Consider the following 57671-nt stretch of genomic DNA (forward strand, 5'->3'; position numbering starts at 1 on the left):
ACCGCAGTGCTCGCACCACACCCGGCGACGCGGCACCACCAGCACCACCCGGTACTCGAACAGGGGAAGATCCCGAACCCGCCGCAGCGTCGTCTCGTGCACCTGACGCGTCCGGTGGCCGCAGCGTTCGCAGTGCATCCACTGCCGCGTCGGCTTCAGGTGCAACTCCAGCGTGCCGCCCGCCTCGTCCGGCCATACCGCACGTTCCAGCCGATAGCCTTCCCAGCCGCCCAGCTTCTGCAGCGTCTTCTTGTCCAGCATCCCCCTCTCCCGTGTCCAACCCGGCTCCACGCGAGATTACGATGCCCTTCAGCGCACGAATACCTCCCCGGTATCCTTCGATGAACCATAAAAAAGGCGCCCCGCAGGGCGCCTGAAGATACTGCTCCTGACAGCGGAGCATCCGCTACGGCCTAGTCGCCGTAGCCGTGGTTCTCCACCAGGTAGTCCACGATCTGATCCCGCTGTTCATCGGTCAGCCAGGTCATGCCGTAGTCTTCCATGTCGTCCATGACCCAGTTCCAATCGTCGCGTGACAGGTTCTGGTTGGTCGCCTGACGGATGCCGTGGCAGGCCGCACAGGTCTGTTCAAACAATTCCTTGGTCGCCGAGACCTCGTCGGCCTTCTCTTCCTGGGCTTGTTGTTCTTCCTCGGAAATCGCCTCCTCGGCAACAACGGGCGAAGCCAGGGCCGCGAACGCCAACCCCAGTAGCGACAGCATTACAAAACGCTTCATGCGTACTCCATTCTGTTCAAAAGAAACCCGGGGCAAATAATGCCCCGGGTATGGAGGTTTGTCACGCAGCGACGGTGACCGGGATCTTGTGGACGATGTTGCCGTCGTAGCCACGCGGGTTCCATGGCTGGACGATGGGCTGGGTATTGCCCTTGTCGTCCACGGCGCGGGCCCAGATCTCGTAGTAGCCGCGATTCTCGAAGGACAGCTCCTTCTCGAAGTGCACCCAAGCGTACTTGTTGACCGGGTCGCCCTTGAGGTCGGCCTTCTCCCAGTTGAGACCAAAGTCGGTGGAGATCCAGACTTCCGCGACCTCGTCCTCGCCCGCCCAGGCATGACCGGTGACTTTGACGGTCTCGCCACGCTCCAGACCGGTATCCTTCTTCGGACCGGTAATCACGGACTTGATCAGCCACGGGCCGCCGACCTTCATGTCCTCTTCCGGCGGACGCTCGCCCGGGGCCACCGGGTACTTCGGCATACGGTAGGAGTAGCCGGTCATGCCGCGGCCATCGTGTTCCTGATCACGCAGGGTGATGTTGGTCAGCCACTTGTGCGAGCAGGAGCCGCACCAGCCCGGCACGACCAGGCGCACCGGGAAGCCATGGGCGGCCGGGATGTCTTCGCCGTTCATCTGATACGCCACGATGGTGTGCTCTTCCATGGCCTTGTCGATTGGCACGCCACGGGAAAACGGGCCGCGATCGCCCAGGATCGGCTCGTAGCCCTCGTGCGCGGTGTACACGGCGCTGTCTTTCACACCGGCCCGCTCGAGGATGTCCTTCAGCGGCACGCCGGTCCACTTGGCGTTGCCCACTGCACCGCGGTCCCAGGGGTTGCCACGCGGCTGCGGGTCGAAGTTGGCGCGACCGTTGCCACCGCACTCGATGTGCAGGACCAGGTCCTTGCTGTCCATGCTCTTCAGGTCGTCGAGACCGATCTCGAGCTCTTCGTGCACTTCGCCGTCGATCTTCAGCGACCAGCCATTCGGGTCGCGATCCAGCGCCTGCTGCGGGATCAGGTCGTTGTTACGCACAAAATGGCGGCTGGCCGGGGTGACCTCGTCCACCAGCAGGTGCGGCGGGGTCTCAACGTTCAGCGGGCGATCGTTGTGCACGATCAGGCCGTCTTCCTTGCCGGAGTCGGACATCGCAGCCTTGGCCTGCTCGTCCTCAAGGCCGTTCGCCTCGTCCGCCCAGGCAGCCGGGATCAGGCCACGCCCAAACAGGCCGCGCATCGCCGCGTCAGTGCCAGCACCAAAGCCGAACAGCGTCAGGGCAGCGCCGCCCACGCCCATGCGGCCCATGAAACGACGCCGGGAGACGGCTTCGTCAAAGATCTCGAGGGTCTGAGGGTCCGCCCCGGCGTCTTCCGTTACGCCACGCAGTCGGTCCCAGAACTGGTTTTCTTGTTTCTTGGTCATTATTGCTCCTCCGTCGCACGGATCCTTGCGGTTAAGATCCCTTCAACAAGGCCTTGTCGAACCGGGATCCATCACCCTTTTAGACCAAGTTCAAATACATTTCAAAGCGTTTTTTAGGGAATTTTGGAAGCAATTTTCTGGTCCTGTAAAAGCCCTCCTGTAAAACAAAAACTTGCACTTTATAAGGATAAAATGATGAAAGCGTGGTTTCTGTTCGCCCTGTTCCTGTTCCCAGCCTTCGCACTGGCCGACAGCCTCGAGATTCGCGACATCGAGGAGGGCGAGGGCCCCGAACTCGTACGGCACGACACCGCCCTGGTCCACTACGTTGGACGGCTCGAGGAAGACGGCTCCGAGTTCGACTCCAGCCGCGGCGGCCAGCCCTTGTCCGTGACCATCGGCTCCGGCCAGACGATCCCCGGCTTCGAGCAGGCGGTCAAAGGTATGCGCGAGGGCGGCAAACGCGAGGCGATCATCCCGCCGGAGCTGGCCTACGGCGAGCGCGGCGCCGGCAACATCATCCCGCCGAACGCCACGCTGCGTTTTGAATTGGAGGTCGTCGAGGTCCAGCGCGCCCCGTTCACCGGCCTGGACAACGAGGAACTGGCCGAGAAGCTCGACGAGGGGGTTACCATCGTCGATATCCGCCGCCCGGACGAGTGGGCCGAGACGGGCGTGGTGGAAGGCAGCCATCGCATCACCGCGTTCGAGGAAGACGGCAGCCTCAACCCGGAGTTCGGCCGCCAGTTCACCGCGCTGGTCGACTCCGACGACGAGGTGATCCTGATCTGCCGCGTCGGTAACCGCACGAGCGCGCTCGCCCAGGCCCTGTCGGAGGGGCTCGGCTACGACAAGATCTACAACGTGACCGACGGAATCATGGAATGGCTGGACGATGACCGTGTCGTACGCCATGACTGCCCCGATCACGAGGAGACCGCTCAATGCTGATAACGGCGCCGCAACGACGCCCGTTCAAACCCGCGCCTGCATCGCATACCGCCGCCAGCCCGCTCTACGGGCTGGCGTTCGGCCTGCTGATCGGCCCCGGGATGTCCGCCCCGCTGCTGGCGGACGAGACCGAACCAACGCCCCCCCTGCCCGATCCCGTGACCACCGAGCATTCGCTGGAGTTGCAGGACGGCAGCACGCTCGACTACCAGGCCACGGTCGGCTATGTCCCGCTGGGCGAGTCGATGGACGAACCCGACGCCCGGGTCTTCACCATCAGCTACACGGTGGACAGCGACGAAGATCGCCCGGTCACCTTCATGGTCAACGGCGGCCCCGGCGCGGCCTCGGCCTACCTGAACGTGGGCGGCCTGGGCCCACGGGTGCTGGAAACCGACGACCAGGGGCTCGCCGCCTCCACCCCGCCCCGGCTGGTCGACAATCCCAAAACCTGGCTGGCGTTTACCGATCTGGTCTTCATCGACCCGGTCGGGACCGGCTTCTCGCGCGTGATGGGTGGCGAAGCCGATCAGTACTACTCCCGTGACGGCGATCTGGCCGCGATGGAGGAAACACTGGAGCGCTGGCTGGACGAGCACGGCCGGCGTGGCGACCCGGTGTACCTGGCAGGCGAAAGCTACGGGGGCTACCGCGCCGCCGCGTTGCCGGCCCGCATCGCCAAGGGCTCCGGCATCAGCCTGAGCGGGACGGTGCTGATCTCGCCCGCGCTGGATTACGGCATGCTGGAACACGGTACTGCCCGCCCGATCGGCTGGGCCCTGAGCCTGCCGGCGATCACCGCCGCCGCGAAGGCACAAGGCCGCCTGGGCGACGATCCGCCCAGCCTGGACGAGGCCGAGGCCTTCGCCCTGGGCGACTACCTGCAGGGCCTGATCCACCCCGGGCAGATCGACGACGACTGGATCGACGAGGTGGCCCGCTTTACAGGACTGTCGCGCGACCGCCTGAAGGCCACGCGCGGGCGCATCACGCTGGACATGACCCAGCGCGGCCTGCTGATGGACGAAGGCCGACTGGTCAGCCTGTACGACGGCGGCATCGACAACCTCGACCCGGTACCCACGCACCTGCAGCCGCAAGCGGACGCCATCCTCGATGGCCTGACCGCCCCGCTTTCCACCGCGATGCTGGACCACCTGCGCAACACCCTGGACTGGGAACACGGGCACCAGTACCGCCTGCTTGCCCGCGACGTGTTCCGCGCCTGGGACTGGGAAGCCAGCGGCCGCGAGGGGCACTTCACCGCAATGGACGAACTGGCCACTGCCCTCTCACTCAACCGCGACTTCCGCATCTTCAGCGTGCACGGCGAGGCGGACCTGATCACGCCCTACTTCACCACCGAGTGGCTGCTGGGCCAGATCGCGTTCGCCGCCGGCGACGAGGCCGACTCGCGCATCATCCCGCGCGCCTACCCCGGCGGGCACATGCTGTACATGCGGGCGGACACCAACGAGGCCCTGTTCGACGATGCCGCGGCGTTCTATCAGGGCGAACTGCGCGCCGACGACTAAACCGAAACCGATCGCGTGGTGGACCCATGATCCGGGTCCGCCCGCCAACCAGGCCGACACCACATGACCACCCACCATGACATCCCCACCCACCTGGTGACTGGCTTTCTGGGGGTAGGCAAGACCACCACCATCCGCCAGTTGCTCGCGCTGCGCCCCGAGGGCGAGCACTGGGCCGTGCTGGTCAACGAGTTCGGCGAGATCGGGGTAGACGGCGGCCTGCTCGCGGATACCGGCGTCGCGCTGGAGGAGATCCCCGGCGGCTGTCTTTGCTGCGTCTCCGCGCAGATGTTCACCGTCGGCCTGAACCGGCTGATCCGCTCGCAGCACCCCGACCGCATCCTGATCGAGCCCACCGGGCTCGGGCACCCGGCCGAGATCATCCGCACCCTCACCCAGCCCCCCTACGATGGCGTGCTGGACCTGCGTGCCACGATCACGGTCATGGACGCCCGCCACCTGTCTTCGCCACGCCACCGCGAGCACCCGAACTGGAACGACCAGATCGCACTGGCCGATGTCCTGCTGGCCAACAAGGCCGACCTCTACAGCGAGGCGGATCGCGAGGCCCTGCAGGCGTTTGTGGCCGCTATGCCACCACCGCGACCGCTAGTGATCGAGACGACCCAGGGGCGCGTGGAATCGGCGTGGCTGGACCGCCCCCGGCTGGAACGCGGCGGGGCCCTGTTCCCGGAGGCCCGGGCCTTTCTGTCCACCGGTGACCAGCACGATCATGCCCACGATCACGACCATGGGCACGATCATGCGCCACACGAGCACGCGGACGAGCCGGTCACCATCGACACCCGTGGCGATGGTTATCTGGGTCGCAGCTGGCTGCTGCCCGAGGCACAGGCGCTCGATCACGCGGCGCTTGAGGCGCTGGTGAACGGCTTTACCGGAGAACGCCTCAAGGGCCTCGTGCGGACCGACCAGGGCTGGCAGCGCATCAACCGCGTGGACGACGATGGCGGTCTCGAAGCCATGGAAACGCCCGCCGCCGGGACCCGTCCCCGTATCGAGGCCATCCTTCCGGAGACCGATGCCCGGGCGCTGGATACCTTCGACCACGCCCTGCAACAGGCGCGCACCGGCCCTCAGCACACCACGCAATAAGCGTCCTCGGGGGTGGTCTGGTAAAACGATGCGATTCGCTATGCTCATTGCATCAACCCAACGCCAGAGAACTACCCCAGCCAGACCGGATCGACGAAGAAGAGCACCGTGGTACCGGCACCCACCAGCGTAACCAGGTGCCGATACCACGGTTCGGGCAGTACCCCCAGTAGCCCGATCCCGACCCGTGCACCGAGAATAGCCCCAGCCCCGACGGCCAATAGCCCGGTCGCAACCACCTGCCCGCCCGCCACAAACACCACGACGGCAATCAGCGTCAGCACCGTGGAGAGCAGGTTCTTCAGGGCATTGGCCTGCGCCAGATCGCTCATCCCCTGGCCCCGCAGGATCGCCAGCAGCAGGATGCCGACCCCGCCGTTGAAATAGCCACCGTAGACACAGCCGAGCCCCGCGCCCGCCACCCGGACCAGTGCCGGGTGGGCCACATGGGCCGCACGACGTTGCAGCCACGGACCCAGCGCGAACAGCAGTGTCGCCAGCAACAGCAGCCAGGGGACGAAGGCCCGAAAACGCGCGTCGCCCGTCAGCAGGAGCAGGGCCGCGCCCAGCGCCCCGCCTAGCGCACCCACGACCAGGAACAGCGCCAGCAGGCGCATGCCCAGATCCCGCCAGAGAATGCGCAGGCGCCGGTGATCGACGAGCAGGCTGGCCGCATACCCGGGCAGCAATGCGGCGGTCCCGGTGGCATTGGCCGCCACCGGCGGGACACCCACGGCCATCAGGGCCGGCAGCGTAAGAAAGCTGCCGCCCCCGGCCAGGGCATTCAAGGCACCGGCGAAAAACCCGGCCGCAAACAGTAGTGCAGCAACGCCGGAAAGGGCGAACTCCACGAAGCGTCAGACCACGCGACGGTCACTGAACTCGGCGCGATAGAACCACTCGTTACCCGGCAGAGAGCCGGGGTTGGGGAACACGATGAAGCCGTCGGCCGGCGCCTTCACCTCGGTCCCGTCCGCTCGAACACCGATCACATCACCCTCGTGCAGGGGATCGAAGCTCTTCCACTCGCGAACGAACCGGTCATCGGGGTGGTCGCGGTCGATCACCTCAACCAGGCGCAGGACCTCCGGATCGTCCTGCCCCGGCGTGGCCGGGGCCTCGATCATGCCGAGATGAGCCAGCGTATTGAGGATCGCGTTGTAGGCGATCACAGGGGCCTGCGGGTCGTCGTGCTGGCCGCATTCCAGCGTCACCCCGTAACCGCCCTGCGAACGCATGTACTCGGTGGTGCCGATGCCGTAGCTGGGATCGGTGGAGAGCATCTGTGCGCGGTGGCTGGCATTCGGGTTCTTCATGCGCCGGGCGACCCCGCGCGCGTAGGTATCCAGCCAGCCCTCGACCATGCGCCGCGGGCCCAGGCAGGCGGCCAGGGCTTCCTCCTCGCCGGCGCGGGTGAAACCCTCCAGCCCGCCCTCGTTGTTCCGCGGGCCGAGCATGATGAACGGCTGACCGCCGGTATGAAACGAGTGCAGATCCAGCAGGACGTCGTGGGCCGCCAGCAGCGGGCACAGTACATTGGCAATGCGGTCCTCGAAGTCCTGCGGGTCCTCGGTCACGCGCAGGTTGCGGTTCAGGTTGCGTTCACCCATGCGCTGCCCCAACTGGTAGGCCAGCGGGTTCGTGCGCGGCACCAGCGTCAGCGTCCCGCACTGCAGGCGGCGCGCGCCGCTCTCCAGCTCGTCATGCAGCCGCTCGGCCGCCTGCGTACCGCAAGTCTCGTTGCCATGCACCGCCCCCAGCACGATCAGCCGCGGCCCCGGGGTCAGGCCGTGAAAGGTCAGGGAACGCATGGCGGTGGGATGCGGCTGGGACGACATAACGACAGCTCCGGCGAACGGGGAATCAGCCCGCCATTGTACGCCCGCACCCCGCGAGCGCGAGTCTGACGTCGCCTCAGACGGGCGATGTCACCCGCCTCGCGACCCACTCCAGCAGTTGCTCGGGCGGCAGCGCGGGGCTGTACAGATAGCCCTGCCCGAACTCGCAGCCATGCTCGATCAGAAAGCGAGCCTGCGCCTCGTTCTCCACACCTTCGGCGATGACCTCCAGCTGCAGGTTGCGCGCCATCGCGATGATGGTGGATGCGATCAGCCGGTCAGTACTCTCTTCGTCCACCCGGTCCACACCGTCGACGAAACGACGATCGATCTTCAGCACATCCAGCGGGAAGGTCTGCAGCACGGCGAGCGACGAATACCCGGTACCAAAATCGTCGATGGCCACCCGTACGCCCAGCGACTTCAGGGCCTTGAGCCGCGTCACGGCCTGATCCCCCTGCTGCATCAGGCCGGTCTCGGTGATCTCGAACTCCAGCTGACGGGCAGGAAACCCCGTCTCCTCGAGTATCGCACGCACCTGTTCCACCAGGTTGCCACGCCGCAACTGCACCGGGGACAGATTGACCGACATCACCAGGTCCGGACTCACCTGGTCGAGCAGTTCGCAACCCTGGCGGCAGGCCTCGCGCAGCACCCATTCTCCAAGGGGGACCACCAGCCCGGTCTCCTCCGCGATCGGGATGAAGCGATCCGGGCGGATGCTCTCGCCCGACTCGGTACGCCAGCGCACCAGGGCCTCGACCCCGGTGACCTTGCCATCAGCGAGCCGCACCTGTGGCTGAAAATGCACCGCCAGCTCGTCATTCCCCTCGTTCAGGGCATGCCGCAGACGGTTCTCCAGATCCAGCCGCTCGCTGGCCGCCTGGGTCAGATCCTCGGTATAGAAACTCCAGGTCTCGCGACCCAGCGCCTTGGCGTGGTACATCGCCGCGTCGGCATGCTGTATGAGATCCACCACCGTATCGCCATCCGCCGGGAAGCGGCTGACGCCGATACTGGCGTTGACATAAACCACCTGCCCATCGTCCAGAACGAAGGGGCGCTGCAGCACCTCGAGCAGTGTCCGGGCCTGCGTCTCCGCCATCTCGTGCGTGTCGGCGGACTCGAGGACCGCAAGGAACTCGTCCCCTCCCAGCCGCCCGAGCAGGTCCGGGCTCTCCAGCACATCGGCCAGGCGTCGCGCGACCTCCAGCAACACCCGGTCACCAATCGAATGTCCAAGACTGTCATTCAGGGTCTTGAACCGGTCCAGGTCCAGGCAGAGAACGGCCAGGCCGCGGCGCTCCGCGCGCGCCCGTTCGAGCGCACGTCCAAGCAATGTCTGCAACTGGCTGCGGTTGGGCAGGTCGGTCAGCGAGTCATGCTGGGCGAGATACTCCAGCTCGTTCTGAGAGCGCTTGAGCGCGGACAGGTCCGTCAGCACCCCCGCGTAGTACTGCGGCTCGCCCCCCTCATCACGCACCACATCCAGACTCAGCCACTGCGGATGGGTCTCGCCGGTGTACCGGCGATTCCAGACCTCGCCCTGCCAGTGCCCGGTGGCCCCCAGGGTCGCCCACATCTCGCGGTAGAACTCGGCGTCGTGCCGCCCCGACTTCAGGAACCGCGGGTTTCGGCCCAGGGCATCGTGCTCGGAAAAGCCGCTAATCTCGGTGAACGCGGGATTGACCGCGACGATGCGGGCCGACAGGTCAGTGATCAGGATTCCGTCGCGGGTACTCTGGAACACGGCCGCCAGACGGCGCAGCCCCGTCAGCGCACGCCGGCGTTCCAGCGCAGCCCCGAGGTTCGCAGCGACGATGCGGGCCATGTGCTCGTCCGTCGCACCCCAGGTCCGTCCCTGGCGCACCCGGTCCAGCCCGACCAACCCCCGATACTCCCCGCGCACGTACAACGGCGCCAGGAGCAACGCGCGGGTCTGGACCGACTCGAACAGTTCCCTCTCGCCATCCGGCAAGTCGGCGATCCGGGTCTGGATCACCTCCCCCGCCCGCAAGCGTTCATCCCAGTGTGGCAGCACGGACTCGAGGCTCAGGTGGCGCAGGCTGGGTGGACGGATCGGAGGCTCCCCCTCGGGGTTTACCCAGAAGAACCGGTGCTGCTCCAGGGTCTCACGCTCGGAATCAGGCCCGGCATCCATCAGCACGTAAGTGCGATCGGCGCCCGTGACCCGCCCCAGCTCGCCCAGCAGACGACTCATCACGACGGACGGGTTTTCATTGCGCAGCAGGTTCAGGCTCAGGCCTGCAGCGGCCTCCAGTGACCGCTCGCGCTGTTCCAGCGCCTGCCAGGCCCGCAGCTTCTGCACCGCCAGCGCGGCCAGACGCGCAAACTCCTCGAGCTGATCGCGTTCCTCCGGACGCGGCAGTCGCGCATCGGCCAGGTAGACCGCAAACGTCCCCAGCACATGTCCGTCAGCGTCGCGAAAGGGAAACGACCAGCAGGCTCGAAACCCGGCCTGTGCCGTCGCCTCTTCCAGCCCGGACCAGTAGGGGTGCGACTGCGTATCCTCGACCAGCACCGGCTGGCCGGACCAGGCCGCCGTACCACAGGACCCGACCCCGTCGGCCACCGGAATCGGGCTGGTCACCGACCGCAGGGCCTCCGGTATGCGCGGACCGGCCGCGCCCACCAGTTGGTCTCCATCTGCGTCCACCAGCATCACACAGCCATGCAGGTCCGGATTCAGGGACTCCAGCCCCAGCACCAGATCCTCCAGCAGTGCGGGATCGCGCTCTCCGGTGGCGATCCGGTCCAGGATGTTCGCCCGGATCTCCTGAATACGCTGGTTGCGCACGCGTTCGGTGACGTCGATCAGCGTGCCGGTGAATGGCCGCTCGTCGCGCTCGGACTGCCGAGCACGCAGTCGCAGTTCGCACCAGCGAATCCCACCTTCACGACTTTGCAGACGCACCTCGCCAATGCCGCGTGTCTCGCCGGTCTCCAGTACCTCGCGAACAAGCTCGCCGACGCGTCCCCGGTCTTCCGCCACCACGAAGTCGACCAGCGGCCGCCCGAGGGTCTGTTCCAGCACAAACCCGGTGATTTCGGACCAGGCGGGATTGGCAAAGACCCAGCGCCCCTGCTGATCCAGATGAAAAAATACATTGCCCGCCTGATCAATCACCTCGCGGTAGCGGCGCTCACTCGCCGCCAGGGCGGCACGCTCGCGGCGCAGGCGGGCGTGTACATGAACCTGGTCGAGTACGGCGGGCAGGCCCTTGAGGTACCCCTCGCTTTTCAGCACGTAATCGTCCACGCCCATACGCAGGGCCCGGGCGGCCAGCTCCTCGGTGCCCTGCCCGGTCAGCAGCACGACGGGCAGATCCAGTCCGCGTTCATGGCGGACGATACGCGCCAGCTCCAGGCCATCCATCGCGGGCAGCCGGTAATCGACCAGCAAGAGATCCAGCGCCAGGGGTTCCTCCGGCGAGGTCGGCAGGACCGCCAGCGCGGCCTCGGCCGTGCGTTGCACCGTGAGGTGGATATTCGGGGCGCGCCGCGCCAGCTCGCGACGCGCCAGGCCGATATCGAACTCGTTGTGTTCGACATACAGGACCGCCAGCGGCTCGCGCGCGTCCGCCACACGCAGATTTCGGTACGACCGCGCATCGACGATCCGCGCGGGAAGCCGTTCGAGATACCCTTCGGCCTTGGTCAGGTAGTCGTCCGCCCCGGAGCGGAAGGCCGCGATGACCGTCTCCTGCTCGCCATGCCCGGTCAGGACGATCACCGCCTCGGGGCGCCCCTGGTCGCGCAGCTCGGCCACCAGATCCAGCCCGTTGCCATCCGGCAGACGCAGGTCCACCAGCACACAATCGAACGTCTGGTCTGCCAGTGCTTCGCGCGCCCCTGCGAGGGTGTCCGCCACGGCGACCTGAGCCGAAGGGACGCCGCGCTCGATGGAACGGCGCTGCAGATCGGCATCGGCCGCCTGGTCTTCGACCACGAGTACATGCATAGGGGGATTCCGTCAGGGCGTCAGCGTGGGTGCTGGTTCAGCAGACACCAGTACAGTTCGACGTGTTCGGCGACCTCCATGAACTTTGTGAAGTCGACCGGCTTCACAATGTAGGAGTTGGCCCCGGCATCGTAGGCGGTATGGATATCGCGATCCTCACTGGACGAGGTCAGCATTACCACCGGGATACGCCCGAACTCCGGGTGTGCCCGCACCGCGCGCAACACCTCCAGGCCACTGATCTTCGGGAGCTTGATATCCAGCAGTATCACGGCGGGTGGTTCCTGCTCGCCGGACTCCCAGCGCTGCAGACAAGCCAGGGCCTCCTCGCCGTCGCGGGCGATCTCCAGCGGGTTGGCCAGGTTCCGGCGGTCAAAGGCCCGCTGCATCAGATCGATGTCCACGGGGTTGTCTTCGACCACCAGGATGGCCGGCTGACGGGCGTTCGGACTCATAGGGGAAGCTCCAGTCGGAAGGTGGCGCCGGCATCGGGGCGCCCTTCGCACTCGATGCGGCCCCCAAAACGCTGCAATGCCCGGCGCACCAGGGCCAGGCCCACCCCGGTACCCGGGTAGTCCTCGGCCCGGTTCAGGCGCTGGAAGATCTCGAAGATGCGTTCCTGAAATGCCATGTCGAATCCAATCCCGTTGTCGCTCACGGCCACGTGGAGCATCTCGCCCCGGGGTTCGGCCGTCACCGCAATGCGCGGATCTTCGCGCGGAGCGCTGAACTTCAGGGCATTGTCGATCAGGTTGCGCAAGGCCAGCGAAAGCCCGTCCGGATCGGTCTGCAGTTCGAGGTCCGGTGGCACATCGACGGCAATCTCGGCACGTTCACGCAGTGCGGGATCAAGGCCGTCGAGCACCTCCTCGATCAGCGGTTGCAGACGCACACCGCGTTGTTCCAGGGGACGGCGTTCCATCCTCGAGTAGTCGAGCAGGTCACCGATCAGCTCGTTCATCTGCGCGACCCCGGCCCGGATGTTGCGGATGAACATCTGGCCTTCCGCATCCAGCACATTGCCGTAATCGGACTCCAGCAGCTGGCTGTAGCCGTCGATGCCTCGCAGAGGTGCCTTGAGGTCGTGCGAGACGGCATAGGAAAACGATTCCAGCTCCTGGTTCGCTGCCTCCAGGGCTGCTGTACGCTCGCGTACCCGGGCCTCCAGCTCGGCATTGAACTGCCGCAGCTCGCCCTCCGCCTGCTGCAGGTCCGTGATGTCCAGCATGGTCCCCTGTACGGCGTGCAGACCATCGTCACGCTCGACCACGGAATCCACCGTCAGACTGAACCAGCACTCGCTCCCGCGCGAAGGGTGGCGGCGCAGCCGGAACCGCTGACCGGTGCCCTCGTGGCCCGGCGAAAGGTGACGCAGCACGTCCTGCAGCGGTTCCACGTCGCCGGCATCGGGGTCGAACTGTACCTCCCAGACATCGCCCAGGCTCGGCGTATAGCGTTGCGGGTCCAGGCCCATCAATTCATACAAATAATCGGACCACCACAACTGCCCGGTCTCGATGACGTAGTCCCAGGAACCCAGACCCGCATGGCGCTCGGCATGGGTCAGGCGGTCCATCTGCCGGTTCAGGGCCTGCTCGGCCTTCTTGCGCGGTTCGATGTTACGCAGGGTCACCAGCAGCAGGCGCTCGTCGGCGATCTCGGTCGCCTGCAGGTTCGCCTCCACCCAGAAAGCGTGGCCGTCGCGGTGGCGCGCGCGCCATTCGAACACGATCTGCTCGCCCCGCCGTGCACGGTCAATCAGGGCCTGCTGGCGCTCGACCTCGTATCCGGGCTCGCGGGCGCTGAGATCCGTGACGGTGCAGCGCAGGATCTCCTCACGCTCGTAGCCATACATGGCCAGCGCCGCGGCGTTCGCTCCGACAAAGGCGCCCGTCTCGAAGTCCTGCAGCAGGATGCCCTCCTGCACATTGTCGAAGATGGCGCGAAAGCGCTTCTCACTGTCGCGGAGATTGCGCTCGGCCTGCACCCGTTCGGTCACAGGCCGTGAAAGCGGCGAACCTCGCCAGTCGGATCTCGCTCCAGCCAGGTCCGGTCCTCGACCCAGATCCAGTGCCCACCGCCCACATCCAGGCGGTAGTACTGCAGATACTCGTCCGGCCCGCGCTCCATGTGCCGGGACACGTCCTCGACGATGGCCTCGCGGTCTTCGGGATGAATCCTCTGGGAATAGTCGGCCGCACCGGACAATAGCGCCTCCGGCTCGATCCCCCAGCGCCGCACGTTCGGGGAGACATACACCACGGGCCAGCCCGGCCGCGCGGCCCACTCGATGGTGACCACCGGCGAGCGATTGACCACCTCGGTCAGATAGCGCGCTTCGGCCGAGGCCCGGTCACGGGCCGCGAGCACCCAGTACAGCAGCAGGAACAGCACGACCGCGGTCACGCTGACATAGAGAAAACCCTTGACCGTCTGCAGCCAGCCCAGCATCTGGACGTCATCCACCAGCCACAACAACGCCTGATCGGACAGCCCGATCCAGAGCAGTCCGGCCGCCAGATAGACCAGCGCCACCCAGCTGGCCGTGCGCCAGGCGCTGAGCGCCTTGCCGGTGGATGGGCCCCTATCCCGTGCCTCGCGCTCCAACCCATTCCCCTGCCCGCGCGGAAACCCGCTTGTGTATTGCTACTTTAGTCTGAGAATCCGCCACCCGCGCCGGGGTTGCAAGAACGATCGACGCACGCGCCTGACGGGCCCTTTCACCACGCGCGTTGATGTGCTCATCACGAGCGCAGGATGGTACCCTTGGCGCTGGTTTCCGCTATGCCGGCGTACATGTTCAAGACACTGGAAAAAGCCTCGCTCAACACCCGCCAGCCAGCCGCCGAGGTGCTGGAAAACCTCAAGCTGAATCCGGACGGCCTGATCCCCGCGATCGCCCAGCAGTTCGACAGCGGCGAGGTCCTGATGATGGCCTGGATGAACCGCGAGGCGCTGGACGAGACCCTGCGCACCGGGCGCGTGTGCTACTACTCGCGCTCGCGCCAGGCGCTGTGGCGCAAGGGCGAGCAGTCGGGTCAGGTGCAGCAGCTGCAGTCCCTGCACCTGGACTGCGACGGCGACACCATCCTGCTGAAGGTCGACCAGACCGGTCCCGCTTGCCATACCGGCCGGCGCAGCTGCTTCTACGTGCAGGTGGACAACGACGAGGTCGTGATCACCAGCGACCCGGAGATCGCCCCCGAGACCCTGTACGGCCACAAGGACGACCCGCAATGAGCACCACCCCCGGTCGCGAGCTGATCCTGCACAACACGCTCGGCGGGCGTGACGAGCCCTTTCGTCCGCAGGACCCCGAGCGCGTCACGCTCTATGTCTGCGGCCCCACCGTGTACAACCGGGTGCACGTGGGCAATGGCCGCCCGGTGGTGGTGTTCGACGTGCTCTTTCGCGTACTGCGCGAGCTCTACGGCCCGGAGCACGTGATCTATGCGCGCAACATCACCGACGTCGACGACAAGATCAACAAGGCCGCGGCGGAGAACGGCGAGCCGATCGCCGCGCTGACCGAACGCTACACCCGGGCCTTCCACGAGGACATCGCCGAGCTGGGCACGCTGCCACCGACCCTCGAGCCGCGCGCCACCGATCACATCCAGCCGATGATCGAGCTGATCGAACGGCTGATCGAGCGCGGCCATGCCTACCCGGCCGAGGGGCACGTGCTGTTCGACGTCACCTCCTACCCGGACTATGGCGCGCTGTCCGGGCGCACGCTGGAAGACATGCAGGCCGGCGCCCGGGTCGAGGTCGCCCGCTACAAGCGCCACCCCGGCGACTTCGTGCTGTGGAAGCCGGCCGCCGAGGGCGAACCGGGCTGGGACAGCCCCTGGGGCTATGGCCGCCCCGGCTGGCACCTCGAATGCACCGCGATGATCCGCAGCCACCTGGGCGCAATGATCGACATCCACGGCGGCGGGCACGATCTCGTGTTCCCCCACCACGAGAACGAGATCGCCCAGGGCTGCGCGGCGGAGGGCTGCACCGAGCACGGCACGTACTACGCCCGTTACTGGGTGCACAACGGGCACGTGACCATCGACGGCGAGAAGATGTCCAAGTCGCTGGGCAACTTCCAGCTGCTGCATGACCTGCTGCAGGCCTGGCCAGGCGAGGTCCTGCGCATGGCGCTGCTGTCGCGCCACTACCGCGCGCCACTGAATTTCTCCGAAGACACCCTGACCCAGTCGCGCAATGCCCTGAACGGGCTCTATCGCGTCCTGCGCGATCACGCCGATGTCGAACCAGCACCCGTAAACGCCGCCGACACGCCGGTGTTCACCGCCCTGCTCGACGACCTGAACACTCCCGGGGGCATCACCGCCCTGCACCGCCTGGCCGATGCCCTGGCCGCGGCCGGCGACCCGGCCGAACGCGCCCGCCTGAAAGGCGAACTGACAGCCGGCGCCGGGCTTCTCGGGTTGCTGCAGCAGGACCCGACGGCCTGGTTCCAGGGGGATGGCGAGGACCCCGAGCTTGCCGCCTGGGTGGAGGAACGCATCGCCGCGCGGCAGGCCGCGCGCAAGAACCGCGACTTTGCCACCGCCGACGCCATCCGCGACGAGCTCACCGCCCGCGGGATCGAACTCGAGGACACCCCGGAGGGGACACGCTGGCAGCGCAGCGGGAGCGTCGCCTGAACATGGGCCGACGCCTCATCCGGCGACTCCTGCTGGGCCTGGCGCTGCTGATCCCGGGCCTTGCCCTGGCACACCCCCACGCCTGGATCGACCTGCGCGTGGGGCTGGTGTTCGACGACGACGGCCAGCTGGAGCGCATGCAGCAAGCCTGGCTGATCGATCCGACCTACAGCCACATGCTGCTGGAAGAGATGACCCGGGACCTGGAAGGTGATATCGGGATCGAGGAGGCGCTGGATCGGGTGGCCGAGCGCATGCTGGAAAACCTGGCTGCCTACGACTACTTCACCGAACTGCACCACGACGACGCGGAGATCGCGGTCCCCCGGGCGGAAAACGCCCGGCTCTCGCTGGAGGATCGACGGCTTTATCTGCGCTTCGACCTGCCGCTGGCCGAACATGACCTGGAAGACGCCAACGGCTTCACGTATCGCGTGTTCGACCCGACCTACTGGATCGAGGTCCTGCATGATGCGGACGACGTGGTGCATATCGAAAATCGCCAGGGCTGCGAGGTGCAGATCGAAGAGGCGCGCCCGGACCCGCAGTTGATGCGCTATGCCGCCACCCTGGAACGCCAGGACCGCAGTCCTGTCGACAATCTCGGACGCTACTTCGCCGAGACCGCCACCCTGCAGTGCCGGAACCGTTCGGACTGAGCGCGACCACACAGGATTAGAACGAAAAACCGTTCGATGAATCCGCAGGACAGCGTTATAGTGTAACGATATGATCGTCGCCCCCGCCCATCGACTGAACGGCCTCGCTGCTGCCCTGATTCTCCTGACCCTGGGGCTCTCCCTGTTGCTGGGTGCTTTCAGCGCCCACGCCGGCGAATCGGCCCATCCGCTGGGTGGCGGCGCCCCCGCGGGCGAGGCCGAGGAAAGCCCGTCCCCGCCGGATGCCACCACCGGACCCATGCCCGAAACGCTGGCCAAGCCCCCCGGAGCGCTCGAGCGCGTCACCGCCTGGATGCTCCAGACCCAGCGCCAGTTGCATCGCGACCTGACCCAGGGACTGCATGCCCTGCGCGACGCCCCCACCGCCCAGACGGCCGGCGCCCTGATCCTGATCAGCCTGCTGTACGGCATCTTCCACGCGGCCGGCCCGGGACATGGCAAGGCCGTGATCAGCGCCTATCTGCTGACCCAACCCCAGAACCTGAAGCGCGGCATCCTTCTCTCCACCGTCTCGGCGCTGGCCCAGGGGGTCACGGCCATCGTGCTGGTCGGGGTGCTAATCGGCCTGCTCGGCTGGCTGGCACGCGATACGCTGGGCCAGGTGCGCACCCTGGAGATCGCCAGTTTTGCGCTGGTCGCCCTGCTGGGCATCTGGCTGATGCTGCGCGCCCTGCGCCATGCCTGGCGCCTGCACAAGGCCCATGCCCAGGCCCGCGCTGAGGCCCGGCACAACCACGGGCACACAGACCACCACCATGATCACCATCACACTCACGACGACCACTGCGGTTGCGGCACCCCGCATCATGTCGACCCGAACCACAGCGGGACCTGGTGGGGCACGGTCGCGGCCGTGGGCATCCGCCCCTGTTCCGGCGCGGTGCTGATCATGGCGGTCTCGGCGGCCCTGGGCCTGGCCTGGGCCGGCGTGCTGGCCGTACTCGCCATGTCGCTGGGGACCGCAGCCACGGTATCCGTTCTGGCCACGCTGGCCGTCTCCGCACGCGACTGGACCCGCCGCTGGCTGGGCCCGACCCGCGTCGGCCGCCTGACCTACGTGGGCCCGGCCTTCGGGCTCGCCGGCGGCGGCATCATCGCACTGATCGGCATCAGCCTGGTGATCGGGGCCGCCGCCTACCGGCCCGCCGCCCACCCGCTGGGACTGTAGAACGCCACAGACGCCAAGGTTGCCGCACGGGTCCGGGTCCTCTAACGTCCCGAACATACTCCAAGCTGCGAGACGCGCCGATGTCCGATTCCGCGATCCGTCCCGACCAGGCCCCGACCCTCCCCTCGCTGTTCCGTGTCCGTGTCGAACAGACACCGGATGCCCCGGCCTACCGCCACTACAACACCGCGCGCGAGGCGTGGCAGCAGACCTCCTGGCGCGAGATGGGCGCGATGGTGGATCGCTGGCAGGCCGCACTGGCCGCGGAGGGCCTCAAGCCCGGCGAGCGTGTCGCATTGATGCTCGGCAACTCGCGCGAGTGGGTCGCGTTCGACCAGGCGGCGATGGGGCTGGGGCTGGTCCCGGTCCCGCTGTACACCGACGATCGTCCGGACAACGTCGCCTACATCATCGGCCAGACGCAGGCACGCATCCTGCTGCTGGGCGAGAGCGCCCACAGCCGCCGGCTGTCCGAGCACTTCGAGAACATGCCGTCGCTGCGGCGCATCGTGAACATCGGCGGCGAGGACACGGAGCCGGACGACGACCGCGTGACCGAGCTGGAAGACTGGCTCACGCGGCACGAAGCCACCGAATTCCACCACCCGGACCTCGATCCGGAGGCCATGGCCACGATCGTCTATACGTCCGGCACCACCGGGCGCCCCAAGGGCGTAATCCTCTCGCACCGCAACATCCTGGAGAACGCCTGGGCCTCCTCGCAGGCCGGCCCGCTGTCGCCCGCCGACCGGTTTCTGTCGTTCCTGCCGCTGTCGCACATGCTGGAACGCACCGCCGGGCTGTACATGCCCATGCTGATCGGTGCCGAGGTCGCCTTCGCGCGCTCCATTCAGGCCCTGGGAGAGGACCTGGTCAACGTGCGCCCCACCGTGCTGATCTCGGTGCCGCGCATCTACGAACGCGTACATGGCCGCATCCAGGCGGGGCTAAAACAGAAATCGGGCCTCGGCCGCGCCCTGTTCAAGGCGACCGTCAACATCGGCTGGAAGCGTTTCGAGCACCAGCAGGGCCGGGGCGGCTGGTCGCCCGGCTTCCTGCTCTGGCCCGTACTGGAGCGCATCGTCGCGCGCAAGGTACTGGACCGCCTGGGTGGCGAGCTGCGCTTCGCGGTCTGCGGCGGCGCCCCCCTCCCGCCGCCGATCGCCCAGTTCTTCATCGGCCTGGGCCTGCCGGTACTGCACGGATACGGAATGACCGAGGCCAGCCCGGTGGTCACCGTGAACACCCCGGACGACAACCTCCCCGCCTCGATCGGCAAGCCGCTGCCCGGAGTGGAAATCAGGATCGGCGAGATGGACGAACTGCTCACCCGCAGCCCTTGCGTGATGCTCGGCTACTGGAAGAACGAGGAGGCCACCCGCGAGACCATCGACGAAGACGGCTGGCTGCACAGTGGCGACCAGGCCCGCATCGACGACAGCGGGCATGTATTCATCACCGGGCGTATCAAGGATATCCTGGTGCTGACCAACGGCGAGAAGGTCCCGCCGGCCGACATGGAGATGGCGATCGCGCTGGATGCGCTGTTCGACCAGGTGATGATCGTCGGCGACAACCGCTCCTTCCTGACCGCGCTGGTCGTTCCGGAGCCGGAGGCATGGGCCTCTTTTGCCAGCGACCATGACCTCGACGCCGAGGCCGAGGGCCGCCCGCCGCGCAAGGCCGAACGCGCCCTGCTGCAGCGCATCCAGTATCAGCTACGCGACTTCCCCGGCTACGCCAAGATCCGTCATGTGCATGTGACCCACGAGGCCTGGTCCGTGGACAACGGCATGCTGACCCCGACCATGAAGCTCAAGCGCCCGGTGATCGTCGAGCACTACAGCGAGGCCATCGAGGCGATGTACGCCGGCCACGACGGTCGCTAAGACCCGCGTCGGGCTCGTGATTCAGCGGCCATGTGCATCCAGGTGGCGCGCGAGCGCCGAGACCAGGGGTTTCATGAAGTACTGACTGTCGGGGACCACCGTCGGATGCACCCCGTGGGCGCGCAGCTCGTCGGCCACCACCGGGCCGATCGCGGCGACGACGGTGCGGCCGAGCGCCGCCAGCAGCGAATCCTGATACCCCGAGTCACGGGCAACGCGCAGCAGGCGCCGCACCTGGGCCTGGCTGGTGAAGGCGATCGCATCCACATCCCCCGCGATCATGGCCTCGATCAATCCAGTCACTCGCCCGGCCTCGGCGGCATCCGCATAGCGATAGGGCCAGACGGGAAAGTCCTCGGCACCGGCCTGCTCCAGAAACCCGAGCAGGCGCCGGTTGGGCTCCGCGCCGTAGAGCTGTAGCCCGATACGCCGCCCGGCCAGATCCTGTCCAGAAAGGGTTTCGATAATGCCCTCGGTCGTCGGGGCCACCGCGACCGCATCCGGCCGCACGCCGAAGGGCTTCATCACCCGCCCCGGCTTGGGGCCGCGCACCAGGGTCGGCGTCCGCCTCACGGCCGCCAGCCAGTCGTCCTCGCATCCGGCACGCTGCGCAAAGCCGGTCAGGCGGGTGAAGCCCTCGCCGGTCAGGAAGATCAGGCAATCGAACGGCGCCGCGATGGCCTTGTCCAGCCAGGTCTCGATCGCCACGCGGTCGGGGCTGTCGTGGATCGCGATCAGCGGGCAGCGCCAGACCTCGGCCCCGCGCCGCTCCAGCAGGCCGGCGAAGACCTCCAGCGCCCGGCTCTCCGGGAGCGCGACCCGGCAGCCGGCAAGCTCGCCGGAGACCGCACGCGCACGGATCGCCGGTCCGCTCACGCCGCGCTCGCGGACGCGGACCCCGGCATCGGCTGCGGGAACGTCGCAGCGGCACCGGCATCCGGCCGGAACCAGGCCAGGCGCTGATGACAGGCGGCGACCTCGCCGATCACGACCAGACTGGGCGAACCGACCTGTTCGCGTTCGGCCCGGGCCGCCAGGGTGTCCAGCGTGCCGGTCACGACGCGCTGATGCGCGGTGGTGCCGTTCTCGATGATCGCGGCCGGGGTCCGCCCGGCCCGGCCCGCACCCTTGAGCCCGCGGCAGATCTCCTCCAGCCCCTTGCGGCCCATATAGAACACCAGCGTCTCGCGGGTGTTCGTCAACTGCGACCAGTCCACGTCCAGCCGGCCCTCGCGGGTATGGCCGGTAATGAAGCGCACGGACTGGGCATGATCACGGTGGGTTAGCGGGATGCCCGAATAGGCGGAACAGCCACTGGCCGCGGTGATGCCGGGCACCACCTGGTAGGCCACGCCATCGCGGGCGAGCACGTCCAGCTCCTCGCCGCCGCGGCCGAACACAAACGGGTCGCCGCCCTTCAGCCGTGCCACGCGCTTGCCCTCGCGCGCCAGCCGCGAGAGCAGCGCGCTGATCGCCTCCTGCGGCACGCAGTGGTGGTCACGCTCCTTGCCGACATAGAAGCGCTCGGCCTCGCGCCGGGCCAGGTTCACCACCTCGGAGGACACCAGGCGATCGTAGACGACCACGTCGGCCTGCTGCAGCAGACGCAACGCGCGGAAGGTCAGCAAGTCCGGATCACCCGGACCGGCACCGATCAGGTAGACCTCGCCCGGCGTGGCGGCATCCGCTTCATTCAATTCTTGCTCCAAGCGCTCTGCCGCCGCGTCCATGCGCCCGGCCAGGGCCAGCTCGGTGGCCGGCCCGGCAAAGGCCCGCTCCCAGAAGGCGCGCCGCGCGTTCACACTGTCGAAATGGGCGCGCACCCGGTCGCGCAGGCGACCGGCGAGATCCGCCAGCCGCCCGTAGCCGGCCGGGATCAGGCTCTCGATCTTCGCGCGCAGCAGACGCACCAGCACCGGTGCCCGGCCACCGGAGCCGATCGCGATGGTCAGCGGGCCGCGCTCGACGATGGCCGGCAGGATGAAGCTGCAAAGCTCCGGCTGGTCGGCCACGTTCACCGGGATCGCACGCGCGATGCAGTCCTCGGAGACCTGGCGGTTCACCGCCGCGTCATCGGTGGCGGCAATCACGATCGCCGCTTCACCCAGGCATTCGGTGTCATAGATACCCGGCTCGCGGGTGATCGGCTCCGGGTGCTCGCGCAGCAGACGCTCGGCGGCCTCGCTGTACGCAGGGGCCCGAAGGCGCACCCGCGCCCCGGCCTCCAGCAGCAGCGCTGCCTTGCGCGTGGCCACCGGGCCGGCCCCGACCACCAGGGCCTCGCGGCCGTGCAACTGCATATAGATCGGCAGGTGTTCCATGCTCATCCCTCCCGCGCCACGGGATCCGTGGGCGCCTCGGATTCTTCATTCAACAGGGTCTGGATCTCGGGGCGGCAGGAGCCGCAGTTGGTACCGGCCTCGAGACAGGCACCCACGGCCTCGCAGGTCGCCAGCCCCTGCTCACGGATCGCCGTGCGGATGCGCGTCTCGTCCACGCCGAAGCAGGCGCAGACCAGGCGCCCGCGCGCGACCTGGCCGTTCGGCGGACGCCCCGTGAGCAGGGCCATGCGTTCGTCATCCGTGATCGACTCGGCCGCGAACAGACCGCCCAGCCATTCGCGCTCGGGCAGGCCGCGGTCCGGCCCCGCGAACAGCACGCAGACGAGCCGGCCCTCATGAATGCGCGCGGCGCGGTAGCGCCCGCCCGCGGGGTCGGCGAACTCCAACCACTCGCCGGCGCCATCCAGGCGCGTCCGCCAGTCGGCGATCTCGGGTGGCGTGCCACGTCCGGCCAGTTCGACGCGCAGGTGCCGCGGGCCGCGCGCGGTCACCGTGTAGTCGGCCTCCGGCAGGCTCACTGGCTCGCGGCTCAGCACGAAGCCGTGCCAGTCCATCGCCGCCGGGCGCACCGAGATGGCGGTGTGCTTGAACGCCGGCTGCCCGGAGACCGGATCGACATGCGCGGGCACCAGGGCATCCACCCGCGCCAGGCGGGCGATCGGGCGGCTCCAGTGCATCGGCACAAACACGCTGCCGGGGCGTTGCTCACGGCTCACCTGCACCCGCGCCAGCAAACGTCCATGTCGGCTGGTCACCTCGGCCAGGTCGCCCGCCTGCACACGGAACAGGCCGGCATCCACCGGATGGATCTCGACGAACGGTTCCGGCTGATGGGCACTCAGGCGCGGGGTACTCGCAGTACGGGTCATGCTGTGCCACTGGTCACGGATGCGGCCGGTGTTCAGGCGCAGCGGGTACTCGGCATCGACTGGATCGGTTGGCGATTGCGGACTGACCGCCGCGAGCCGCGCACGACCGTTGGCCGTAAAGAAGCGGCCATCGGCGTAGAGCTGCGCCGTACCCGCCTCGGCTCCGGCGGGCAGCGGCCACTGCACCGGTTCGAGGGCCTCAAAGGCGGCCGCATCGATCGTGGCCAGTGCGCCGATGTCGAAGTCGCGCGTGCCGTCGTTTTCGAACGCGGACAGCGCCGCATGCTCGCGGAAAATCTCCGCCGGCCGTGTGTAGGGAAAGGCATCGGCGAAACCCAGTCGCTGCGCGACCCGGACCAGCGCCCACCAGTCGTGACGGGCCTCGCCCGGGGGCGCGCGGAACGGGCGCTGGCGCGAGATGCGGCGCTCGGAGTTGGTTACCGTGCCGTCCTTTTCGCCCCAGGTAGTCGCCGGTAGCAGCACGTCGGCCACGCGGGTCGTCTCGGTCTCGCGCACGCAGTCGGAAACCACGACCAGCGGGCAGTCGCGCAGGGCCCGCTCGAAGCGCGCAGCCTCGGGCAGGCTGAACAGCGGGTTGGTGCCGATGATCCAGACCGCCTTCACCTGCCCCGACTCGACCGCGCGGAACAGGTCCAGCGCCTTCAGCCCCGGCTGGCGGGCGAGGCTCGGTGCGCCCCAGAAGCGCCCGACCCGGTCCAGGGCCGCGTCGTCGAAGCCCATATGGGCGGCCAGCTGGCTGGCCAGTCCACCGACCTCGCGCCCACCCATCGCATTCGGCTGGCCGGTCAGCGAGAACGGGCCCATGCCCGGGCGGCCGATGCGGCCGGTGGCCAGGTGCACGTTGAGGATCGTCCCGGCCTTGTCCACGCCGCTGTCGGACTGGTTGATGCCCTGGCAAAAGGCGGTCACGGTGCGTTCGGTACGGGCAAACCACTGGAAGAACGTCGCCACCGCCTCCGGCTCCAGCTCGCAGGCCTCGGCGGTCGCGGCGATCGACGGGCTGGAGGCCCGCGCGGCCGCCAGGGCGTCGGCAAAGCCGTCGACATGCCGTTCCAGGAATACCGGGTCCAGGGCATCCTCGCGGCGCAGGTGATCCAGCAGGCCGTTGAACAGCCAGGCATCCGTGCCCGGCGCCAGCGGCAGGTGCAGATCCGCCGCCTGGGCGGTGGCCGTCCGCCGCGGGTCGATCACCACCAGCTTCATCTCCGGGCGCGCCTGTCGGGCCGCCTGCAGGCGCTGGAACAGGACCGGGTGGGCCCAGGCCATGTTGGAGCCAGTGACCACGACCAGATCGGCCTGCTCGAGATCGGTATAGCTCCCGGGCACGCCATCCACGCCGAAGGCGCGGGTATGGGCGGCCACGGCCGTGGACATGCAAAGCCGCGAGTTGGTATCGATGTTGGCCGAGCCGACGAAGCCCTTCATCAGCTTGTTGGCCACATAGTAGTCCTCGGTCAGGATCTGCCCGGAGACATACAGTGCGACCGCATCCGGCCCGTGTACCGCGATGGTCTCGCGAAAGCCGTCCGCGACATGATCCAGCGCGGTCTCCCAGTCGACACTCTGCCCGCCGATCTCCGGGTGCAGCAGCCGGCCCTCGTCATCGAGGGTCTCGGCCAGTGCCGCGCCCTTGGAGCACAAGCGCCCGGCATTCGCCGGATGGGCGGGGTCGCCGCGCACCGCGACCGGAAACTCGCCTTCCGGCGTCGCGGTCACCTCCACGCCGCAGCCCACCCCGCAATAGGGGCAGGTCGTGCGGGTCACCGGCTCGGCCGTGGCCATCTCAGCCCGCCTCGCGGCAGGCGACCGGCACTGCCGCGGGATCGTCCGCGGAATTGGCCGAGGCGCCGGAGAGATCCAGCCACACCTGACCGTCGGTCACCCGGATCGGGAAGGCATGGGTGCAGCCACTGTCCGCCCCGGTGGCCTCGCCGGACTGCAGGTCGATCACCCAGTTGTGCAGGGGGCAGGTCACGCGCTCGCCGTGGACGATGCCCTGCGACAGCGGCCCACCCTTGTGCGGGCACTGGTCGCGCAGGGCAAACACGCGGTCATCGGCTGTGCGGAACACGGCGATGTCTCCGTTCGGGCCCGCCACTACGCGCGCACCCAGCGACGGGATGTCCTCGAGCGGACAGATCGCAAGCCAGCTCATGCCGACACCCCCTGGCGCGGGGGCGCGTCCACCGGCTTGATCGGGATGAACTCGTGCGCCGCATGCCCGGCGGCGCGTTCGGCCCAGGGGTCCACCTGCGCCACCTCCTGCGACTCCAGGAAGCGGGCGTACAGCGCGGCGCGGTTCTCGGCGTCGTCCACCAGGCGTTCCTTCACCCGGGTCAGCCCGACGCGCTCGATCCACGGGGCGGTGCGCTCCAGGTAGCGGGCATCTTCGCGGTAGAGCTGCATGAAGGCCCCGGCGTATTCGAGCACCTCGGCCTCGGTCTCCACCTTGCAGAGGAAGTCGGTGGCGCGGACCTTCACCCCGCCGTTGCCGCCCACGTGCAGCTCGTAGCCCGAGTCCACGCAGACCACGCCCAGGTCCTTGATCGTGGCCTCGGCACAATTACGCGGACAGCCGGAGACGGCCATCTTGAACTTGTGCGGCGTCCACGATCCCCAGCTCATCCGTTCGAGCTGAATGCCAAGGCCCGTGGAGTCCTGGGTGCCGAAACGGCACCACTCGGAGCCAACACAGGTCTTCACCGTGCGCAGGGCCTTGCCGTAGGCATGGCCGGAGACAAACCCGGCGTCGCCGAGATCGCGCCACATCGCCGGCAGGTCGACCTTCTTCACCCCCAGCAGGTCGATGCGCTGGCCGCCGGTGAACTTGACCGTGGGCACCTGGTAGCGCTCGGCCACCTCGGCGATCGCGCGCAGCTCGGCCGGGGTGGTCACCCCGCCCCAGATGCGCGGCACGACGGAATACGTTCCGTCCTTCTGGATGTTGCCGTGCGCGCGCTCGTTGATGAAGCGCGACTGGGCATCGTCCTGGTAGTCCTTCGGCCAGGCCGCCAGCAGGTAGTAGTTGAGCGCCGGACGGCAGACATGGCAGCCGTTCGGGGTCTTCCAGTCGAGGGCCTCGAACACCGCCGGCATCGACTTCAGGCCATCGCGGGCAATGGCCGCGCGGACGTCGTCGTGACTGTGGTCGGTACAGGCGCAGACCGGCTTTTTCGCCGGGGCGTCGGAGTAGTCGCCGCCCAGCGTAGTCGCCAGCAGCGACTCGACCAGTCCGGTGCAGGAGCCACAGGAGTTCGAGGCCTTGGTGTGGGCGCGCACGTCCTCCAGCGTGAACAGCTTGTGCTCGCTGATCGCCTGGACGATATCCCCCTTGCACACGCCGTTGCAGCCGCAGATCTCGGCGTTGTCCGGCATCGCCGCCACGCGCGAGGCCTCGTCGCCATGACCGGAGTCGCCGATATGCGCCTGGCCGAACAGCAGGTTCTCGCGGATGTCGGCCACCGGCGTACCGTCCCGCATCAACTGGAAGTACCAGGAGCCGTCCAGGGTATCGCCATAGAGCACGGCCCCCTGGATGCGATTGTCCTTCAGCACCAGGCGCTTGTAGACGCCGCGCGCGGCATCCTGAAACACCAGGTCCTCGGTGGTCTCGTCGCCGGTGAAGTCGCCGGCGGAGAACAGGTCGATCCCGGTCACCTTCAGCTTGGTGGAGGTCATCGAGCCCTCGTAGCGCCCGATGCCGTATTCGGCCAGGTGGTTGGCGCAGACCTTCGCCTGCTCCCACAGCGGCGCAACCAGGCCGTAGGTGGCACCGCGATGCTGCACGCACTCCCCGACCGCGTAGATCGCCGGGTCATACGTCTGCATCGTGTCGTTCACTACCACGCCGCGTTCGCAGTGCAGCCCGGCGGACTCGGCCAATGCGGTGTTCGGGCGAATGCCGACCGCCATCACCACCAGATCCGCTGCGACCTCGCTGCCGTCGGTGAAGCGCACGCCGGTGACGCGGTCCTCGCCCAGGATCGCCTCGGTCTGGTGCGCCATGCGAAAACGCATGCCACGCGCCTCCAGCGAACCACGCAGCATCCCGGCGGCCACGGCATCCAGCTGGCGCTCCATCAGGTGATCCATCAGGTGCACCACGGTCACGTCCATGCCCTGGCGCATCAGGCCGTTCGCGGCCTCCAGCCCCAGCAGGCCACCGCCGATGACCACCGCGCGCTTGTGCTCACGGCTGGAGGCCAGCATCGCGTCGACATCATGGATGTCGCGAAAGCCCACCACACCATCGAGATCGGCACCCGGCACCGGGATCATCACCGGATCGGAGCCGGTCGCCAGCAGCAGGCGGTCATAGGGCGCCTCGGTGCCGTCCTCGGCGATCACCCGACGACCGACACGGTCGATCCGCTCGATGCGCCGGCCCTTGTGCAGGGTGATGCCGCGTTCGGCATACGAGGCATCGTCGTTCAGCATGATCTCGTCGACGGTCTTCTCCGAGGCCAGCACCGGCGAGAGCATGATGCGGTTGTAGTTGCCCCAGGGCTCGGCGCCGAACACGGTGATGTCGTACATGTCCGGCTTGAGCTTCAAAAGCTCCTCGACCGTGCGCATCCCGGCCATACCGTTGCCGATCAGGACCAGCCGCGGTTTCTCGTTCGCGGTATCCATCAGGCGGCCTCCGACTCGGGGTTCTTGTGACGCTCGTGGAGGAAGCGCAGCACCTCGGCCCGGTAGTGGTTGTACTGCGCGTTGTCGGCCATCGCCAGGCGCTCGCGCGGCTTCGGCAGGTCGATCTCCAGGATCTCGCCGATGGTCGCGGCCGGGCCGTTCGTCATCATCACGATGCGGTCGGACAGCAGCACTGCCTCGTCCACGTCGTGGGTGACCATCAGCACGGTGTTGCCCAGCTCCGACTGGATGCGCATCACCTCGTCCTGCAGGTGCGCCCGGGTCAGCGCGTCCAGCGCGCCGAAGGGTTCGTCCATCAGCAGCACCTTCGGCTCCATCGCCAGCGCCCGGGCGATGCCCACGCGCTGCTTCATCCCGCCGGAGATCTCGTCCGGGCGCTTGCCCAGCGCGTGGCTCATGCCGACCATGTCCAGCGTCTGAAGCACCCATTCGCGGCGCTCGGCGGCGGACTTGGTGCCCTTGAAGGTCTTGTCCACCGCCAGCGCCACGTTGTCGCGCACGGTCAGCCAGGGCAGCAGGGAGTGGTTCTGGAACACGACGCTGCGGTCCGGGCCCGGCTTGCTCACTTCCTTGCCGTCCAGGATCACCGCACCGGGGCTGGTCTCCAGCAACCCGGCGACGATATTGAGCACCGTCGACTTGCCGCAGCCGGAGTGGCCGATGATGGAGATGAACTCGCCACGGTCCACGTGCAGGTCGACATCGCGCAGCACCTCCGTGGCCGAAGGGCCCTCGCCGAAGGTCTTGTGGACGTGTTCGATGGAGAGGTAGCTCGTCATGATGTTTCTCCTGTGAGGGGCCGGCTCAGCCGGCCTGCGTGCCGCGGGTAACCCAGTGGCCGACGATGGCAACCAGACGGTCGAGGAAGAAGCCGACCAGGCCGACGTAGACCAAGGCCAGCACGATGTCGCTGAGCATGGAGGCGTTCCAGGCATCCCAGATGAAGAAGCCGATACCAACCCCTCCGATCAGCATCTCGGCGGCGACGATCGCCAGCCAGGCGAGGCCGATGCCGATGCGCAGACCGGAGAAGACATACGGCGCGGCGGCCGGGAGCATGATCTTGGTGAAGTACTCAAGACCGTTCAGGCGCAGCACCCGGGCCACGTTCACGTAGTCCTGCGAGATGTTCCGGATGCCGACCGAGGTGTTGATGATGATCGGCCAGATCGCGGTGATGAAGATCACGAAGATGGCCGACGGATTGCTGGCCTGGAACGCGGCCAGGGAGATCGGCAACCAGGCCAGCGGCGGCACGGTGCGCAGCACCTGGAAGATCGGATCCAGTCCGCGCATCGCCCAGGTGGACTGGCCCACCAGCACACCCAGACCCACCCCGGCGACCACCGCCAGCAGATAGCCGTAGGCCACGCGCTCGAGGCTGGCCAGCAGCTGCCACGCCATGCCGACGTCGTTGCCGCCGTAGTCATAGAAGGGATTGACGATCAGTTCCCAGGTGTCGGTAATCACCTGACTCGGGGCGGGGAGAAGGGCGCCCGGGGAGGACGCCATCATCTCCCAGATGAGCAAAAAAAGCGCCGTAACGACCAGCGGCGGCACCACCACCGCGGCTGTATTGCGCAGGCGCCGGGCCCAGGCCTCGGGGGCCACCGCGGCGCTTGCGCCGCCGGGCCTGGCCGCCGGGGTGGCCGGCTGGCTTTCCAGCGGCCGGCCCTGTGTCTTGCCCTCGCCCGCCGAGCGTTCGCGCTCGGCGCCGAAGGTCATGGTGCGGTCCAGAATGGCACTCATCACGAAATCCTCTTGAATCGTCGGTACAGGTGTCGTCGGGCCACCGCGTCAGGACGCGATGTCCTTGATCTCCAGGCTGTCGAGGTAGGCCTGCGGGTCTTCCGGGTCGAAGACCTTGCCGTCGAAGAATTCCTCCTTGCCGCGCGAGGTGGATTCAGGGATGTCGGCCGAGTCGATGCCGAGCGTGTCGGCCGCCTCGCGCCAGATGTCCTCGCGGTTGACCTCGTCCACCAGGGCCTGCATGTCGAGGTCAGGCGGCAGGTAGCCCCAGCGGATGTCCTCGGTGAGAAACCACAGGTCGTGGCTCTTGAAGGGATAAGAGGCCTGATCGTTCCAGTAGCGCATGCGGTCGGGGTGGTCCTCGACCACGCGACCGGTGCCGTAGTCGAAGTGCCCCTGCATGCGGTCGATGATGTCGCCGTACGGGGCATGGATGTAGCGCCGGCGCGAGCAGATCTCGGCGACCTCCTCGATATTCGCCGGATCCTCGCAGTACATCTGCGCCTCCATCACCGCCATGGTCAGGGCGCGGGCCGCATTCGGGTTCGCCTCCACCCAGTCCGCGCGCATGCCCAGTGCCTTCTCCGGATGGTTGTGCCAGAGCTCGCCGGTGGTGTTCGCGGTATAGCCGATGCCCTGGTTGATCAGCTGCATGTTCCAGGGCTCGCAGACACAGAAGGTGTCCATGGAGCCGACGCGCATGTTGGCGACCATCTGCGCCGGCGGCACGACGATGGTGGAGATGTCACGGTTCGGGTCGATCCCGCCGGCCGCCATCCAGTAGCGAATCCACAGATCGTGGGTACCGCCGGGGAAGGTCATCGCCGCGCGCACCTCGTCGCCCCCGGCGCGCTTTTCCGCCAGCGCGGTCTTGAACTCGTCGGTATCCAGGCCGACCTTCAGATCGGCGTACTCATCGCCCACCGAGATGCACTGCCCGGCCAGATTCAGCCGCGCGAGGATTGCCATCGGCGTACCGCGCCGGTGGATCAGGTACGGCATCGGCGTCAGGATGTGCGAGCCGTCGATCCCGCCGCGCCGGGAACCCAACTCGAGGTTGTCGCGCACCGTGCCCCAGGAAGACTGCTTCAGCACCTGCACGTCGGGCATGCCGTGGTCCGCGAAAAATCCCTTCTCCAGTGCGACGAACAGTGGCGCGGCATCGGTCAGGGCAATGAACCCCAGCTTCGCCTCGGTGGTCTCCGGCTTCCCGTTGCCGGCCTTCGCATAGCCCCAGGGCGCAGCCCCGGAAACGCCCAGCGCGGTCGCACCGATCCCGACGGCCATACCGCCCAGGAAACGACGGCGCGACAGGCCAGCGGTGTTCTTCGTGTCATGCGTGTGATCGGTCATTGCGGGTTCACTCCCCTTGTCAGCCAACTCATCCAAAAACGAAAAAAGGCGTCGCATCAGCCCGGCCGCTTGTGCAGCCGGGTGATGGACGCCTTTGTCCAGTCCCGTGGGAGGCCCGGTCATCGGGTCTCCCTGTTGTCAGGCGACGAACCGCCATTGGCTCGTCTTGCCGATACTCCTGCAGGAGGTGTGCCAATTAGCCGTTACTAATCGACCCCACGGGCCAGAATCGCCACGTGGCGCGGAAAATTCGGATAGTTTCGAAAACCGGGTCGAACGCTTGCGGGAAGCCCCAAGTCCGGAAGCCGACCCCTAAGGCACCAGCCTGGGGCGCACTTGCGGTGCACTTGACCTGCAATAGTGCGCCGCCAGGGGGCGACCTAACCCGCCGTAGGAGCCGCCTTGGCGGTGAAGCCCTTGCCCGCGCCGGACTTTGGCAGGGGCTTCGCCGCCAAGGCGGCTCCTACAGGCCCTTCGTCAGCAGGTCGGACATCGCAACGGTCGCTTCGGCAACCTCGGCCAGGCGCCGGTTCTGGTTCATCGCGGTCTGGCGCAGGAGCTTGTAGGCCTGATCCTCGCTGAGGCCGCGGTGCTGGATCAGCAGCGCCTTGGCGCGCTCGATGGTCTTGCGTTCGGCCAGGGCCTGGCGTGCCGCATGCAGTTCGTCCTCCACCGACTGCAGCCGGGTCGCCTGGCGCTGCACCAGGTCCATCACCGAGTGCCCGACGATCGGGACGTTGAGTACGGTCTCGCCCTCCTCCTGCGTGCTCTCCAGGCCCTCCGGCGCGCCGAAGAACACCGCATACGGGACACTGTCGCGCAGCTCCGACTCGGCGAGTTGCTCCACCCGGTCACGCACGGCACCCAGGTCCGCGCGATCCGCCGTGATACGTGCCGAACAGCGCTCGTTCAGGTGCATCTCCAGCAGGTCCTCGATCTCCTTCATCGCGTCGATGCGCGCGGTGGTGCAGGCAAACCAGGCCTCGGCGGGGGCCGGGTCTGGGCGGGGATCGCCCCGGGAATCGTCTTGGGTGCAGGCCTGACGGCGCAGGCGCTCGACCTCGGCCACGAAGCCCGCTCCCTGCAGTGCCTGCCAGGCCAAGCAGGCAGGCTCCGGAGCAAACTCGGAGAAGATCCGGAACGATCGCTCCTGCGTATCGATCCGGTGCAGCAGGGACTGGCGCAGTTCGCCATCAAACGCGCCCCCGCCAAAGCCGGCGGCCCCGATCGCGCGTTCCTGGCCCGCCAGTTCCTTGCCCTGCATGAAGTTCAGCAAAGCCACCAGGGCCCGCGAGACCTCCGGATCGGTGGCCGAATCAGCGGCCTCGAACACCACGGCCAGCAGCGACCGGATCAGCTCGCTGAAACCGCGCATCGCCTCCATCGGCGAGAGCGTCCGTTCGCTGACCTCCGCCCGCAGGCTGGGCAGACCCGACAGGCCATGCAGGGCCAGCGCCATCCGCCCCAGCAGGCGACTGCGAGCGTGGGCACAGGCCCCCGGCTCCAGCCAGCCATCGAGGTGTTGGCGAAACGCTCGTGCGGTGGTATCGGATTCGGCTCGGTACTGCGCCAGCTCGTCCGCATAGCGTTGGCCACCGGAGCCGATCCAGAGGCTGGAAGCGCCGCGTTCGCGCTGGAGCTGATGCACCAGCGCGCGGATGCGCCCGACCAGCTGTACGGCCTCCAGCAGGCGCTCCAGGCTCACGACCTCGCACTTGCGCGAGGCGACCAGGAAATCGCCAATGGCCTCTTCGAATGAAAAACTCGGGGATGTGTTCTGGGGCATGCTCGCCGTCCGCGGATGGTTCCGGGAACAAACCAAGCATGCGATGTGCCAGCTCGAGGGGCTGGCGGCCAGGGTGCGGGCAAATACGGGCGGGGGATCACATCCCCGCCCGCGGACCGGCCCGCTCGATCAGAAGCTCATGGAACGGTCGAAATCGGCAACGGCCTGGACGTACTGCCCCATCCCGGCCATCTCGGCGTTCGGCAGGAAATTGTGCTCGCCGACGTCGCGACCCTTGGAACAGGCCTCGCAGGCCCAAAACGGGACGCCTTCCTCGACCAGCGAATCCACGATGTCCTTCATCGCCGGCATGTTGTGGCCGACGATCTTGTCGTAGACATTGCGGTTGGCGATGTTCACGGCCTCGCCCTGCAGCCAGACGGTCACGTCATGGCCCTGCTGCTTGGCCACGTTCGCGGCGATCATGCCGAGGGTGGCGCGGGTCGGGTCGTCGGTACCGGCAGTGACAGAAACAATAAAGCGCATGGGACTCTCCTTGGTCACGTCAAAGTGGCAGGCACCGTAGCGACCCTAGCCGGGACCGTCGAGTTCCCACAAGCCTCAAGGAGACGCCGAGTCAGGAAGCGCCTTTCGACGCAATACTCATGCGGTAGAGCTTGAACGCCATCAGCAGCCAGGGGACGGCGTGCATGATCAGGTCGAAGATATCCAGCGGACGGATCAGCTCGCCCTGGAAGAGCCAGCGGATCTTCTCGACGATGTGCGGCTCGGGGACATACGGCGACAACCCGAGAGTGGCCACAAACAGAATGAACAACCACAACGGGGCACGGTCGACCCAGGCAACAAAGGCTTTCATGGCGCGCATCCTACCCGAAGCCTGACCCGGCTTGCGACTGCACCGGGACACGGCTCCAGGAGATCCGCTCTCAAGGCGTTGTTATGCCACGCAGGAGAGCTGGCGGACAGTGCGCCAGATCCTCCGGGCGATCGATGTCGGCTCGCGCTTCCAGCTCAGCCCAGACCAGGCCCTGCGACCGCGCCCGCTCGCGGGTCTGTTTCAGCACCCGGTCGCTGCCCCACTCGATGGCCTCGAACAGCCCGGGTACGGGTCGCGCGGTGGCCAGAAGCACGTAACCGCCATCCAGTGCCGGGACCAGTGCCACGTCCTGTCCTCCGGCCAAGGCTTCACGGGCAGCGATCAGGTCCTCGACACCCAGCGTCGGGGCATCGGAGCCCATCACCAGCGCCGGAAACGGACCCGCCTCCAGCGCATGACGCATGCGCGACCCCAGGTCGTCACCCACCTGCCTGCGCAGGGAACAGCCAAAGCGTTCGGCGCAACGCTTGAGGAACGGATGGTCGGGATCCGGACTGCACCACAGCTCCACATGGTCGGGTGCGACCTGACGGGCCACGTCCAGCGCGTGCTCCAGCAGGCGCTCGTGCAGCCGTGCGGCGCCCTCGGCACCCAGCGCGGGGATCAGCCGGGTCTTGGTCCGGCCCGGCTCGGGCGCGCGGGCAAAGACCAGCACCCGCAGCATATCCGACGGCCGACGGTCAGACATCGCCACGATACAGTCGCGCCAACCAGTCCGGGTTTGCACCCAGCCAGTAGGCCAGGCGCAACCGCCACATCAGCCAGATCGTGCGCCATGCGCCCTGCTGCTCCCAGCGCCGGGACGACGTCACCAACCACGTGCGCAGGCACGCTGGGCGCCCCACCGAGCGCTTCAACCGCCGCGAAAGCTCGATATCCTCCATCAGCGGCTGATCCGGCCAGCCGCCCACGGCATCGAACGCCGCGCGTGTAATGAAGATGCCCTGGTCCCCGGTCGCAATCCCGCTCAGACGCGAGCGCAGGTTCATCATTGCGGCGACCAGCCGGAATATCCCGCGACGACCCGACAGGCGGACATCGAAACGCCCCCAGGCACGATCGCCTCGGGACACGGCGTCGCGCAGGGCGTGCACCGCCACTCCGGCCCCGTCGGGAAACGTGGTGTCGGCATGCAGGAACCAGAACACCTCACCAAGGGCGCGCTCGGCACCCGTATTCATCTGCCGTGCCCGCCCCGGTGCACTGGGGAGCACGGTCACGCCACGTTGCTCCGCCTGCTGGACGGTCCCGTCCGTGCTTCCCCCATCGACCACGAACACCTCGCAGTCGAGGATCTCGCCCAGCGCATCCAGCAAGGACGGGAGGGATTCGGCCTCGTTCAGCGCCGGTACGATCACGGACAGGAAGGGCAACTCCCGCGACATGGTTGCGTGGGGTTCAGGCCAGCGACTGGACGGATTTCTGCCCCTGCCAGATCCGGCGCAGCAATCGAGGCAGCAACAGCAGCAGGGCCAGCACGGCGAGAATCGCCAGCCCCAGCTGAACGTGGCTGTCCGCATCGCCTGCCACCATCTCGCGCGTGGCGTGTCCCAGCCAGGCATAGGCGAACAGGCTGGGGATCAATGCGACCAGGGTCGTAATCGTGAATACGGTCAGTGGCATGCGCACCAGGCCCAGGGCGTAGTTGGTCGGTGCGAATGGGAACACCGGCACCAGCCGCGTCAGCGCGACCACGCGCCAGCCCTCGGCCTCCACATCCTCGCGCAGCCGTGCGCTGCGCGGACCCAGATGCGGTTCCAGCCAGGGTTGCAGCCAGGTGCGCGCCAGCATGAACGCGATGATCGCGGCGACGGTGGCCGCCAGCAGGCTCAGGGCCCCACCGGTGAACGGCCCGAACAGTGCCCCTCCCAGCAGGATCCAGAAGGTACTGGGCAACGGAAACAGCGCGAGGACGACAAAGGCCAGGACAAACACCATGTAGGCGCCCGCCCCCCAGCCGGCCAGCCACGCCTCGACGTCCTCCAGCGGCAGCAGCAGTTCCGGCCACTCGGTGGTCAGCGCCACCCAGATCAGCGAGCCTGCCAGCAGGATCGCCGCCATCAGCCACCAGCGCTTGGGATGCTGTACCTGCATAGTCCCCTAGCCTTCGCCGCCGCGCAGCCGCTCCAGCCGCTCGGCCAGCGCGCGCTCCGTGCCCTCGCGTTTCGCCCGATAAAAGCGCTGATCCTCCAGCCCCTCGGGCAGATAGACTTGCCCGCGCGCGAAACCGTCCGGTTCATCATGATCATAGCGATATCCGGCGCCGAAACCCTCCTCGCGCATCAGCTCCGTGGGAGCATTGCGCAGATGCAGGGGCACGCCGGGGCTGCCCGTCTCGCGGATGCTGGCCCGGACCTCGTTCAACGCCGCATAGGCGCTGTTGCTCTTGGGGGCGGCGGCCAGCTCGATCGCCGCCTGGATCAGCGCGAGGTCGCCTTCCGGCCGTCCGAGGCGCTCCATCGTCTGCCAGGCCGCCAGCACCCGCGCCCCCAGCCCCACGGCCGCCAGCCCGATGTCCTCGTAGGCCATGCGCAGCAGGCGCCGGCCGAGATAATCCGGGTCGCAGCCGGCATCCAGCATGCGCGTGAGCCAGTACACGGCCGCGCCGGGATCGGACCCGCGCACCGACTTGTGCAGCGCGGAGATCTGGTCATAGAAGGCATCGCCCTGGCGATCGAAGGCCAGGCTCTGCGCACCCATCACTGCGCGCAGGGCCTCGGCGGTAATCTCGCCATCGCGTGCAAGGTCCGAGGCCGTCTCCAACCAGTTCAGGGCGCGTCGGGCGTCGCCATCGGCCGCACGGGCGAGCTGCTGGCGCTCGGTCGCCTCCAGCCGCAGGCTGCGCCCCCCGAGTCCGCGCTCCGCATCGGTCAGCGCACGGTCAATCAACGCCTCGATCGCCTCGGCGCCGACGGACTCCATGCGATAGACACGGGCCCGCGACAACAGCGCGCTGTTGAGCGCAAACGAGGGGTTCTCGGTCGTCGCGCCGACGAAGGTCAGCGTCCCGTCCTCGATATGCGGCAGCAGCGCATCCTGCTGGCCCTTGTTGAAGCGGTGGATCTCGTCGATGAACAGCAGCGTCCCGACCCCGTTGCGCCGACGTGCCTTCGCGGCATCGACAACCGCACGGACGTCCTTGACTCCGGCCAGCACCGCCGACAGCGTGACCAGGCGCTGCGCACCGGCCGCCGCCACCAGACGCGCCAGTGTGGTCTTGCCGCAGCCCGGCGGCCCCCACAGAATCATCGATGGGGTCTGCCCCTGCTCGATTGCCTGGCGCAAGGCGGCATCGGGGCCGACCAGATGATCCTGGCCCACCATCTCGTCCAGCCGCGCCGGGCGCATGCGCTCGGCCAGCGGTGCATTCGGGTCCGGGCCCTGTGCGGCGGGTTCGGGCTCGGGGGGCAGTCCGCCCGCATCGGGACCAAACAGGTCGCCTTCGGAGGTATTGCTCATCATTTCAGTGTACCGCGCCCGCCGCGAACATTGGCCGACACATGGCACACTGAGCGGCGGGCTGGCTCACAAGCCCTGCACGGTTGCGCCCTCTTCACTAACGAAAGGTTTCCATGCCGCGAAACGGAATCACAGCATGAAGCTGCCCTGGCAGTCCCTCCGCCTGCCGAAGGGCCTCGGCTGGCGCAAGATCATGCAGGCCGTGCTGCAACCCGAGGCCGAGGCACCCGACGCCGACATCGTGGCCGAACGCGCGCGCGAACAGGCGCCGGTGCTGTGGCTGCTGGGCAAGGTGCAGTCGGGCAAGAGCACGCTGGTGCGCGCGATCACCGGCGACTCCGACGTGGCGATCGGGACTGGTTTCAAGAGCTGCACCCGGACCGCACGCGCCTATGATTTCCCGGCCGAGGCGCCGGTGCTGCGCTTTCTGGACACGCGAGGCCTGGGCGAGGTCGCCTACGAGCCCGACGAGGATCTCGCCGAACTCGCGGGCCACGCGCACATGGTGGTCGCCGTGGCGCGCGCGATGGATCTGCAGCAGGAACCCGTCCTGAATGCCCTGCGGGACATTCGCCGCCGGCACCCGAACTGGCCGGTCCTGGTGGTGCAGACCTGCCTGCACGAGGGCTATCCCGACGGGCGCGATCACCCGCCCTACGCCGAGCTGGACCGCAGCCCCGGACTGGAGGAACTGGCCCGCGCGCGCCGCACCCAGGCCGAGGCCTTTCGCAACCTGCCCGGGACCGGCCCGATGCAGATCGTGCCCGTCGACATCACGCCCGAGGACGAGGGCTTCACTCCGACCCACTACGGCCTGGACGCCCTGCTCGACGCCCTGGAGAGCCTGGCTCCCGAACGCATGGGGGTGATCCTGCAGGGGCTGCGCCAGTCCGCAGGCGGTGATGCCCGTCGGCTGCGCGCCCGATCGCACATTCTCGGCTACGCCAGCGTGGCCGCGACCACCGATGCCGTGCCGCTACTGGGCCTGTTCTCCGTGCCGGCGGTCCAGGGCAAGCTGCTGCACAGCCTGGCCAGTATCTACGGGGTCACCTGGGATTCCCGCAGCATGAGCGAGTTCTCCGCGGCGCTCGGTTCCAGCACCCTGCTCGGCCTGGGCCTCAGCCACGGGGCCCGGCAGGTCGGCAAGCTGGTCCCGGTCTACGGCCAGACCGCGGGCGCCGCGGCGGCGGCCGCTACCAGCTTTGCCACCACCTATGCGCTGGGCTACGCCGCACGCCACTACCTGGCCCGTCGGCATGACGGCCGCGAGGCCACCGCCGGGGTGGAACAGGCCTACCGCGATGCCCTGCGCGAGGCCCTGAACCTCGCCCGGCACCGCCAGGCCGGGCCCTCGGGGAGCGACACGCCATGAAACGCCGCTGGCTTACCCGCCTGCAGGTCACGGGCGTCACCTTCGCCGCGCTCCTGCTGCTGTCGCCCTTTCTGGTGGCCTTCGCCCTGGGTCTGCTCTGGCTCTACGAACACAATGCCCTGCTGATCTGGATCGCCGCAGCCGCCATCGCCGCCGGAAGCGTATGGGGCATGACGCTGTGGGCGCGCCACCGGATCAAGGTCCACACCCGCGAGCGGACGACCGAGCCCGTGCGCCCCGCCGATGGCGACTGGGCGCCACTGGAGCACGCCGCCTGGGCCGAGGTGATGCGCCTGAGCGAGCAGGCCAGCGGCGACATCGTCACCGACTACGACCGCCTGCGGGAGGCGGGCGAAGAAACCCTGCGCACGGTGGCCGCACACTATCACCCGGAACAGGAAGACCCGATCTGGGAATTTACCGTGCCCGAGGCCCTGCTGCTCAGCGAACGAATCAGCGCCCGGCTGCGCAAGATCCTGCTGGAGGAGGTACCGCTGTCGGATCGCCTGCGCATGGGCCAGATCCTGCGTGTCTGGGGCTACCGGCCCATGGTGGCATCGGGGCTGTCCTACGGGCGCACGGCCTACAAGGCCTACCGTATCGCGCGTCTGGCCAATCCCCTGCATGCCCTGGCCGCGGAGCTGCGCGACCGCTTCTTCAACGAGCTCTCCGGCAGCGCACGCGAATACCTGCTGCGACGGGTCGCGCGCATCTGGATCGAGGAGGTCGGACGCGCCGCGATCGAGCTCTACTCCGGCCGCCTGCAGCACGATGCCGACGCCCTGGCCGAGATCGCCGACCAGGAAGCCCGGGCGAGCGGCCCCGCGGAGGAGGCATTCCCGGGCCGGCCGAAGATACTGGTCGTAGGCCAGCCACAGGCCGGCAAATCCACGCTGATCAACGCGCTGCTGGGGGCATACCGCGCGGCCACGGACGTGCTGCCGCTGACCGCCGATCAAGAGGGCTACCTGCTGACGCTCGCGGACGGCCAGGAACTGCTGCTAGTGGACACCCCGGGGCTTGGCGACCGCATGGACGTGGATACCCTGGTTGATGCCGCCCAGACGGCGGATCTGGTGCTCTGGGTCACGCCGGCACACCAGGCCGACCGCTCCCCCGACCACGAGGCCCTGCAAGCCGTACGGCGCTTCTTTGCGGAGCGCCCGGACCGACGCCAGCCGCCCATTCGCATCGTGGCCAGCCACATCGATCGCCTGTCCCCCGCACGCGAGTGGGAGCCACCGTATGCCATCGACCCGCCGGGAGACCGACCCAAGGCACAGAACATCGCAGCCGCCCGCCAGGCGATCGCCGCGGACTTCGGCCTGCCCGAACACGAGGTCATCCCGGCCCGGCTCGATGGCGCGACACCGTACAACATCGACACCCTGACGGCCGAACTGGAGACGCTGATCCCGGCCATGCAGCAAACCCGCAAGACGCGGCTGCTGCGCCACCCGTCGTCCCGAAGCTGGCGCCAGATCTGGCGCCAGACCCGCAAGGGAGCCGGTCGCCTGCTGGGTCGCCGATGACCCTCCGTCCACGCCAGCACCAGGGCGACCCCTCCTTGGATTCCCCGACCGCCTGGCTCGCCTGCGGGCTCTCCCTTGTGGCGCTGTTCGTGGCCTTTGGCATCGCGTACAGCTACGGGGCGTTTTTCTCCTCCATGGCGCAGGAGTTCGGTACACGGCACGGCGGGTCCGCGCTGTTCTTTTCTTTAACGGCACTGTTGTTCTTCGGCCTGAGTGGTGTGACCGGCCCCCTGTCGGACCGCATCGGCCCGGGGCCGCTGCTCATTGCGGGTGGTCTGTTCATCGCGGCGGGGCTGGTCGGGACGGCACGTGCCGGCGAGCTCTGGCAGGCCTACCTGGCCTATGGCCTGGGGGTGGGGATCGGGGCGAGCTGCGTATTCGTGCCCGTCGTGGCCGCGGTCGGGCGCTGGTTTGCCCGCAGACGCTCCATGGCCCTGGGTATCGCGGTATCCGGGATCGGGCTGGGCGTACTCGGCTTCGCGCCGCTGTCCGCCTGGCTGATCGATCTCCATGGCTGGCGCTCGACATACTATTTCTACGCGCTCGCAGCGGCCATTGTCCTGCCGCTGGCCGGTATCCTGTATCCGCGGCCCGGGCGCGCACCGGATGGCACCCACGCCGCCACCACCCGCTGGGGCGGGCGCCGCTTCGCCCAGCTCTACCTGGCGACCTTTCTGCTGAATACGATCCTGTACGTACCGTTCGTGCACCTGCCGCCCGCGGCCGAGGCGGGCGGCATCGATCCGCTGCGTGCGGCGGGTCTGGTCGGAATCATCGGGCTGGCCAGCGTGATCGGGCGGCTGGCGATCGGCATGCTGGGGGATCGCTATTCCCTGATGAACCTCTATCGCGGATGCTTCGTGCTGATCAGCCTGAGCTTCCTGATCTGGGCCACGGCGGAGGACTATCCCGCCCTCGTGCTGTTCGCGGTCGTACTGGGGTTTGGATATGGCGGATACATCGCCCTGACCCCGTCGATCCTTGCCCGCCTGTTCGGCCTGTACAGCCTGGGCCGGATGCTGGGCCTGACCTATACCGCCGTGGCCTTCGGCGCAGCGCTGGGCCCGGTACTCACAGGCCTTGGAGTCGACCTGACCGGCCACTATCGGGTGGCCCTGATCGCGCTCCATCTCGTCGGCCTGCTCGCCCTGCTGGCGACACTCCCCATACGCGATGCGCCGCTGTCCAGCACGAGCCAACCGATGCGATAAGGCAATGAACCCGGGACGGACTCGGGGATCGAACAGTAAACCCGCATATCGCGCGGCCGCCCCGTTTCGCGCAGCAACCTCACGAGGTACCTGTCATGCGAGCGTTGCCCGTCATCGTCCTGGCCGCTTCGATCGGGTGGCTCGCCAGCGGTCACGCCACGGCCGTGGATGTCCTGGATCAGCAACTGGACACCCACGACCACGAGTACCGGCTCGAAGTCACCTTCCTCGTCGACGTGCCGCCCGAGGCGCTTTGGTCGTATCTAACCGACTACAACGCACTGGACCGCTACTCGCAGTCCATCCGCACGAGCCGCGTCGTTTCGCAAACCGACGACGAAGTCGTGGTGGAAAGCGTCGTCGATAGCTGTGTGTTCGTGTTCTGCCGGACCATTCGGCGCCACGAACGGGTCACCGAACACTACCCCGACCGCATCGACGCCGACGTCGATCCGGAACACAGCAACCTGCGGGCGGGCTCCACGCGATGGGAACTGGAACCCGCGGCCCACGGGACCCAATTGACGGTACACATGCACATCGAACCGGATTTCTGGGTGCCCGGCTTCATCGGCAAGACGCGCATCCAGCGCGCCACGATTCGGGAGACGAGCGAACTGCTGCGTTTCATCGAACGCGACTATCGCGCCAACCGGTAGTGCATCGGGAACCGTAGTAGGCACAGCCACGAGCGGATCGAGCCCAGGACTCGGTGCGGAACCCTACTCAACGTTGAACAGGGGGTGCTGGCCGAGAAGCCGTTCCAGGCGCCGGCGCAGTTCGTCGCGCACCGGACCGGTGCGATCCGCATCGAGGCGGGAGTTAAAGAGGGACTCGTACCACTCATCTTCCTCGTCCATGTCCCAGTCGACCTCGCGCAGCAGGGCCTGGCCAACCTCCGGGATTGTGGCGGGGAGCTCGCGACCGGTCAGCAGGGCCCAGACCCCGGTCCAGCAGCGCGCCAACGCCAGCGGGTGGTAGCCACCGCCCCCCAGGACCAGCAGCTTCGGTGTGCCGTCGGCGTGGCGCGGACTGGTCTCGATCACGTCGTCGATGCAGGCGAGAAAACACTGGGTGGAGATGCCGAACTTGCCGAGCGGATCCGGCAACAAGGCATCGGTGCCGGCCTGGACCACGACTACATCCGGCTGCCAGCGGGTGCGCACGGCCTCCCAGACGGCCGTGAAGGCGGCGCGGAACTCGCTGTCGTTGGTCTCCTTCGGCAGCGGCAGGTTCACGGCGTTGCCAAGCGGCCCCGTGTCCTCGATGCGCCCGCCCTCGAAGGGATAGCCATACTCGGTGTCCATGTGCAGGGAGACGGTGAGCACGTCCGGGTCGCGGGTAAACGCGGCCTCGACCCCGTCGCCGTGGTGGGCGTCGATGTCCAGATAGAGCACGCGCTGCCCGGCCTGGCGCAGGCGCAGGATCGCCAGTGCCGGGTCGTTGAAGTAACAGAAGCCGCGGGCCTGGTCGGGGGCGGCGTGGTGCATGCCGCCGGCCGGGTTGAAGGCCATGCGTCCGTCCAGCACCACCTCGGCGCCCTGGATGGAACCCCAGGTGGCGGTCGCCGGGGTGGAGTAGAAACCGGCAAAGAACGGGTTCTCGAAGTTGCCGATGTTGTGGCGGTCGCGGTAGCGCTGGAAGACCTTGCCCAGCGCCTCGGCGCGCTGCATCGCGGCCACATACTCGCGGGTGTGGAACCATTCCAGCTCGGCCGGCTGTGCCTTCCGCGATACAGCCATCTCCGCCGGTGTGATCGCGTCATAGGCCTCGATCAGGTCGATGGTCAGCGAGACGCGCGGGATCCCGAGCGGGTGGTTGTCACCGTAGCTGTGCCCGCGATAGCGCGGGGCATGCAGCAGCATGGCATGACGGCGGGCCGGCTCCGAGTGCCGAGCAGGGGCCTTGCTGGACGCGTCGATGGCTTCGGGAGTGGCACTCACTGGCGCAGCCTCAGGTAGATCTCGGGCAGACGGCGCGGCAGCTCGTCCACGTGGTCGATGATGGTGTAGTGGCCGGGACCGAAAATGGCCGGCAGATACTCGGAGCCGGACGGGTCCAGGGTGATGCAGAACGGGTGCACGCCGGCGTCCACCGCCTCCTTCATCGCCATGCGCGTGTCCTCGTGCAGGTAGCGCTGGTCGCCGCCGTCGTCGTAATCCGCCGGGCGGCCGTCGGACAGGATCAGCAGCAGCCGGCGCTGGGCCGAGCTACGCTTGAACGCCTCCAGCGAGTGCCGAATGCCCGCGCCCATGCGCGAGGCCAGGCGCCCGGAGACCCCGGCGATGCGGGCGCGGACGGTGTCGTTCAGGTCCTCGTTGAAGTCCTTCAGCCAGTAGTAGTTGACCTGGTCGCGCTGCTTGGAGGCGAAGCCGGAGATCGCATAGGGGTCGCCGACCTTCTCGATCGCCTCGGCGAACAGCATCATCCCCTCGCGCACGCGGTCGACGATCTTGCCCTGCCCGCCCGGGTGACGCGCCATGATCGAGGTGGACATGTCCGCCAGCATCAGCACGGCGGTATCGCGGTGCTGCACCGCACGGCGGCGGTAGATGAAGGCCTTGGGTGACAGCCCCGCCTTCTTGTCGGCGATGTAGTCGATCACCGCCTCGGTATCCAGCTCGTCACCGTCGAGCTGTTTCCTGAGCGGCGCCAGGCGCATCGGGCGCTGCATCTCCAGGCCACGGGTCAGGCGCTTCAGGGTATCGGCGTTCTCCGACAGGATCGTGGCCGCCAGCTCCGGGTTTTCGTCGTCCAGCACCCGCTCGTAGAGATTCACCCAGTCGGAGATATAGCGCTGCTCCCGGTAGTCCCACTCGGGATACGGGATGCCGTCCTTCTTCGGGGTGTAGGGCGCGGCGCGCTTGGCCACCTGGGCCGGCTGCGGGATCCCCGTACCGATGCGCCCGCCAGTGCCGGAGGTCTCCTGCTGCGGGGTCTGGATGTCGGCATCCGGGTCCTTCTGCGCCTGCTCCGGGGCCTGCTGCGGCTGCTCTTCCTGTTTCTGGTGCTCGAACCGGTGCTCGTCGTGCGCCTCGTGGTCGCGGAAGTCGGCCAGGCTGCCGTCGCGCTTGCGCTGCGGGTAGACCGGCAGCGACTGGTTCAGCGACAGCCCGGGCAGATAGGCCTCGGCGCGCTCCTCGATGGTGATCTCGGGGAAGGCCTCGTCGGCGAACAGCTCCTCGCCGACCGCCCAGGCGGTCACGACGTCCGCGTCCGGCTCCAGCACGCGCGCCAGACGCGGGTCCTGCGGCTCGTCGCGCAGCAGGGCCTGGTGGGCCCGCAGCGCAAAGTCGTAGTAGACGGCGGCCGCACCCTCCGGGCGACCGTGGACCTCGGCCAGTGCCACCAGGCGCGGCAGGAAGTTCGGGATGCGCGGGGCCAGGCGCGCGTTCACGCGCAGGTCCTCGGCCAGGTCGAACAGCACCTGGAAGCGGAACATGCGCGCCTCGAATGGCGCGAACAGCGGGCGCCAGGTGATGCGCGAGCGATCATCCAGTGGCGGATGCTCGGCCCCGGCGCGCTCGAACAGCCGCTCGACATCGGTGTGCGCATAGGTGTCGAAGGCCAAATGCGCGGCCGCGTGCTGGGTGGCGACCATCGCCTCCTCGCGCGAGTCCATTACCGCCGGCATGTACAGTCGCCGGCCGTCGGTTTCGAGCATCGGGCGGCCCTCGCCCGGCTTCCAGCTGGAATCGGCCAGCGGGATGTCGGCATCCAGCCAGGCCAGCAGGACCAGGCGCAGGAACCGCCCATGCATGCGCGGGCGAAATCCTGGAAGCGCCTCCAGCAGAAGCTTCAGGCTCTCGTCGCTCTCCAGCCGAAAGTACGCCTCGCCACGCGAGCGCCCCGCCTTCAGCAGGTCCGCGCCGCGCCGGGCCCAGGACAGCAACCCCGCGTCGCCGACCAGATTGCGGGCGATCGGGGCACCCTCGAGGTAGGCATCCAGGGTCAGGCCACGTTCGTCGAACAGCGTTTCGGCCGGCTCGATCAGCGCGCGCAGGCCCTCGATGCCGCGCCCGGCGGAGAGCTTGTCGAACGGGGTCTCGAAGTAGGCGCGGGCATCGGGCAGGCTGCGTTCGCACCAGCGCAGACCGATCTCGGCCCACTCGCGCTCGCCGGCCCCGCCCCAGGCGTCATACACGCGATCGGCCTGGGCCATGAAACCTTCCAGGGCATCGGCGGAGTTGACCCACTGCTTGAACCGGGCGGCCTGTTCCAGCCACAGGTCCACCGTCTGCATATGCTCCGCGAGCCGCGCGGAATGGCGCATGAAGCTCTTGCCGGCCTCGCGGTCGTGGAAGAACAGCTCGCGCACGGTCTCGATCCAGCGCCGCGCGGTGGCGGCACCGAACGCGCGGATGGCCGGCAGGGCCTCCTTGGTGTCGCGGTGGGCGACGAAGCTGATGTCCTCCAGGTGCTGGAGGATCTCCTCGATCTCGACGAGATCTTCGGCTTCCGTGTTGGCCCCGCCGTTGTTGCGGGCGTGATCGCTCACGCGGCTTCGGACTCGGGGAAGTGGGCGTCGAAGATCTCTTCCAGCGCCTGGATCAGCTCGGGGTCGTCGGTAATCGGGGCGATCATCGCGGCGCGGCAGGCCACGCGCGGGCTCAGCCCGGCCTGCATCAATTCGCCGGCATAGGCCAGCGCGCGGGTGGAGGTGGCCTCTTCCAGCCCGTGGTCCTTCAGGGCCCGCGCCTTGCGGCCGGCCGCAACGAGTTTTTCCACGCGATCGGCATCCAGGCCGCCGGATTCCTTGGCCACGATCTCGCGCTCGACATCCTCGGCCGGGTAATCGAAGTGGATGCCGACGAAGCGCTGTTTGGTCGAGGGCTTCAGATCCTTCAGTACCGTCTGGTAACCGGGGTTGTAGGAGATCACCAGCATGAAGTCCTCGTGCGCGTCGATGATCTGGGACTTCTTGTCCAGCGGGAGCTGGCGACGGTGGTCGGTCAGCGGGTGAATGACCACGGTGGTGTCGGTGCGCGCCTCGACGATCTCGTCGAGGTAGCAGATCGCGCCCTCCTTGACCGAACGGGTCAGCGGGCCGTCCTGCCAGACGGTCTCCTCGCCCTCCAGCAGGAAGCGGCCGACCAGGTCGGAGCTGGTCAGGTCCTCGTGGCAGGAGACGGTGACCAGCGGCTGGCCGAGGGTGTGCGCGACATGCTCCAGGAAGCGGGTCTTGCCGCAGCCGGTCGGGCCCTTGAGCATCACCGGAAGGCGCTTCGAGTACGCGGCCTGAAAGATCTCGATCTCGTCGCCCTGGGCCTTGTAGAACGGGGCATCGCCCGCGTCGCCGGGCTTCTCGATCACGTCACGTTCCACACCGCGGATGCGGTTAATCAGGTTCTTCATGGAGTCTCCGATGCCAGCCACAGGGGCCGGGACTGGTGTATGCGCGGGAGCGGCGTTACCCTCCGCCGGATTCACGGGGCTGCGCGGTGTCCCGTCGTGTTCCCGCAGGCTTTGTTGTATCATTGGCTGTTTATATTCTATCGAACCTGCGCACTTCCATGAACCAAACGCCCTTCCCGGTACGGGATCGGGCAGGTGAAGGCGCCCGCAACTCGGATTCAGCGCGTCAATAGAGGACCCGGTATGAAACTTGTCAAACTCGTCAAGCTGAACAACCTGCAGTACAACCCGAATCGCGATCCGGAGGTCTACCGGCGCCCGATCAACGAGGAATTCCGGGTGCAGGCCGTGCTGAACGGCTCCGGCACCGCCCAGTGCAAGTTCTCGGTGGAAGGCGAGGCCCTGTGCGAGAGCAGCGTGTCCCTGCCGGGCACCTTCGACTGCAAGTTCAGCTTCGACACCGCCGGTACCCGCATGGGCGACCTGGTGATCGAGGCCAATGGCGAGACCTACCACGAGAAGATCCGCATCGACGTGCTGGAGCACGCCTGGATCGGCTAGGAGCCATACTCCGCGATCCGCATCACGCGGATCCGCGAATCAAAAAGGCCCCGAGGCACACGCCCGGGGCCTTTTTGATGGGGGCGCTCAGCCCCAGTCGTACATGCGGATGAACTCGGGGAGCTTTTCGACCATCTCGCCCCGGTCGAAGAAGCGGTCGGCCCGCGCCAGGCGCATCTCGTCGCGGATGTCCTGGTCTCCGCCAAAACAGAACACGGGCAGGTTGATCTGGTACTCCATGCGCAGGATGCGGATCACGTCCAGCGGGTCGAATACCTCGATCTCGTCCAGATCCAGCAGCAGGAAGCGATAAAGCAGCACTTCGTTCCAGGCACCCAGGTCCTCCAGATCGGTCACCGGGTGCAGGTGCCAGTCGTCAGGCAGTGCGGCGCCGATCTGCTCGATCATTGCCTGATCGCGGCTCATCAGGATCAGGCGTTTCTCCAGCCGGCGCTGAATGGTCGGTTCGGACATCGGTTCGCCTCGCAAAGCTTTGGGAAATATCCAGGGAGCGCCCCGGGATCAGGCGGCGGCGATCCCCCGGTAAAGGCCGTCGATGCGTGCGCTGACCTCGTCGACGATCACCGCGTCGAGGTGGCCGTTCAGGCGCGAGCGTACTCGCAGGCGCTCCGGCGACTCGCCCACCAGGGTCTCGCGCAGCACGCGATCCACGCTCGGGTCCTCGCACCAGATGCGCGCGATGTGCGTCCCGGCGATATGCAAGCGCAGGCGGCCGCAGTGGCCCCGTGTCTCGAACACATGGTTGTCGCGATTCACGCGGATGCCGTCGCGCACGGCCGGCCCGCCCTGGCTGTCGGCCAGATCGGCGAGCTCCTCGCGCCCGGCCGCCAGCCACTGGTCCCATTCCGCAGGCCGTGGACGGTAATGCCGCGCGGGGGTGCTAAAGCGGCGTTCCAGTACCTCGTTAAGAGCCGCCTCCAGGCGTTCCGGGGTCGATGCCGCCTCGGGGCACTGCGCGGCACAATCGGTCATGCCCTCCTCCAGTGCCGGCCGCAGCCATTCGCGATAGCCATCGCTGGGCTCGTAAACACACTCGAGGAAACGCTCCACCGGAAAGCGACGCAGGAAACTGGCACCAAATACACAACCCTCGTTCAGCGTGGCCGCGCCGGTACCCATGATCTTGCGCCCCTGTACCCAGACATCCTGGCCGCGCGCCTCGACGCCTTCCAGCCCCAGCTCGCGCAGCACATCCATCGCGATGCCCAGCCCCAGCGCGAACAGGTGACGGTGGCCACGGGCAAGGACCTGGCGCGGCTGAACCAGGAAGAAACAGGCCTGGTCGGCATCCACCCAGACGGAGCCGCCCCCGAGCGGACGGCGCACCACGGGCACGCCATTGGCCTCGCAGGCGGCCAGGTCCAGATCCACGGCCGGGTCCTGGCTGGCGCCCACGGAGATGTGCGCCTCTCGCGAGTGCACCCACAACACACGCAACGGCGATTCCGGCGGCGTGCAGCCCGCCAGACCGGTATACAGGGCGTGGAGTTCTTCCGCGGAGCGGGCCCCGGCATCAATCCATTCCGGGGTGACCGTGGATGCGACCAAGGATCAGCCCTCGGGTTTGTCCTGCTCGGACGGGGTCTCGTCGTCCTTGCCGGGCTTGTAAAAGTAGCGGAAGTAGAAGTCGCTGCGCGAGAGGTCCTCGTACAGCTTGGCGCGCTCTTCGACGCCGCTGCGCATAATCTCGACCATGGCCATGGCCTGCTCGCCGTCGATGATGTGGATCCCGCCGGTCAGCTCCTGGTCGGTATTCAAAAAATGCGCGGCCAGCTCTTCCGGCTCCTGGATATACACCAGGAAGGACTTGCATTCGGGGTCCTCGAGATCCAGGGGCTGCATCACGATCTTGCCCAGCCAGGCCAGGCGCGCGACCTGGTTGAACTGGTGGATATCGAGCTTCTTGCCCTTCTTGTACTTGTTGAGTTCGTTACGGATCTCGCCGATGTTGGCGATCTTCATCGATTTCATGGGGCGTGCATCCTGCCGCGAGTGAACCGGGAGCATAAACAAGTCCAGCCCCTGGCCGTAAAAAAACCCCGGCGGACCGGGGTTCTTGGGAAACAGTGATCCATGAGTGGAACTCGGGGCTATTGCCCGGGCCCGTTCGCCATCCCTGGCGTTGTATTTCTACCAGTCGAAACCGTCGTCTTCGGGCTCCTCAAAGCCGGCCACCTCGCGCAGCGTCTCTTCCAGCGCCCCGGGCACGCGACGCAGCTGCATGAAGCTGTGGTCGCCAAGCATGCGCAGGTCCGGCCAGTGCAATGCCGCCCGGAAACGCATGTGCAGCGCCTCGATATCACCCCCCTCCACCAGGATCTCGTACGGCACGTAAGCGGTGTGGCGCCGTTCACGCACGTCGATCGTTTCCAGCGTGTTGAGGTCCGTGGCCTCGGACTCGGCCCCATCATCGGCGCGGATCGCGACACCGATCAGCGTGGCGTCCGTACCGGGGATATCCAGCCGATAGATCTCCGATACGCCGGCGCGACGCTCTTCCAGCCCGCGATCGAGTTCGGCCAGGGCCGCATCGCGCGAGGTATGGCTGCCCAGGTCGTACGGGGCGTCGAAGCGTTCCATGCCGAAGGTATAGCGGTAGCGCTGTAGCTCCCGCGGCGTCATGCCGTCTTCCGAGCCAAAGTGCTGCTCGTCGCCCAGCACGTCGGCCAGCCGCGCGCTGACATCGCTCACGGAGGCGTCGATACGATAGGCATGCCGGAAGTACTCGAGGTTATTGTAGCTGACCTGCACCTCGCCGTTGGTCGCGGTCAGGGCTACCCGGATGGGTGCGATGTACGCCGCCCGATCCTGGGAGCCCGCCACGGCCAACAGGTCATCGTGGGTCACCACGATCACATGCCGGTCGTCACTGACCGGATACTCGCCCAGGGTCTGGAACTCGGCTTCTTCCAGACGCTCGCGGACGGCCTCCGCTTCACTGCGTACATCGGAGCCGGACGTGGTGTAGGCCAGTACCAGCGGCCGATAGACATCGTCCGCCACTGCCGTGGCGGCCGTGCCCAGGGTAAACAGACACGCGCCGAAAAACGCGAGAACGGCAGGCACGCGAATGCCTCCGCGCAATGCGTGGATTGCTCGCATGGGATCCTCCTTTGGATTTTGCTGGTTCGAGCACAGGCTCGATCAGTATGCCTTCCGACGAAAGGGCCCGGCCCCACCCCCCGATGGGTCCCGGTGTCCGACACCGTCCGCCTTCCCTGGCGGTACCGGCCCCTCCAGGGCCGGCAGCTCATCCCGAAGCCCGCGCCGGGCACCAGTGCGGCCGACAATGGCCGGCCGGGCCCAACCGATCAGAAGCGGTACGCGTACCCGATCTCGAGCTCGTACTGGCGCATTTCGATCTCGATATCCTGACCCGCCATACCCGTAATATCCTGACCACGCACACGTTGAGTCGGCGCATACATCGCCGCGAAGTTGATCTCGTGCTGGCCGAACTCGCGGGTGAAACCGGCAGTGAAGTGATCGGTCATTACGGCCGGAGCCAGGATGTTCAACATCACATCTTCAGAACTGATCGGGTTTTCGCCACGGTTATAACCGACCCGCCAGGTCCAGCCGTTGCCCCCATCGATCTGGGCACCGAACTTGAAGATGTTCACGTCGTCCCAGCCAAATCCGGGACCACCATCAGCCCCAAACTGAGCCTGATTGGTACTAGGATTCGCAATCGCATCAATCTCCGAGTATCGAATCTTCTGATAATCGGCAGAGAGTGTCACACGGGGACTAACATCCACCGAGAAGCCGAGGCCATAGGTCGATGGGATATCGAACTCACCTCCGTTGGCGAACAAACCCGAGTAACGATCGAAGTCACCGGCACGGATCTTCGAACGATAACTCGCACCCACGCGCGCCCCTTCCGCTAGCTCGGCCTGAAAGCCAATCTGGGCCCCGTATCCCCAGCTCGAATCAGTACGACCGCTGGTAACGTTACCGGGATCTGCGGACATCATTTCGTTATCGAACGCATCCAGGCCCTCGGCGCTAAAACGCTGATAGCTGATAATCGGGCTGAACCCAACGCTCACGCGACCATCGGCGAACTTCTGGGCATAGGTGGGAATGATAGCAAGCTGCTCGAGGTTCACGCCGGCAGTGCCGCCACAAAAGGCTCCACCCTGGTTCCCTTGGCCCATCATTGCGCATTGCTCGCGACCGTAAGCCGGGTAATCCGTATTCATGCCCCCGTTCCCAAGCAATGCGAGCCCCCAGGAACGGTTTTCATCGATCTGCTGGACGAATGCCAGAGAAGGGATAAAGAAGTTCTCACTGTCACTATCCACGCTACCTGGATTCACAGCTGGGGCACCCGCTGCAACCGCGGCCGGGTTGCTGGGCATGCCGGCCTCGAATGATCGTTCCGGGCGGAAGTAGGTGAGCGAGCCATCAATGCGGGATTCCATGCCGGCGATACCGGCGGGGTTGATTCCGGGCGCGTAGGCGTCCTGGGAGATGGCCATGCCGACCCCACCCATGCCCTTGGCCTTGGTGCCATAGCCGTGCGCGAAATAGCCGTTGGTGGCATTGGCGACGCCGGCGCTGCCCATTGCAAGGCCGACCGCGACCGTCACCAGACTGCGGCGAATGATGCGTGCTTCCATGTTGTTCTCCTTTGGTGGTCTTCTTGTTGTATGGCCCGGCACCTCCGGCTACCTGCGGCCCCCTTGTCTGCCGCCGGTCCGGTTATGTGGTGCAGTGACCGCTCGCGGGCGGACGACCCATCCCCCCGGGAGTTCTTTCGGCGGGGCCCCTGAAATATCCCCGCTCGAAACCTGAATATTCAAAACGTCTAATCAACCCCCCTGACGTGCGAAAGCCCCGGAGACCGGGGCTTTCAGACTACATCGAGTTTTATGCGGACTTCTCGTCCTCAGCCTCGTCGGCGTCAAAGTCGAAGGTGCCGACATCCTCCCCGGCCATTTGCCGCTGGACGAACCCGACGTCCGTCGAGTTGAGGGCGAACGGGAAGGAAAGGATGTCCGTCGGGCTGGAGTCGCCGTAGGGGCGGTTACAGGCCGATACTTCCTCGTCCGACTTGCCGGGGCAGCCGGAGGTCTGGAACGGTTTGCCTGAAGCGATCAGCTCGTCGACCTCGGACTGCGGCAGACCGAAGTCCACCACCTGGCCGTCGGCGTTGAACTTCATGTCGTCGATGCGGCCACCGGCGTAGTCGATCACGAAGCGGCCCAGCTGCACACGGCGCCACTGGTCGCGCGGGACCGGGTTCCAGTCTTCCATCAGCGAGCCCTCTTCCGGGAAGAAGGCAAACATGTGGTTGTGGCCGCCCAGGTCGCGGATGCGCTGGCAGACCTGCAGGATCTCTTCCTCGGTCTCGCCCATGCCGCAGATCAGGTGGGCACCGAACTTCTCCGGGCCAAATATTTCGGCGGCCCATTCGATGGCCTGCCAGTACTTGTCCCAGCTATGCGGGCTTTCGACGGACTTGCCACGTGTGCGCTCGAAGATCTCCGGCGTGACCGCGTCGAGCGCGACGGTGAAGATGTCCGCGCCCTTGTCCCGCAGGAGCTGGAGGTCCTCATAGCTCATGGTAGTCGGGTTGGACAGGATCGACACCGGGATGTGGTTGACCTCGGCGACCCAGCGCTCCAGTAGCTCGACGGTATCGGCGTCGGAGTTCGGGTGCGTGATCATGGAGATGCACATGCGCTCGAACTGGCCGCCGTCGGCGTGGTTCTTGACGCGCTCGATCACCTCGTCGTACTTGGCGGTCGGCCAGTCGACGCGGATGAAGTTGCGGTCGGCGTAGTCACGCGACTCCTCGCGGTGGCGCGCCAGGCCGCAGTAGGAGCAGTTCGCGCGACAGCCTTCCGGATACGTGACCAGCAGGTTCAGGCAGTGGGTGCAGGCGGTACGGTGCATGGTGCCCGGCACCAGGCCCAGCGTGATCGCGGCCGCCGTGGACATCTGCACGTACTCCGGCGAACGCATGTCCGGGGTCTTGATGTGATAGTCGGGCCGATAAAAGTTGATCGGCGCGACCATCTCCTCTGCACTTGCACTCATGGAATTCCTCCAGCGTTGTTCACCGGGTGCGGGGCACCCGCCAACCGGGCCTACGCGGCCTGGTCACCATCGTTGAAATACTCGGAAAAAGCAATCCATCCGCGGCGCTGCGTGGCGTCTTCCTGCGCCCGCGGCGTCCGCCAGTGTTCATTCAGGAACGCGCGGCGCTTGCAGGCGCGCTCCAGGGCCGGACCGTACTGATCGCGCATGTCCTCATCGTAATCGTCAAAGGCCTCGGCGTCACCCTCGAGATGGCCAATCGCGGCCTCCCCTGCCGCCTCGCCCGACATCACCGCCGCGGCAATCCCGGCCCCGGTGATTGGATGGGTAAACCCACCGGCATCGCCCACGAACAGGACATCGCCCTGGTACAGCGAGTCGCGCAGGCCACCGACCGGGATCGCGCCGCCTGTGCGGTGACGGATCTCCTCGCCCAGCAGCCCCTGCTCGACGAGCTGGACATGCAAGGATTCCAGCGGGGTCTTCATATCGTTGTCGATGCGCTTGTCCGCGCCCAGTCCCAGGTTCGCCCACTCCCCCTTGGGGAACAGCCAGGCGTATCCACCCGGGTAATCGTCCGACAGCCAGACATCGGTCGCGGTATACGGCTTTTTCAGCGGCACCGTGTACTGCCGCGTCTGTACGACCGGCAACGCGGGCAGGCCCAGGGACTCGGCCACCGGGGAATGCGGGCCATCGGCGGCGATCAGCACACGGTATTCGACCCTGTGCTCCTGTCCCTGGTGCTTCACGGTCGCCACATGCCGCTCGGCATCCACACGTTGCAGCGGGGTCGAAGTCACCAGCTGCGCGCCATTGGCCTGCGCGGCCTGGATGATCGCCCGGTCGAATTCCCCACGATCCACCATCAGGCCGGGGAAATCGGAATGCTCCACGGTCCCGGAGGGCAGGAAGCTCTGCATCGAGTCGATGCGCTGCAGCAAGACCCCCTCCGCCCGGGCATAGGCGCCCATCGGGTTCGGGATGAACTCGGCACACTGTACCGGCTCGCCGAAGGCCTTGTTACGCTCGACCGCCAGGACCAACAGGCCGGCCGCCGCGCATACACGCGCCGCCGAGGCACCGCCCGGCCCCAGACCGACGACCAGGACATCGACCTTCTCGGGGAGCATTACTGCTGCCTCCCGGCAAGCACCGCGCAAAGGGCCTTCATCCCGCTGATTCCTCGGTCTCGGCCATGGCCAGAGCCGACTGAATCGCCGCGATCACGTCATCGACCGTCAACTGCAGCATTTCGACGTCGCGTTCGGCAAAGAAAGCCCGCACGCGCTCTTCCATCTCGGCCTGCGGCGTGTCGCGCAGGGCCGCTTCCAGATCGGCGATGGTACGCGCAGGCTTCACGAAGATGTCGCCTGTCAGCCAGAGCTGCTTCAGACGCTTGCGCTCCGGGTCCAGGGCCACACCGACGCGCATCAGGCCGCCGTCAGACTTGAAGATGCTTTCGAACATCGGGGCATCGGTGGCCGGGCGGTTGCGCTGGTACACCCATTCTTCGGTGTCGATCTCGGCCAGGGCCTGTTCGAAGGACTTCTGCTCCTCGGGCAGCAGATCCGATGGGGCCAGCTCGACCGCAAACTCTTCCGCGAAGGCCTCGGCAATCGCATCCTTCACATGGTCCAGATTGGGTCGTTCGCCCAGCAGGGTCGCCAGGTTGACCACGCGATCGCGGGCCGACTCGATCGCCTTGTTGGAGAGCTTCTCGGCCGGAATCCGCAGAATGCGCAACATGTCCTCGACATCGAACTCGATCAGCAGCGTGCCCTGATACATGATCGAGTCGCCATCGAATGCGCCACCCGTGCCGGAGATCTTGCGGCCTTCGACCTCGATGTCGTTGCGCGGGCGAAACTGCGCATCCACGCCCAGCGTGCGAATCCCGGCGGCCGCGGCATTGCAGATGCGCGCGGCGATCTGCCCCATGTCGGCCGTACCGAGGAAGCGCTTGTCGAGGTACAGCTCCCAGCCGAGCTGGGTGGAATCAAAGTAGATCGCGCCGCCGCCGGTAATCCGGCGCTGAATCGCGATACCGTGTTCCTTGCAGTACTCGGTGTTGATCTCCTGGTCCACGTTCTGGTGAAAGCCCACCAGCGCGCAGGGCTCGAACTGCAGGAAACGCAGGGTGTGCGGCGATACGCCTTCCTGGTGGCACTCGAGCAGGGCCCGGTTGAAGGCCATGTTCTCCGCCGCCGGCCGCAGCCCGGTGTCCAGGACGCGCAGCGTCTTCTGATCGCGTTCAGACATGGCAGCCGCCTCCGGCTGCGACATTGCCCTCGGTCACGATGCGGATGCCACCCAGGCCCTGGCGCGCCTTGCGTTCCTGCTCGCGACGCCGGGCCTCCTCGGCCACGATCGTATCCAGGTCGATCTCGACACCGCTCTCGACCGCCGTACCGTCCGCCATCACCTCGTCGCCCACCGCGATCGAGCAACAGGCCGGTGTCACGCGGACCTTCTTGCCCAGGCGCGCGGCGAGTTCGACCACGCCCTCCGCCGGGTGCGCAATCCCGGACAGGCCGGCCATCACCGCATAGCTGTCGATCTGGCTCTTGGCCTCGCCCGGTGGACGCGCGCAACCGAGCAGCAGCGGGGTATCACCCAGGCGCTCGCGGGCGTCGTGGAAGAAGCGCCCGACCGCATGCACGTCCGGGGTCTCGAAGGGGCGACTGGCCGGGGCGTAAAACGGCATCACGACCACCAGCACCACGGCATCGGGCAGGTGGCGCGCAAGCATCTCCAGCGCGTTCCACTCACCCAGCAGCTTGCCGTAGTGCAGTCCGATCACGATGTGCGGGACCACCTTCATATTGGTGTTCACCAGGCTCTCGAGGGTCTGCTCGAAGTCATCCACGCTGCGGCGCAGATGGTAGACCTGCGTGATCGTGTCCTGGGCACCGATCACGTCCATCATCGCCGCGTCGATGCCGGCCTGCTCCATCGACGTCGCGATGTTGTCATCGACCAGCGCGGTATGCAGCGCGATGCGAAATTCGGGAAATTCGTCCTTGATACGACGAATCGTGGAGTAGTACGGGTCGTACTCGACCTCGTTACGGTGGTTCGAGCCACCGGTCAGGAGCATGCCCTGGGCACCGGACTCGATCACGTTGTTCACCTGAGCCCAGAGGTCCTCCGGCGTACGCACCGGGATCATCGGGTCCAGGATCTTCGCCTTGCAATGGTCACAGGCGAGTTTGCAGTCGCCACCGGTGATCGACATCGCCGGCCAGGCGCTCTTGCCGCAGTCCGCCAGTTCGCTGGACTGGTACGACTTGAACGTCGGGGTATAGAAATGCACCGATCCTGGATCGGAGCCCCGCTGAACGCTGTGCTGAAGGTCATTCACCAACGCCGCATCGACAGCGATGTCTTCCAGGGGTTCCACCCGCTGGATCACCTCGTTCCAGGTCGTCATCAGCTTGCTCCGGATACCACAGAATCAAAAAAGGCCGCCGAACACTGGGGAACGGCGGCCCGAGGCTCGGTAGGGGCTTAGCAGCCGCCGAAACCGTCCGCTTCCATCTTGGCCTCGAACGCCGCCAGGGCGTCGGAGCCGGTCTTCAGGTCGCCAACTTCGCCGTCCCAGTCTTCCGGCTTCAGCTTGATCAGCCAGCCTTCACCATAGGGGTCTTCGTTGATCAGACCCGGGTTGGCCGCGACCTTGTCGTTGGTTTCGGTCACTTCACCGGTCACCGGGGTCTTCGCCGGACCCACCCACTTGCCGGATTCGACGGTGGTGCAGGACTTGTCCTTCTTGACGGTCTTGCCGACTTTCTTGGGGGTGTAGGACACGATGGTGCCGGCCAGCGAACACGCGTAGGAGGTCAGGCCCACGGTCGCGGTGCCGTCGCTTTCCTTGCGCACCCACACGTTGTTTTCAACGTTGTACATCAGATCTTCCGGAATATCACAACCCCGTACTGCGCCCATGTTTTCCTCCAAGCGTGAAAGTAATAATGCGGGAAAATTAAAACGTTATCGTTTTATCGCTACGCAGAATCAGGTCCGCCAGCTCGCTCGCCCGATTCACTTCATCGACCTCGTCGATGAGATCCAAAGACGCGTCGATTCTATACCCCGGCAAAGCGGGCTGGCAAACGTGCAGGCGCACGCCTGCGCGTTTTGCGTCCTGGATAAAATCCTTGATCAGCTTGCCATCTTCCATGGCTCGCAGGTCGTCGGCTACCCCCTTCTCCATCAGGCGAACGCCCTCCATGGTGAAGAAGATATAGACGTCTACATCCATCGAGGCCATCACCGCCCCAAGATAGAACGGCGTCGCACAACGATGCGGCGTCGACGGACCCGAGGTCATGATGATCACGACCGTCTGCTCGTCGTTGTCCAGATAGTAATCGTTGCCCAGTTCAGCCATCGTTCTCTCTATCGCAGCTTGCGCTGACACTCGATGTCTTCATCTTTGGCGCGCTTGCAGTAGCCTTCTTCAGCCTTGTCGCCGGTCAGAAACTGCTCCAGCGCCGCGTCGACACCGTCGGT

Annotated in this window: 50 protein-coding genes and 1 pseudogene (1 of these 51 running past the window's edge); 13 read left to right on the forward strand and 38 right to left on the reverse strand. The window is 67.0% G+C overall.

Going from position 1 to position 57671, the window contains the following annotated elements:
• From F813_RS0111355 to F813_RS0111365, 3 genes are all read right to left on the reverse strand, one after another.
• The coding region (locus tag F813_RS0111355; RefSeq protein ID WP_017926661.1) for a transposase family protein at positions 1 to 261 on the reverse strand (261 nt) is incomplete at its 3' end.
• A 152-nt stretch (positions 262 to 413) separates the two neighbouring features.
• Positions 414 to 737 carry a cytochrome c gene (locus F813_RS0111360; RefSeq protein WP_012982100.1) on the reverse strand — a complete coding sequence of 108 codons (324 nt, stop codon included), beginning with the start codon at positions 735 to 737 and terminating at the stop codon, positions 414 to 416.
• Between the two features lie 61 nt (positions 738 to 798).
• A complete protein-coding gene (locus F813_RS0111365; RefSeq protein WP_017926662.1) occupies positions 799 to 2160 on the reverse strand; it encodes a sulfite oxidase in 1362 nt (453 codons plus the stop codon).
• Positions 2161 to 2355: 195 nt separating this feature from the next.
• Here F813_RS0111365 and F813_RS0111370 point away from each other — a divergent pair, with 195 nt between their 5' ends.
• The 3 genes from F813_RS0111370 (at position 2356) to F813_RS0111380 (ending at position 5762) form a co-directional block, all read left to right on the forward strand.
• The gene (locus tag F813_RS0111370) at positions 2356 to 3111 is read left to right on the forward strand and encodes an FKBP-type peptidyl-prolyl cis-trans isomerase (RefSeq protein WP_017926663.1); all 756 of its coding nucleotides are present in this window, start codon (positions 2356 to 2358) and stop codon (positions 3109 to 3111) included.
• The gene (locus F813_RS0111375) at positions 3105 to 4646 is read left to right on the forward strand and encodes a S10 family peptidase (RefSeq protein WP_017926664.1); all 1542 of its coding nucleotides are present in this window, start codon (positions 3105 to 3107) and stop codon (positions 4644 to 4646) included. The genes F813_RS0111370 and F813_RS0111375 overlap by 7 nt, the downstream gene beginning before the upstream one ends.
• A gap of 63 nt (positions 4647 to 4709) precedes the next feature.
• Positions 4710 to 5762: a GTP-binding protein gene (locus F813_RS0111380; RefSeq protein ID WP_017926665.1), complete on the forward strand. Its 1053-nt coding sequence runs from the start codon at positions 4710 to 4712 to the stop codon at positions 5760 to 5762.
• 71 nt (positions 5763 to 5833) lie between these two features.
• Here the strand turns inward: F813_RS0111380 and F813_RS0111385 are convergent, their stop codons facing one another.
• From F813_RS0111385 to F813_RS13700, 5 genes and pseudogenes are all read right to left on the reverse strand, one after another.
• A complete protein-coding gene (locus F813_RS0111385) occupies positions 5834 to 6613 on the reverse strand; it encodes a sulfite exporter TauE/SafE family protein (protein WP_012982095.1) in 780 nt (259 codons plus the stop codon).
• A gap of 6 nt (positions 6614 to 6619) precedes the next feature.
• Entirely contained in the window at positions 6620 to 7600 is a 981-nt protein-coding gene (locus tag F813_RS0111390; RefSeq protein WP_012982094.1) for a M14 family metallopeptidase, read from the reverse strand.
• 76 nt (positions 7601 to 7676) lie between these two features.
• Entirely contained in the window at positions 7677 to 11582 is a 3906-nt protein-coding gene (locus F813_RS0111395; protein ID WP_017926666.1) for an EAL domain-containing protein, read from the reverse strand.
• A 20-nt stretch (positions 11583 to 11602) separates the two neighbouring features.
• Entirely contained in the window at positions 11603 to 12037 is a 435-nt protein-coding gene (locus F813_RS0111400) for a response regulator (protein WP_012982092.1), read from the reverse strand.
• Positions 12034 to 14111: pseudogene (locus tag F813_RS13700) on the reverse strand (PAS domain S-box protein). Before F813_RS13700 ends, F813_RS0111400 begins: the two are co-directional and overlap by 4 nt.
• A gap of 267 nt (positions 14112 to 14378) precedes the next feature.
• Here F813_RS13700 and hisI point away from each other — a divergent pair.
• The 5 genes from hisI to F813_RS0111430 all read left to right on the forward strand — a co-directional run bounded on the left by hisI (position 14379) and on the right by F813_RS0111430 (position 19980).
• A complete protein-coding gene (gene hisI / locus F813_RS0111410) occupies positions 14379 to 14822 on the forward strand; it encodes a phosphoribosyl-AMP cyclohydrolase (RefSeq protein ID WP_026148265.1) in 444 nt (147 codons plus the stop codon).
• The gene (gene cysS / locus F813_RS0111415) at positions 14819 to 16243 is read left to right on the forward strand and encodes a cysteine--tRNA ligase (RefSeq protein WP_017926670.1); all 1425 of its coding nucleotides are present in this window, start codon (positions 14819 to 14821) and stop codon (positions 16241 to 16243) included. Before hisI ends, cysS begins: the two co-directional genes overlap by 4 nt.
• Positions 16244 to 16245: 2 nt before the next feature.
• Positions 16246 to 16902 carry a DUF1007 family protein gene (locus F813_RS0111420; RefSeq protein WP_017926671.1) on the forward strand — a complete coding sequence of 219 codons (657 nt, stop codon included), beginning with the start codon at positions 16246 to 16248 and terminating at the stop codon, positions 16900 to 16902.
• A gap of 70 nt (positions 16903 to 16972) precedes the next feature.
• Complete coding sequence (locus tag F813_RS0111425; RefSeq protein ID WP_012982087.1) at positions 16973 to 18091, forward strand: nickel/cobalt transporter; 1119 nt, start codon at positions 16973 to 16975, stop codon at positions 18089 to 18091.
• 80 nt (positions 18092 to 18171) lie between these two features.
• The gene (locus tag F813_RS0111430) at positions 18172 to 19980 is read left to right on the forward strand and encodes a long-chain fatty acid--CoA ligase (RefSeq protein WP_017926672.1); all 1809 of its coding nucleotides are present in this window, start codon (positions 18172 to 18174) and stop codon (positions 19978 to 19980) included.
• A 21-nt stretch (positions 19981 to 20001) separates the two neighbouring features.
• On the opposite strand, the gene F813_RS0111435 is transcribed toward F813_RS0111430, so the two are convergent.
• The 15 genes from F813_RS0111435 to F813_RS0111505 all read right to left on the reverse strand — a co-directional run bounded on the left by F813_RS0111435 (position 20002) and on the right by F813_RS0111505 (position 37056).
• Positions 20002 to 20856, reverse strand: a complete 855-nt coding sequence (locus F813_RS0111435; RefSeq protein ID WP_012982085.1) for a uroporphyrinogen-III synthase — start codon at positions 20854 to 20856, stop codon at positions 20002 to 20004.
• Entirely contained in the window at positions 20853 to 22301 is a 1449-nt protein-coding gene (gene cysG, locus F813_RS0111440) for a siroheme synthase CysG (RefSeq protein WP_026148266.1), read from the reverse strand. Before cysG ends, F813_RS0111435 begins: the two co-directional genes overlap by 4 nt.
• Positions 22302 to 22303: 2 nt before the next feature.
• Entirely contained in the window at positions 22304 to 24994 is a 2691-nt protein-coding gene (locus F813_RS0111445; protein ID WP_017926674.1) for a nitrate reductase, read from the reverse strand.
• A 1-nt stretch (position 24995) separates the two neighbouring features.
• Positions 24996 to 25367: a nitrite reductase small subunit NirD gene (gene nirD / locus F813_RS0111450; protein WP_017926675.1), complete on the reverse strand. Its 372-nt coding sequence runs from the start codon at positions 25365 to 25367 to the stop codon at positions 24996 to 24998.
• Positions 25364 to 27844: a nitrite reductase large subunit NirB gene (nirB, locus tag F813_RS0111455; RefSeq protein WP_017926676.1), complete on the reverse strand. Its 2481-nt coding sequence runs from the start codon at positions 27842 to 27844 to the stop codon at positions 25364 to 25366. Before nirB ends, nirD begins: the two co-directional genes overlap by 4 nt.
• Positions 27844 to 28644: an ABC transporter ATP-binding protein gene (locus tag F813_RS0111460; RefSeq protein WP_017926677.1), complete on the reverse strand. Its 801-nt coding sequence runs from the start codon at positions 28642 to 28644 to the stop codon at positions 27844 to 27846. Before F813_RS0111460 ends, nirB begins: the two co-directional genes overlap by 1 nt.
• 25 nt (positions 28645 to 28669) lie before the next feature.
• On the reverse strand, positions 28670 to 29614 hold the full coding sequence (gene ntrB / locus F813_RS0111465) for a nitrate ABC transporter permease (protein ID WP_017926678.1): 945 nt from the start codon (positions 29612 to 29614) through the stop codon (positions 28670 to 28672).
• 48 nt (positions 29615 to 29662) lie between these two features.
• Positions 29663 to 30967 carry a CmpA/NrtA family ABC transporter substrate-binding protein gene (locus F813_RS0111470; protein ID WP_017926679.1) on the reverse strand — a complete coding sequence of 435 codons (1305 nt, stop codon included), beginning with the start codon at positions 30965 to 30967 and terminating at the stop codon, positions 29663 to 29665.
• Between the two features lie 463 nt (positions 30968 to 31430).
• A complete protein-coding gene (locus tag F813_RS0111475; RefSeq protein ID WP_026148267.1) occupies positions 31431 to 32753 on the reverse strand; it encodes a nitrate regulatory protein in 1323 nt (440 codons plus the stop codon).
• A 129-nt stretch (positions 32754 to 32882) separates the two neighbouring features.
• On the reverse strand, positions 32883 to 33239 hold the full coding sequence (locus tag F813_RS0111480) for a DsrE family protein (protein WP_017926682.1): 357 nt from the start codon (positions 33237 to 33239) through the stop codon (positions 32883 to 32885).
• Between the two features lie 91 nt (positions 33240 to 33330).
• Positions 33331 to 33573 (reverse strand): hypothetical protein, encoded by a 243-nt coding sequence (locus F813_RS0111485; RefSeq protein ID WP_017926683.1) that lies wholly within the window; start codon positions 33571 to 33573, stop codon positions 33331 to 33333.
• Between the two features lie 70 nt (positions 33574 to 33643).
• The gene (locus F813_RS0111490) at positions 33644 to 34282 is read right to left on the reverse strand and encodes a TIGR04282 family arsenosugar biosynthesis glycosyltransferase (RefSeq protein WP_026148268.1); all 639 of its coding nucleotides are present in this window, start codon (positions 34280 to 34282) and stop codon (positions 33644 to 33646) included.
• Complete coding sequence (locus F813_RS0111495) at positions 34275 to 34979, reverse strand: TIGR04283 family arsenosugar biosynthesis glycosyltransferase (protein ID WP_017926685.1); 705 nt, start codon at positions 34977 to 34979, stop codon at positions 34275 to 34277. The genes F813_RS0111490 and F813_RS0111495 overlap by 8 nt, the downstream gene beginning before the upstream one ends.
• A 13-nt stretch (positions 34980 to 34992) precedes the next feature.
• Positions 34993 to 35688, reverse strand: a complete 696-nt coding sequence (locus F813_RS0111500; RefSeq protein WP_017926686.1) for a TVP38/TMEM64 family protein — start codon at positions 35686 to 35688, stop codon at positions 34993 to 34995.
• A gap of 6 nt (positions 35689 to 35694) precedes the next feature.
• Entirely contained in the window at positions 35695 to 37056 is a 1362-nt protein-coding gene (locus F813_RS0111505; RefSeq protein ID WP_017926687.1) for a replication-associated recombination protein A, read from the reverse strand.
• A 133-nt stretch (positions 37057 to 37189) separates the two neighbouring features.
• Between F813_RS0111505 and F813_RS0111510 the strand changes: the two genes are divergently transcribed.
• The 4 genes from F813_RS0111510 (at position 37190) to F813_RS0111525 (ending at position 41827) form a co-directional block, all read left to right on the forward strand.
• On the forward strand, positions 37190 to 38425 hold the full coding sequence (locus F813_RS0111510) for a GTPase family protein (protein WP_017926688.1): 1236 nt from the start codon (positions 37190 to 37192) through the stop codon (positions 38423 to 38425).
• A complete protein-coding gene (locus F813_RS0111515; RefSeq protein WP_017926689.1) occupies positions 38422 to 39957 on the forward strand; it encodes a GTPase family protein in 1536 nt (511 codons plus the stop codon). The genes F813_RS0111510 and F813_RS0111515 overlap by 4 nt, the downstream gene beginning before the upstream one ends.
• Positions 39954 to 41168, forward strand: a complete 1215-nt coding sequence (locus F813_RS0111520; RefSeq protein WP_017926690.1) for an MFS transporter — start codon at positions 39954 to 39956, stop codon at positions 41166 to 41168. The genes F813_RS0111515 and F813_RS0111520 overlap by 4 nt, the downstream gene beginning before the upstream one ends.
• 95 nt (positions 41169 to 41263) lie before the next feature.
• A complete protein-coding gene (locus F813_RS0111525; RefSeq protein ID WP_017926691.1) occupies positions 41264 to 41827 on the forward strand; it encodes an SRPBCC family protein in 564 nt (187 codons plus the stop codon).
• 63 nt (positions 41828 to 41890) lie between these two features.
• Here F813_RS0111525 and F813_RS0111530 read toward each other — a convergent pair whose 3' ends face one another.
• The 3 genes from F813_RS0111530 to F813_RS0111540 are packed head-to-tail and all read right to left on the reverse strand — an operon-like array spanning position 41891 to position 46523.
• On the reverse strand, positions 41891 to 43111 hold the full coding sequence (locus F813_RS0111530; RefSeq protein WP_026148269.1) for an acetoin utilization protein AcuC: 1221 nt from the start codon (positions 43109 to 43111) through the stop codon (positions 41891 to 41893).
• Positions 43108 to 45666: a nitric oxide reductase activation protein NorD gene (locus F813_RS0111535; RefSeq protein WP_017926693.1), complete on the reverse strand. Its 2559-nt coding sequence runs from the start codon at positions 45664 to 45666 to the stop codon at positions 43108 to 43110. The genes F813_RS0111530 and F813_RS0111535 overlap by 4 nt, the downstream gene beginning before the upstream one ends.
• Positions 45663 to 46523 carry a CbbQ/NirQ/NorQ/GpvN family protein gene (locus F813_RS0111540; protein ID WP_012982064.1) on the reverse strand — a complete coding sequence of 287 codons (861 nt, stop codon included), beginning with the start codon at positions 46521 to 46523 and terminating at the stop codon, positions 45663 to 45665. Before F813_RS0111540 ends, F813_RS0111535 begins: the two co-directional genes overlap by 4 nt.
• A 243-nt stretch (positions 46524 to 46766) precedes the next feature.
• On the opposite strand from F813_RS0111540, the gene F813_RS0111545 reads away from it, so the two are divergent.
• Positions 46767 to 47084: a hypothetical protein gene (locus tag F813_RS0111545; protein ID WP_017926694.1), complete on the forward strand. Its 318-nt coding sequence runs from the start codon at positions 46767 to 46769 to the stop codon at positions 47082 to 47084.
• An 87-nt stretch (positions 47085 to 47171) separates the two neighbouring features.
• Here F813_RS0111545 and F813_RS0111550 read toward each other — a convergent pair whose 3' ends face one another.
• From F813_RS0111550 to F813_RS0111605, 12 genes are all read right to left on the reverse strand, one after another.
• The gene (locus F813_RS0111550; RefSeq protein ID WP_017926695.1) at positions 47172 to 47558 is read right to left on the reverse strand and encodes a hypothetical protein; all 387 of its coding nucleotides are present in this window, start codon (positions 47556 to 47558) and stop codon (positions 47172 to 47174) included.
• A gap of 48 nt (positions 47559 to 47606) precedes the next feature.
• Entirely contained in the window at positions 47607 to 48653 is a 1047-nt protein-coding gene (locus F813_RS0111555; RefSeq protein ID WP_017926696.1) for a lipoate--protein ligase family protein, read from the reverse strand.
• 3 nt (positions 48654 to 48656) lie between these two features.
• Positions 48657 to 49076, reverse strand: a complete 420-nt coding sequence (locus F813_RS0111560; protein ID WP_017926697.1) for a hypothetical protein — start codon at positions 49074 to 49076, stop codon at positions 48657 to 48659.
• A 159-nt stretch (positions 49077 to 49235) separates the two neighbouring features.
• Positions 49236 to 50207, reverse strand: coding sequence for a hypothetical protein (locus tag F813_RS0111565; RefSeq protein ID WP_017926698.1), 972 nt, complete (start codon positions 50205 to 50207; stop codon positions 49236 to 49238).
• 209 nt (positions 50208 to 50416) lie between these two features.
• A complete protein-coding gene (locus F813_RS0111570) occupies positions 50417 to 51733 on the reverse strand; it encodes an OmpP1/FadL family transporter (protein ID WP_017926699.1) in 1317 nt (438 codons plus the stop codon).
• Between the two features lie 250 nt (positions 51734 to 51983).
• Complete coding sequence (locus F813_RS0111575) at positions 51984 to 53156, reverse strand: radical SAM protein (RefSeq protein ID WP_012982057.1); 1173 nt, start codon at positions 53154 to 53156, stop codon at positions 51984 to 51986.
• 50 nt (positions 53157 to 53206) lie between these two features.
• Positions 53207 to 54289, reverse strand: coding sequence for an NAD(P)/FAD-dependent oxidoreductase (locus F813_RS0111580; RefSeq protein WP_017926700.1), 1083 nt, complete (start codon positions 54287 to 54289; stop codon positions 53207 to 53209).
• Between the two features lie 37 nt (positions 54290 to 54326).
• A complete protein-coding gene (locus F813_RS0111585; protein WP_012982055.1) occupies positions 54327 to 55418 on the reverse strand; it encodes a biotin/lipoate A/B protein ligase family protein in 1092 nt (363 codons plus the stop codon).
• The gene (locus F813_RS0111590) at positions 55411 to 56589 is read right to left on the reverse strand and encodes a radical SAM protein (RefSeq protein WP_017926702.1); all 1179 of its coding nucleotides are present in this window, start codon (positions 56587 to 56589) and stop codon (positions 55411 to 55413) included. Before F813_RS0111590 ends, F813_RS0111585 begins: the two co-directional genes overlap by 8 nt.
• A gap of 77 nt (positions 56590 to 56666) precedes the next feature.
• Positions 56667 to 57104: a glycine cleavage system protein H gene (locus F813_RS0111595; RefSeq protein ID WP_012982053.1), complete on the reverse strand. Its 438-nt coding sequence runs from the start codon at positions 57102 to 57104 to the stop codon at positions 56667 to 56669.
• Between the two features lie 37 nt (positions 57105 to 57141).
• Complete coding sequence (locus F813_RS0111600; protein WP_017926704.1) at positions 57142 to 57549, reverse strand: DsrE family protein; 408 nt, start codon at positions 57547 to 57549, stop codon at positions 57142 to 57144.
• 8 nt (positions 57550 to 57557) lie between these two features.
• Positions 57558 to 57671, reverse strand: partial view of a glycine cleavage system protein H gene (locus F813_RS0111605; RefSeq protein ID WP_012982051.1) — the final stretch only. 333 nt of this gene lie beyond the right edge of the window; 114 of the gene's 447 nt are visible here — the last part of the coding sequence; its start codon lies off the right edge, out of view — the gene reads right to left on this strand; its stop codon occupies positions 57558 to 57560.

This window comes from Thioalkalivibrio sp. HL-Eb18 (assembly GCF_000364985.1).
Lineage (GTDB): Bacteria > Pseudomonadota > Gammaproteobacteria > Ectothiorhodospirales > Ectothiorhodospiraceae > Thioalkalivibrio.

What these genes read in the sequence shown, in the direction of transcription:
- F813_RS0111360 (WP_012982100.1), bottom strand. Translation starts at nt 737, where the DNA reads ATGAAGCGTTTTGTAATGCTGTCGCTACTGGGGTTGGCGTTCGCGGCC.
- F813_RS0111365 (WP_017926662.1), bottom strand. Translation starts at nt 2,160, where the DNA reads ATGACCAAGAAACAAGAAAACCAGTTCTGGGACCGACTGCGTGGCGTA.
- F813_RS0111370 (WP_017926663.1), top strand. Translation starts at nt 2,356, where the DNA reads ATGAAAGCGTGGTTTCTGTTCGCCCTGTTCCTGTTCCCAGCCTTCGCA.
- F813_RS0111375 (WP_017926664.1), top strand. Translation starts at nt 3,105, where the DNA reads ATGCTGATAACGGCGCCGCAACGACGCCCGTTCAAACCCGCGCCTGCA.
- F813_RS0111380 (WP_017926665.1), top strand. Translation starts at nt 4,710, where the DNA reads ATGACCACCCACCATGACATCCCCACCCACCTGGTGACTGGCTTTCTG.
- F813_RS0111390 (WP_012982094.1), bottom strand. Translation starts at nt 7,600, where the DNA reads ATGTCGTCCCAGCCGCATCCCACCGCCATGCGTTCCCTGACCTTTCAC.
- F813_RS0111395 (WP_017926666.1), bottom strand. Translation starts at nt 11,582, where the DNA reads ATGCATGTACTCGTGGTCGAAGACCAGGCGGCCGATGCCGATCTGCAG.
- F813_RS0111400 (WP_012982092.1), bottom strand. Translation starts at nt 12,037, where the DNA reads ATGAGTCCGAACGCCCGTCAGCCGGCCATCCTGGTGGTCGAAGACAAC.
- hisI (WP_026148265.1), top strand. Translation starts at nt 14,379, where the DNA reads ATGTTCAAGACACTGGAAAAAGCCTCGCTCAACACCCGCCAGCCAGCC.
- cysS (WP_017926670.1), top strand. Translation starts at nt 14,819, where the DNA reads ATGAGCACCACCCCCGGTCGCGAGCTGATCCTGCACAACACGCTCGGC.
- F813_RS0111420 (WP_017926671.1), top strand. Translation starts at nt 16,246, where the DNA reads ATGGGCCGACGCCTCATCCGGCGACTCCTGCTGGGCCTGGCGCTGCTG.
- F813_RS0111425 (WP_012982087.1), top strand. Translation starts at nt 16,973, where the DNA reads ATGATCGTCGCCCCCGCCCATCGACTGAACGGCCTCGCTGCTGCCCTG.
- F813_RS0111430 (WP_017926672.1), top strand. Translation starts at nt 18,172, where the DNA reads ATGTCCGATTCCGCGATCCGTCCCGACCAGGCCCCGACCCTCCCCTCG.
- cysG (WP_026148266.1), bottom strand. Translation starts at nt 22,301, where the DNA reads ATGGAACACCTGCCGATCTATATGCAGTTGCACGGCCGCGAGGCCCTG.
- F813_RS0111445 (WP_017926674.1), bottom strand. Translation starts at nt 24,994, where the DNA reads ATGGCCACGGCCGAGCCGGTGACCCGCACGACCTGCCCCTATTGCGGG.
- nirD (WP_017926675.1), bottom strand. Translation starts at nt 25,367, where the DNA reads ATGAGCTGGCTTGCGATCTGTCCGCTCGAGGACATCCCGTCGCTGGGT.
- nirB (WP_017926676.1), bottom strand. Translation starts at nt 27,844, where the DNA reads ATGGATACCGCGAACGAGAAACCGCGGCTGGTCCTGATCGGCAACGGT.
- F813_RS0111460 (WP_017926677.1), bottom strand. Translation starts at nt 28,644, where the DNA reads ATGACGAGCTACCTCTCCATCGAACACGTCCACAAGACCTTCGGCGAG.
- ntrB (WP_017926678.1), bottom strand. Translation starts at nt 29,614, where the DNA reads ATGAGTGCCATTCTGGACCGCACCATGACCTTCGGCGCCGAGCGCGAA.
- F813_RS0111470 (WP_017926679.1), bottom strand. Translation starts at nt 30,967, where the DNA reads ATGACCGATCACACGCATGACACGAAGAACACCGCTGGCCTGTCGCGC.
- F813_RS0111475 (WP_026148267.1), bottom strand. Translation starts at nt 32,753, where the DNA reads ATGCCCCAGAACACATCCCCGAGTTTTTCATTCGAAGAGGCCATTGGC.
- F813_RS0111480 (WP_017926682.1), bottom strand. Translation starts at nt 33,239, where the DNA reads ATGCGCTTTATTGTTTCTGTCACTGCCGGTACCGACGACCCGACCCGC.
- F813_RS0111485 (WP_017926683.1), bottom strand. Translation starts at nt 33,573, where the DNA reads ATGAAAGCCTTTGTTGCCTGGGTCGACCGTGCCCCGTTGTGGTTGTTC.
- F813_RS0111490 (WP_026148268.1), bottom strand. Translation starts at nt 34,282, where the DNA reads ATGTCTGACCGTCGGCCGTCGGATATGCTGCGGGTGCTGGTCTTTGCC.
- F813_RS0111495 (WP_017926685.1), bottom strand. Translation starts at nt 34,979, where the DNA reads ATGTCGCGGGAGTTGCCCTTCCTGTCCGTGATCGTACCGGCGCTGAAC.
- F813_RS0111500 (WP_017926686.1), bottom strand. Translation starts at nt 35,688, where the DNA reads ATGCAGGTACAGCATCCCAAGCGCTGGTGGCTGATGGCGGCGATCCTG.
- F813_RS0111505 (WP_017926687.1), bottom strand. Translation starts at nt 37,056, where the DNA reads ATGATGAGCAATACCTCCGAAGGCGACCTGTTTGGTCCCGATGCGGGC.
- F813_RS0111510 (WP_017926688.1), top strand. Translation starts at nt 37,190, where the DNA reads ATGAAGCTGCCCTGGCAGTCCCTCCGCCTGCCGAAGGGCCTCGGCTGG.
- F813_RS0111515 (WP_017926689.1), top strand. Translation starts at nt 38,422, where the DNA reads ATGAAACGCCGCTGGCTTACCCGCCTGCAGGTCACGGGCGTCACCTTC.
- F813_RS0111520 (WP_017926690.1), top strand. Translation starts at nt 39,954, where the DNA reads ATGACCCTCCGTCCACGCCAGCACCAGGGCGACCCCTCCTTGGATTCC.
- F813_RS0111525 (WP_017926691.1), top strand. Translation starts at nt 41,264, where the DNA reads ATGCGAGCGTTGCCCGTCATCGTCCTGGCCGCTTCGATCGGGTGGCTC.
- F813_RS0111540 (WP_012982064.1), bottom strand. Translation starts at nt 46,523, where the DNA reads ATGAAGAACCTGATTAACCGCATCCGCGGTGTGGAACGTGACGTGATC.
- F813_RS0111545 (WP_017926694.1), top strand. Translation starts at nt 46,767, where the DNA reads ATGAAACTTGTCAAACTCGTCAAGCTGAACAACCTGCAGTACAACCCG.
- F813_RS0111550 (WP_017926695.1), bottom strand. Translation starts at nt 47,558, where the DNA reads ATGTCCGAACCGACCATTCAGCGCCGGCTGGAGAAACGCCTGATCCTG.
- F813_RS0111560 (WP_017926697.1), bottom strand. Translation starts at nt 49,076, where the DNA reads ATGAAATCGATGAAGATCGCCAACATCGGCGAGATCCGTAACGAACTC.
- F813_RS0111565 (WP_017926698.1), bottom strand. Translation starts at nt 50,207, where the DNA reads ATGCGAGCAATCCACGCATTGCGCGGAGGCATTCGCGTGCCTGCCGTT.
- F813_RS0111570 (WP_017926699.1), bottom strand. Translation starts at nt 51,733, where the DNA reads ATGGAAGCACGCATCATTCGCCGCAGTCTGGTGACGGTCGCGGTCGGC.
- F813_RS0111575 (WP_012982057.1), bottom strand. Translation starts at nt 53,156, where the DNA reads ATGAGTGCAAGTGCAGAGGAGATGGTCGCGCCGATCAACTTTTATCGG.
- F813_RS0111580 (WP_017926700.1), bottom strand. Translation starts at nt 54,289, where the DNA reads ATGCTCCCCGAGAAGGTCGATGTCCTGGTCGTCGGTCTGGGGCCGGGC.
- F813_RS0111585 (WP_012982055.1), bottom strand. Translation starts at nt 55,418, where the DNA reads ATGTCTGAACGCGATCAGAAGACGCTGCGCGTCCTGGACACCGGGCTG.
- F813_RS0111590 (WP_017926702.1), bottom strand. Translation starts at nt 56,589, where the DNA reads ATGACGACCTGGAACGAGGTGATCCAGCGGGTGGAACCCCTGGAAGAC.
- F813_RS0111595 (WP_012982053.1), bottom strand. Translation starts at nt 57,104, where the DNA reads ATGGGCGCAGTACGGGGTTGTGATATTCCGGAAGATCTGATGTACAAC.
- F813_RS0111600 (WP_017926704.1), bottom strand. Translation starts at nt 57,549, where the DNA reads ATGGCTGAACTGGGCAACGATTACTATCTGGACAACGACGAGCAGACG.